Genomic DNA, 57671 nt, shown 5'->3' with positions numbered 1-57671 from the left:
GGTAATCGCATCGTGCTAATAGACTTTAAGGACGATTGCAAAGATGATGGTCTTGACAGCTTAATACTTGAACCCGGCACATCAACTAATGTTTTTAATACAAAAACAAAATCGGATTTTTCCATTTTTGTTCACGGACCATTTAAAACTCCAACTCCTGATAGCCAGGATAGAAATGAGACAAGCGTCATAATGCAAATTCGTTTTGGATCTTCGGCTGACCCTATGCAAGCACTTGCATTCCTGGCTGGAGATGCCGACTACAATCGCTTTAAACGCCTTTTGGATGAGCGCGATGATGAAAGTATTCAGTGGGATTTATTATTGTCTCCACATCATTGTTCTTGGACTTTCTTTAATATGACGCCTCAGGCAGAATACCCTGCCCCACAGGAATCAGCAATTGAGTATCTAAAGCGCCAACGAGGCTCAGGAATTGTGGTGGCTTCATGCAAGGAAATCCTAGATAATGATGATAATCCTCCTCATTACCAAGCCAAAAAAGAATATCTCAAGGAAATAGAAGAAGACGACTTTTATAGTACGGCTGACGAGAGCCTAGTTCCATTGGTATTTGAAGCAACCAAAAATGGATTTGTCAAATTTAAAACTACATTGACTGATTCAAAACGTACAGCAATCAATTCCGTAACTGAAAGTCCAAAAACATATGGGTCAATTCTCTAGATCTAAAAACCCACTAACCTCTGCAGAAGAATCAGGACTGTCTTTAGAAATTAAAGACAGTCTTGCATTATTGCGTCATACTTATCCGTCCTCAAACATCAGATGTTATAATTATGATGACGAGGTGGCTATTGCAATGGATTTAAAAATTGCCAAACCAAACAGAGCAGTTCTATTCAATAAAATTGAACCCGTATTACTAAAATTGAATAAGAAAAATTACCCTTTTACTGCTCCAAAATTTTATTCCGACAGGACAGATTTTCCATCTGAAAACATACCTCATATTAACCCAGTAACTGAAGGACAGCCGTATTGGATTTGCCTTTTCAGAGGAAGTGCAGATGATTGGTATGCGCAAGACAATATCGTAGATGCTGTTGAGAGATTGCGTACATGGCTAAGCGACAGCTGCGGCTGATAATCTCAATAAAACAGGTGATGATTTTGAGCAGACAAGAGTAGATAAAGCCGGACATTTTTTAATGTTTCCGGAGAAAGATGCAATAGACAAGATAAAAAATTATTGGAAAAATAATAATTCTGAATCCGGGTACTTTATCCTTTTAAATTTCCAAGAGCCCGATTTGGAACCACACAATTTTTCAAAAAAAGGTTTCAAAGACAGATTGTATTTCTCGATAGTGATTTTGAGGAATTAGAAAAAAGACAGAAAAATTTTAAAGATGATGAGAATGGCGTTGCCGGTCTTGTTTTTTTCTGCAGAGTCTGATAATGATGATCGTTATATCACCAGATTACCAAGCAATTTAAAAGAACTTACTGAATGGGCATCCTACAGAAAAATTAATCTTAAAATTGTTTTGGAAGACTTTATATCCTCCCCCTTAAAGAAAAATTCAATTATTCCTATTGTATTTGCAATAAAAAGGCCGCGAAAAGTTATAAATCATCTTAGTGACCTTGAATTTATCTCATTTTTTATTTTTCCTACACTTGCAGGTGATAAATATGAATTTCAAGAAAATTCAATTGTAGAAAATGCCTCTTTAATTCAAAAGAACAGTTTAGCACTTGCCGCCAGATTATCAGGATACCCCGCTGATGTAGAATATAATGATATGCATTATATCGGACTAGGTGCAGTTGGATCAAAGATTGCACTGCATTTTGCAAAATCAGGAATTCTGCCGAAATCTTTAATTGATCCTGATATATCGCTTCCGCACAACAATATTCGAAACGGCCTAATAAATCTATTTGGCCTGAAAATTGACAAACTGGAATCTGATATTAAGCTAATGTACCATGATGATCCAATAACACATAACATTACCAAATTTCCAGAGACGATCTTAAATGTACTAGAGAATAATAAAAATTTACTTTCAAACAACTCCAGTATTATCATTGACAGCACAGCCTCATTTGGAGTGGAAAACTTATTGGTTAAAAAATTAAATCCTGCCTCTGCCAGATATGCCCGCGTAGAATTAACAGAGAAAGGCGACATAGGTTTTCTGCGTATCGATGGAGCTTCAAAAAACCCAAGAATGGATGACCTAATGATGGAGGTCTACAGTCAGGCGTTAAATGACCAAAAGCTTTCAGAATGGCTTATTGAAAATAAAGAAAGTAGAACTCAGCATTCTGATATGGATGAAATTTACTTAGGTTTAAACTGTAGCTCAGATACCTTGATTATGCCTGACGACAAAGTTAGCCTTCATGGAGCCGCCGCATCGGTTGGACTAAGATCAGTGCTCCATAATAAAATAGAAAATGGTTTAATCCAAATTACCCACTTGACTGATAAAATTGGACTTCAGACCAACAGAAAGATTTACGAAATCCAACCAGTATTAGCGGTCCAATGCAATAACCAGCCACAGTGGCGACTGCTGATTTAAGCATTCTCTGGAGGAGCTTCTCTTAAATGAGCTTAACACTAATAGGCCAAACGAAACAGGGGGATTTTTATAGGAAGGATAAACCAATCTGCTAAAATAATATATGTAACTCAAATTATAACTGCTCCAGCGGATAGTGTAAAATCAGCGTATTATTTTACCAGGGGTATTGAAGGATTAACCTCAAAAGTCGATGAAATAAGGAACAACAGTGGAGGCATGCTTGATTATGTGGGAGAATGGCATACACATCCCAGCGGCAGTGCTAAGCTTAGTTTAACGGATCGGGATGCAATCCGTATAATAAGAAAAGAACTTGACCCTATCAGATATCCTACCTGTGTAACAATTATAAATGGAAAAAAATTCACCCCTATATCTTTACAGACTATGAGTAGCGAAATAAACTTAAAAGCACGCAATACACCAATTTTATGGGTGTTTTTCACATTTAATATTATACTTTTTGCAAGCTTTCTGTTTGCAAATTTCAAGCTGGAATTGGTTTCAGACTTGGGCTCCATTTTGACCATTAGGACAACAGGCATAGTTGTTGCCCCCTTAATCCTCTTTGTAGTTAATGGCTTGCTTTCACCCGACCTGAAGGCAATTATCGTTTTTGGAAATTAAAAAATGTCCTTCCAGGATGCAGGGCATTTAGCAAATTAGCCCAAAAGGACTTTCGAGTTGATGTCAATAAACTAATTATTAGTCATGGGTACCGCCAACGCACGCTAAAACTCAGAATGAACTTTGGTATAAATTATACAAGCTAAACAAGGATGACCTTGTTATACAGCTTAGCCACGGAAAATTTTTACTTGGCAGAGACTTAACATCAATGTCGTTTCTTTTTCTTGTTTTTGTTGGCCTTCCGTTTTTGATTATAGGAAAATTTCCATTGAACATTATCTACTTTTTGTCGCTGGCATTTGATTATCTTATATTAATTATAGTAACAAGAAATCATGGCAACCGCTTCGTTACAAATGTTTTAGCTTTGGAATCATCAAAATAGCAACACATCTTTATTAGCAAAACAGGCAAGTTAGCGAATCCGCATAATGTTTCACCTAAAACAGTCTAACAAATGAACGGAACAGAATTTATAATCAATTTCGAAAACAAAAGGGCTTATCTGACCGGAAAGATTTTCCTGCCTTTGGATCAGCTGGATTTGCCTGATAATTTCAAACAATCCACTTCGGTTGCTTCATGGAGAGTGAGGGTTCTAGACTACAACAGCAATGACAATAGGATTTTCGCCGAAATTTTGTCATACCATACCTCCAGACAGCCCTTTTCTGCTGATCAATCAGCTTATGAATACGAGTTTGCACAATTGCAAAAAATAGATTTCAGATCCATAGATACTCTTCAACTGCCGCATTCGTTAAAAGCACCTGTAGACAAAACTGCATTTACTGCGTCTAATGCGACAACATCCATTGGAAGATATCAACTGATTCCCAAAACAATCAAGGAATCAGTTTCTTTACCGCTGGACAATATTCATTTCAGATCAGGCTATGTCTCATTTGAAAAAAGAATCGGTAATCTCACTTATTCTGTTGAGTTTCGCGTGTACAATTCATACATTAGGGAAGAGTTTGAACCAGTAAAAAACTATTTCGGCAATATACTGAAAACAAAAAAATTCAAATTTGATATTACGGCAAGTATACGCAATCAGGAAATTGAAGAGAACGAAGTTTACTCTGCCGAAGTCGATCGCATCGATGACAGCTTTGTCGAAAGCTTAAAATTGGAATTTGTCAAAACCATTACGAGCAGAAAAATTGAGGATGACCATCAAAAAACTCTATTAACCATCGATGATCTGTTTGATGTTCTGACTGAAAACAAAATAAAAGCGACTGTCTTATTTGAGGATGAAAAATCATTCTTTGAAAACATGCTTCAGATATCCAATACAAAACACTACAAACACCTGCAATTTCTCGCTGACAAGCACGCTTTTAAAATAATGAAGCTACGATTTATTATAAAACCTTTTTCCTTTATTTTTTTGATCAAGGGAGAAGAAAAGTTTTACATTGTCTGGGAAACCCTAAATACTTCCGAAGCGACTTACATATGGCAAGCAGAAAAAGACCGCAATGCTGTGAAAACTGAGCTGGAAAAAGTCTCCGATATCATAAAGGTAATCAAAATGTCCGGCAAGACAGATTATCTATCAAAGGCTGAAGATAATTTTATCCGCATTAGTCATGACTATTCGGACTCTCTTGCTCGCATTTACAAAATGGAAAAATGATATTGAAAAAGCATTGATATGACGCTTTGAAAAAATAATTACGGTTTTCACCACTGAACAATAATATCCATTCTTTTTATCTGTTTTTGATTTGCATTTCTTTTAAGCCAGATAGTTATTTTTGTCAGTTAAAAAATCAATTTCTAAATACATTTCGATGCTCGCATGCTCCTTCATTGACATTTTCATCCATTTTCCCTTGCGGTTCGTAACATTAAATAATAATGTCCTAATCAATGTAGTCGAAGAAATGTTGAAGTCGATCACCATCTTCCCACCATAAACATAACCAAAATGGATAACATGCCCTTTATCGCCACCCCGCTACTCCAACATCAATGAGTGGTAGTTTAAGTTGCAAGAGGATATACACGAAGATGCGAGTTTTACACACGGGACGCCTTATCCGCATGAAGATGGAATCAATCTCCCAAGGCACTGGATGAACTTATGATTATTAAACCTAGCACTTAGGTGAAGTTATTTACTGTATTCACTTGGATTTTTCGTGTTCCCATCAATAAATATAAATACCTGCGCATGAACTTCAGATTCTGTTTCCTCAAATCCATGTATGGGAGCCGATCGTAATATTACATTACTTGCGAGCAGGACCAGGAGGCATCACCTTTGTAGTCAAATCTAAAATACAAACAATTGAAACTGTTTTTCCATTTCCTGAAGCATAAGCCACGGCTTGAGACGAATACTTTTTCATTAAGGCGACACGATCTGAAATCGATGTTTCCACCTTTAGTTCTGCAATATGTCCTTTATAGGCAATCTCAACACGTCCACCAGCTACGTGTGATTCTTTAGTAATTGCACCTCCAATCAGAGGATTAGCCGTTAGGTGTTGAATGAGCTTATCCCTGAATTGATCCTCTTTCAATGATGATATATTTTTATATAACCCGCTTTGCAAGCAATAGCCCTGAAAGTTTGTAATACCGTTAAGCGACCTTATAAAGTCGTCTCTATCGTGCATTTCCATTTGGGCCAAAAGAGGATTGGTATAAATCTCAAATACTTTTTTGTCAATAGTTTCAAACCCTGTGCGGAACAGGTTGTTATTTTGGTTCAAAATTTTCGCGTTCAGTTCATCATAACCAATTATCACAGGTCGCAATTCTTCTTTTTCCAATCCCAGCAGATAAGGAACAAGTTTAATAGACAAATTGTCTTCAAAATTGCTTTGGCTGTATTTAAATAATAATGTTCCTTCTACGTTATAATCCAATCTCTCATCTAGTATGATATCTTCTATATTTAATTCAAATATCTCAGACGAGGTTGTTGTCGCTAAGATTTTTAATATCTTAAAATTTTCAGGAAATTTATTAAATCTTAAATGTCCTTTTATCAAATAAACCTCTTTTGCTTTTAAAACCTGTGGGTTGGCCCATGGCGTATCATGAAGATAAAATTCCAATGATACTACAATAGTTTCAGGCATTATCTCAACCTCATCATTGCCTTCACGGTAATTTCTTGGAATAAAGTTATCCGAATGTAACAACGAAATTGAGGGATGCTGTAATTCAAGAAACTTATCCATGATAATTCTTAAATCATTAAAACTTGTGTGGTTTATTTTCTCAAAAAGTGCCTGAAGCTCTTTTACCACATCATTAAATATTTCCAGATGCAAAAATCTATCAAATTCGAAAAGATTTATGTTAGCCAGCGCAAGCAACCCTTTTTGCTTCTGCACCTTCATTGCCCTTTAATATCATTTGACACCACTCGCATAAAAGTAGAACTGCGTCAATAAGCGACTTTTCGTTTTTAAAAATAGCTTCTTCTTTTCTGCCTCCAGCAAAATCTATAAGTTGAAGCTGTAATTTATCTATTTCATTTCTTTCACTTAAGATTTTTTCAATAGATCCGATACTAAAATCAGAAAATATTTTACCTATTTTCTCACGCAGTAGTTTTTGAACATCAATGATGTCCGGTTCAAATAGTGCTTCCATCAGTTTTAAATTTTAAAAAGAATTCATTTAAAAGATTCTCTTTTCCGGCAAGTGCCAGTTCCGACAAAAATTTGTGTTCGTTTACGATATGGAAAAGGAATTCTCTAGAAGGCACATTCTGAACATTTTCAATAATATAATTACACAGGTTCAAAATCTCATTATGCAGGCTGAAGTAACCAAAAACATTCAGCATATTGATTACATCATAGTCATATAAATCTACTTCCTGGATATGTTTTTTTAAATATCCCGTTATTGATTTAGACTCCCTGGCCATATCAGAACGTTTTAAATAGTACATTTCTCTGTAAAAAACTTTTCGGAAAGAATTTGATATGCCAATTTCGTGACGATGAGGAGGATATTTGTAAATAAAGGACAAAACTGATGCAAGCCATAAATCATTTAAATCATCATTATTCCTTCTCAAGTCTCTTAATAACTTAATTGCTTTTTCAGCCTTATAAAAATCCAAATCTCCACAGTCGGGGAGCAGGTAATATTTAACCATGTTTTTTTCGTAAGCAACAAAGTTTTCATTATTAACTGCTCTATTTAAATATATAGTCTGCTTTAAAAGTTTTTGGCAGAAATCATGATCCTTCTCTTTTTGCGCACAATGAATATTAAGCATGTCAGCTACTTTTCTGTATAACTCACGATGTTTTTCAGCAGGCAGAATATTGAACAGAGGGTGTGTCAAACCAGACATAGCATGACTAATTCCAATGTAAAGACTTTCATATTGATCCAATAAATAATTTATTATTTCCTCCGAAACTATTGAAGGCTTTTTAATCAAAATCTTTCCATACGCATCAATTGCGAGTTTTTTAACAACTACTTCGCTATCCTTTATCAATAGCGACAGTAAATCAATAATTGTTTGCGGTATAATAACAATATGATTTTCCAGTAATACTGCTAACAGTTTAAGGGCTTCCATACGTACTGGTAATGCATCCATATCCAGTAGCCAATTGTAAGTGTCCGGAAGGATTTGCACTAAACTAATATTTGATTTTATGGAGGAACGAATTACAGAAATTAAATAAATTTTAATATCCACGTCCTCCGGTTTTTTTGAATCCAGATTTCTAATAATTTTTATAATCTCTGAAAAATTAGCTATCTCATCTTCTTGCACCAGATTAACTAAAATATCTTTTACATTACTTAGCTTTGCCGAAATTTTAGTTTCTAAACCGATAATTTCATAAACATTCAGACCGATAAGAGGATTAAAGGTAGTCGTGTTCGAATCAAGATTGCTTTTGTTCCAATTGAATGTGTTTTTCTCTTTGATTGCAGATATCAGAAATCCGAGAAAAACCTCGAATTTGCCCTTAAATTTTGCTGGGTATGAACTGGTTAGATCACGTAAAACTGTAAAAGGATCTTCAAAATCATCTTTTATTTCGTTACTCCCGGCAAATCCAATAATCTTATCAATCACTGCACTGCTATGGACTGGGAACGATTCGCGAAGGTCCTCCGTTTCCAAAAATTTATCATAAAACTTCAAAATTTGGACCTTAGCCCCGGCAGATAAAGTATTGAATTTATTTGATACGGCATCTAAAACCAAATCTATATCCTTATAACAAAACCTGATAAGAGTATTAGAAACGGCCCAATCCGAGCCGCCATGACTGTCTTCCTCAATATTGTAGACAAGAATCATATTGTCTAAAAAGGGAATAGCAATCGCTTTATCAAGAACATACAACTGATATAGAATTAAGCATATATTTTTTCTGACACCAGAATCTGCATCTTTCAGCGAATTGAATACAGCTATTTTAAAGTTTTCCTGATCGCGTGAACTATATTCCTGAAAATACTTAATGATGAAGGGTGAAAAATTCTCGAAAGGATCATCCTGGCTTATATAACTTTTCCTAAAATAGTTGTTTATCAACAATGTGGCTAAAAAGAATTCCTCTTCCTTTGAAAGATTTAAATATTGCGCTAATCTGACAATTTTATTTAAGTTCTGGCCTTTTACAAAACAATCCAGAATTCTACCTTTTACAAAATCGGATAATTTGGATGGGTCAGCAAGTAAAACGTTGACAACTGCGTCAGCGATATCACTTGAAATATCTTCGTTATCAAAAAAAGCACTAAATAATCCAATGAAAGTGAACTAAAAAAAGCTGGTTTTAATCCGCTTGATTCCTTGATACTTCGAGCAATTTGTAATTGATTCTGGCTATTACTTAATTTATCTACCAGCCTTAAGATTGAAATTTCAGTTGTCTTTGAAAATTTAAACCGGTCTAAGATCTTTCCTTTAATTTTCGTTCTTACTTCATCAATTATGTTTTGTTCTTCTTTGCGGTATTGATTTAATTTATCGACATGTTCCTTGTAGCTCTCCAAGATTCGGCGTCCTAAATTTTTTGGAAAAACTTCAGAATGAAATTTACAATCCTGGCAATTGGTAATTATAAAATCCTGCGCAACCCTTTCTAAATTCATACCGCCGCCACCGCCTGCCTGAGGGCAGGAAACATAATTCATTGTAGGCAGTCCCATTTGGCCAATCATACCGCCATACTCGGAAACTATTTTTAAATTAGAGCACCAGTGCTTTAGTTCAGGCACAATACTTTTACTTCTCCTTGCCAGCTCAAGTGATTCATTTAATCTTGTATCGCTATATAAAGAATTTGCCATTGGATAAAAAAATTTAAAAGCGATCAATAAATGTACGCGGCTTGATATCTTTGTTATTACTGCTGTACTAAGATAATCTTAATAGTAAAAAATACTGCAGACAAATTATATTTTTTTAAACATCCTTTTCAACTTTTACAACTTATTATACTTGACATTTAACATTAAATCTACTGTCATTACTTTAACAATCTAATTGAATAAATTAGCCCTTCTTGCAATTTCTGTTTTACATTAAGCCAATATGCCAGAGGCTATTAATATATTTTCGTTCTAGATTGCTTTAGAAAAATATCCTTCCCATTATTATCAGCTTTTAATAATTCATATCCTTTGAAATCATTGATTTTGGAATAAACTTCCTGCTCTGAGAAAAAATATTGGTAACAGTTATATTCGCGAGTCTTTTTGCTGTCAATAATAAGGTAATTTTCATGTTCGCATTCCAGCCCAAGGAAATGCTTTCTGTCAAACATCGATAACAAAACATTACTGCTTAATGGAAATATTATTTCTGAACCATATGTTCCAAACCCATGGTAAAAAGGTTTGTGCCCGGGAACATGTGGTTTGACAATTATCGGATTGTCTGAAGTGTGAAAGTTATCTTTAGTCACATGAAAAATCCATATTTTATCAAGAATTAACTCTTGAAGGTTTGCAATAAGATTTTCATCTGTATATAAATTAGAATGTTCTACTGGCTTATAATCCTTATCCAGATCTAGTTTGATACTGTCAATAAATTCTTTATGACCTTGGTGTTGGATTGCCATAAAAGATTTTATGATATCTAAACTTGCACTTCCTGTTTTCCTGAACGTTTCCCAATATTCATCAATGACTGTGGGTAATCTTAAGTATTGAATTGCTATAAGAGCCGCGAACAATTGTTTTTCATCTACCATTAACGGCTGAGGTTTCATGATTTTTTCATTTTCAATTTCAACCGCAGTAAGTTTCCCCAACAGTTTGCTATATTCTTGCTCGACAACTTTGGAAAAAAATTCAGTTTCATAAAAAGTTGTGGAAATCTCTAAATTATTTGTCACAATAATTTTTTGAGGAATATTATAAAAATAATCTTTATAAGCAGTTTTTACAATAGCTTGAATAGGACTTCTTCGAACATGTTTTTTACTGTAAACATTTATGTTTTTTTATCCAGCGAAAACAATCTCAGATAGCATTGAGGTATAAAGTGCTGTCTTTTATTCTTCATGTGTAATAAATAGTTTTATTTATAATCATTTACTCCTATAGGTCGTAATGCTATTTTTTCCTTTTGAGTTAATCCATCTAAAATCAGTCATAACATGATACCAATTTACGTAAAAAAATTCCCGTTTCTGAATTCTGCAGCTGCCAGTTTTTTTGCGCCGCGCAGACACTTAAACACATCCAGTCCTCAACCTTTAAAAAGCACTTCATAAACCATATTAAAAATTGATATTCAGGTAATTATACTTAAAAATATCAGAACCGTTTTAGATAATTTTACTTCATTATAATCATTAAGTAAAAGACAGTCCAAATTTAGCAACAAAACCACAGTAACCGTATGATGAACTACAATCAGGCCGCTACCCACATTAAAGAAGCGTATTTGAAACCTTTAGAAAATTTTGAAATCAAAAACCTGAATGACATCGAAAGATTTCATGATGAATTGATCAATATCAGGGTAAATCTCAGGTTTCAGATCGGAATGGAGGTCATGCCCCACTATAGGGGCGAGCAGAATTATGGATGGGATATCATCCCGGGCATCTTCAGGCCTCCCTTTGCTCCCAATATGGATTTGGGTAAAGCGCGGGAAATTGAGAAAAAGGGTGCGGAAATATTTAAGGAAAGAGTGATTGAACGCTATGGAGAGGAGCAACTTTTCAAACACAGCATCAAACCCTATGGTGAAATCTGGGACTTATTGTTTCAGGCACAGCACGCGGCTGTGAAAACAAACCTTATCGACCTGTCCACCTCAAGTGTCTCTTCTTCGTTTTTTATGTCTGAGCCCAACCCCGGCCTTGATACCGCTGACGGGCGACTATGGGGGATACTGGTGCCCTCCGAATTCATATATAATGAGACCTCTGATTACGATAAGCTGGTTTATCCCGAATTTAACCCTTTCGCTTTAGAAAGAGGATTTGTCTGCAATGTTCCGACCTATATTACTGATATCGACCAGAGAACCTATCAGTTCCGTCTTTTTCGCCAGCATGGAAGACTCTTTGCTTCATCCGATGCCAATCTGCACATCCCGTTGAACCAAAAAGAATTCTGGAAAGATATGATGGTAAGGGTTAGGGTTCCTGCTGAGGCTAAGAAAACTATTTTTAAGGAACTCGCAGAAAGAGGGATAGACAGGGACAGCATGATGCATACAGAATCAGAAGAAGCGGATAAAATGATCAATGAAATCAACAGAATGCTCATGGGTATATAACAGCCACATTTACCAGATCAAAAAACAAAAAAATCTAATTAACACCGAAAAACAATGGATCAGAAAATTATCAGCAACAAACACGGATTTGCCATTTTCCCTTCCGTGAAAATCTTGAATCTTATCACAGGTAAGGATGGCAAAAAAGAACTTAAGTGGGTCAAACACCTTATTTTTGGAGATTGGATCGGACTCAATCTGGGAGCGGACTCACAGCCTGTTTACGAAGTGCACAACAATAAACAGTATTTAAGTGTCAGGGGCAGAAACTGCGGCGGGCTTATTGAGCCCCATCAGATACAGGCTGACAGGATACTCGAACTTAATTTTGTGGATGTCGGACAAGGCGACGGCCGCCATGTGGTTACTCCTGAAAACCAGCATTACATCATTGATGCAGGTGCATCCGATAATATGTTCCGCTATTTAAAATGGAGGTTTAATCTTAGCAAGGAAGGTAATTTCCCGCCCCCAATGGACGTGATTATCTCCCATTCCGATGAGGATCATTATGCCGGATTCTCCAAAATTTTTGAACATACAAAAGAAGGGCGCAAAACTTTTAATATTAAAAAAGTCTACCACAACGGCATGGTGGAAAAGAGCGGCACCCATCCTTCGACCCTCGGAACGCTCATTACGGATCAGAATAAATCTTATATCACAGACCTATGTCGCTCTGAAGCAGATTTTCAGGCCAGAAGCACTTCCCAGTCGCCAAAAAATGGACAGTACATCAAAATGCTGAAGAAGACCACAGCGGAAAAAATCGGCATCTGGGCAGGACTTCCTGATCTTGGTACCGACAGCACGGAAATGAAGATTTTAGGCCCCGTAACAAATACAATAGAGGCAAAACCGGCACTGCCTGTTTTCGACTCCAATAAAGGAAGAACTAAAAACGGACATTCCATTATTCTAAAACTGACTCTGGGGAAAGTAAAAATGCTACTTGGAGGAGACCTGAACGAACCTGCAGAAGACCATCTGATGCAGTTTTATACGGGAGCGGACCTTCCCGCACTTCGAAAAGCTTTGAAATCAGCCGATCCCATCCAGAGACAGAATGCCCCAAATGCAATCCGTGCCGCAGTGCCGCAGGCAAGGACGGTATTTCAAACCGATATAGCAAAATCCTGCCACCACGGCTCATCTGACTTTACCAGTGAATTTATGGACGCGCTGAATCCGATCGCAACTGTTATCTCCAGCGGTGATGAGGAACCGCACTGCCATCCGCGTCCCGATACGCTCGGTACCATTGGCAAATACAGCAGGGGGCTACGATCACTCATATTTTCAACCGAACTTGCCAGGTCAACACCTGAATTCTTAAAGAAGTCAAAAAACGCCGCTTACTGCCGCTTCCATTACAAAAGAGCGTCTGGTAACAGTATACGGCATGATCAATGTTCGTACCGATGGGGAGAAAATCATTATAGCGCAGAAACTTGAAGCACCTGCTGACAGAGGGGCATGGGACATCCATAAAATCACCTGGAACAGCCTTCTTAATGAATTTGAATACCTGTTTGAATAAAATGGAAAAGATGCCGCAGACGACCCAAGAGCGCAGGCTAACAAATGAAACTTTAAAAGCCCGCCTGCTTTACAGCAGGCGGGCTATCTTTATAAAGGAATTTGGAACTTGGATTTATTTAATGGTAATCGTGTCCAGCAGGTTTTCCCGATCAATAAAAGCGAGCAATATACTGTTGCGGCGCAACAAGGAAATAAGCAAACTTATTTTATATCGTTATCTTTTAAAAACTGGTCAATAAAATAAAGGCACATTCCGGCATAAGGCGCATCTTTTTTGCCAAAATCCAAAAGTCTTTCAAACTCTTCTTCAAAATAAACACGCTGTTCCTGGTCATCAGGGTCTCTGTTGAGCCTGCTTAATTCTCGCGATACGCATTTAATCTGTCCAAAAAGCTTGAGCATAACAGCTTTTCTCTCCCGGACCAATAATGGACGCCGCAACACATATACAGAAATGGAGGTACGCCCCCTATCTGTCATTGGCAGAATTACGGCTTCGGTTTCCTCATACTTAAGATGCTCTTTTGGATTATCAGCACACGGATCAATCAGAAGCCTGGCCCTTTCCTCTTTCTTAAATTTCTCAAAACCGGAATCACCAACCGAAAGACGGGATTCTTCACTATCTAACGGGAACTGGTCTAGTTTACCATAACCTTCCTCAGTTGTTTCCCCGTATAAAATATGTCTTCTTCTTTGGTTACAGTGCTGACAGGCAAGATAAAGATTGGTCCACTCGTTGGCAAGCCAGTAATAGCCCGGAGTTTGAGGGTTCTTCTCTTTAATGCGCCCTTTGGGCCTGAAGTGCTCGACATCTCCATCGTAGACTGCCCCATACGGGCTTTCACAGTACGCACATTTTGCAAAGATTTTTCGCAGTTCATCCTTTACCTTTTTATCGTTGTAATGCTGAAATGTAAAAGGTTTTTTAGATCCCCCTTCATAATGCGCAATGGCACTGATTATTTCCTTACGCCATCGCTGATTTTCATCTGTAAGGAAATCAGGCGCGACCGGTCTTTGGATAAATATCATAAAAAGTCCTTAAAATTTTCCTTAATCATTCCTTTAACCACCTCAAGTGTTTCTTTTTCAGAACTTCTTTGACCTTGAATCCATCTTCCCTTATCGATTTTGCAAATACATCATCAATTGCCTCATAATAGACCTGGTCTCTGGGACTGCCGCCCAGCGGCTCTTTTCTCTTAATTTCTGCCTTAAGTTCCTCAAACCTGCGTTTTTCATCCGCATCCCAAGATTCTCTGCCCCTGCTAAGCAGAGCATAATATTCCTCAAAACTTTTTTCCACATCGCAGTCCAGAACATCCAGCGGCCCAAAAAGATCAGATGTCAGCAACTGCTCTACGCTCATTGCACTGTGATCAGGAAGGAACTCTTTGGTCAGGCACTTGACATTATGTTCTTCATCCCTGACCATAACCACAACTTCTCCATGCTCCAGCCCGCGAAGGCACAATGGCTCATGAGTGGTAACAATGAACTGGATTTTAGGAAAGGCTCTTCTTAATGCTTTTACTATTTTAGTGCGCCAGCGCGGATGGAGGTGGTTGCCTATTTCATCAATAATTACAATACCGCTTGAGTTATGATAGCCGGCAAGGTCTCTGGAAAGGGTCTGCATAATATCCGATACCACAGCCACTATTGTCTTGTACCCGTCGCTGGTCTGTCCAAGAATATGGTCATCATTGAAACGGCGGATCTTAATTTCTCCATCCTCCCTGTAGAGCGTATCGCTTTCACTTAAAGCCAGAACATCATAAAAAGCCGGGACCACGCGATCTCGGAATTCTTCTTCAGCTAGTTCATTTAACCACTGCTTGGGATCTTCTAAAGCAACCGTGTAGTCAAATAGGCTTCTGACATTACTGTACGGCTCCTTGCTTTTATCAGGCTCAATCAGTCCTTTCGGCGACGACCTTGTAGCGCCGTAGGCCATGACAAAAGTAGGCGCTTCCTGAATGTTGGATTTAAACCCGTATGCATCAAAATGCGGCTCAACTGCTGTCTCGCTTTCGTAACTTTCTATAATAACACTGCCGCTGGGGGTGCCCCGCTTGAGGAATTCTGCCGCATCAAGGTTTAGTTTGCGCGCCTGTTTTTCGCCGCAGAGCGCAAGGGAAAGTGCCTGCAGTATGGAACTTTTCCCGATGCCGTTATCCCCTAAAATCAGCGACCATGACTCCAGGCTTTCCTCCTTGTTGTTACTGCTTGGCAAAAGCTTGATATCTAAATAATCAATTGACCTGAAATTGGTAATAGTAAATGACTTTATCGAAAATCTTTTCAGTTCGTCAAATTTGCTGTCAAATTGCATAAGCGCATCAGTATAATTATCATTGTGATGGCTTTTTATAAGATAAGATTTATTGGCTGGCCCTGTTTGGAATCTATCCCAGATATCAAAATTGTATTTATACCAGCTTTTGAATACTTCCCTTAGTACAGCCGAATATTCCGCACTGCCTAAAAAGATTTCTTCAATATAGGGGATCAGGCTTTCAGCAAGCAGTTTATTGGCATCTTTGTCTAGAGCCAAAATCTTAAGCTTTAAATGCAATTCCCTTGCCTTATCACCTCTTTGGCGTACCAGACCTGAACGATTTAGCCCAAGTATTTCAATAGTTGCCTTCCCTTTGGGCGTATGGGGCACAACCATTCCATTGTCTTCAAATTTTAAATGCTCTTCCGGATGTTCTATGCAGGGATCGATAAGCGGCGCCTCTTCCCTTAAAAGCATGTCCCCTACTGCATATACTTCCGCCCTTAAACGCTCATCGGTTAAAGGGAATAAGTCTCTCTTATACTTTGTATTGCATGTGTTGCGGCTTAACATCATATTATCCCAATCATAAGCCAGCCACCAGTAATGATCTGGTGCATATTTCTTATTGTCCAGTCCCCTTGCCCCGTTTCTTGGACGGAATGGGTCAATGGTCGCCTGCTCGGCGGCATCAAGCCTTGTTTCGCAATACACGCATTTCTGATAAAAATAATGCATCAGAGCTTCTTTAATTTGCGGATTAAAACTTAAATTAAAATTAAGCCTATGCTGTCTTGTGGAATTCTCAAATTCCTCCTGCAGTCTTTCGTTCAAATCAAAGAACTTCTTGCTTCTGTAAAAATCTGGTGCCGGTCCCCGTTCTAATTTAATCATGTATATATTTTTGATGTAATAATTTTAATTATTATAAAAATCATTTTTTAAAACTCACAAAAAACTGATATTCAATAGTTTTAAAAAAATAATGATTCAAACACTAAAGTTCACTTTTTAACATTTAAAAAAATAAATTAAGATTTAAATATATTTTCCCAATGCTAAATCTTAATAAGTAAAACTACGTGTTTTTCCTCATTTTGCAGGTTGAAAGGGATTACTTTTGTGCCACAAAACCTAAATCACATAAAGTAATCCATAGAGCCAAAGAAAGACAACCTTTCCTTAACTTAAAACATTCTTTTAAAATCCTCCATAAATTTTGTAAATTTATATATTAGTTTAATGCGATGAATCAATTGAGTTTTTATAATTTTTGAATCAATCCCCAACAGGACATCTAAACCAAATTTACAAAGCCAATGGAAGACAGACCACTACATATAGAAAGCCAATTTCTTCAAATCATCCAAAAATGATGTTGTAATTTGTCCTGTCCCCGTCACTCTTAAAGAAACGTTAAAACATTAGTTTTAGCGTTTTTTTTATGCCAATCCAGCATTATTTAACCATCTTTTACACCTAAAATTGAATGGTTTGTATATATCCTCAAGTAAACTTACCAGAATACAAACCGCCCAATATCCTTTAAATTCAATAGATAACAGTAAAATAGTTCAGTGTATTAACAAATTTTTATAAATAATACCCACGTAGTAACAAAGTAGAACTTCAGAAATCATACATATAGAAAAAAAAAAAAAAAAAAAAAAAAGATAATTAATGCTTTTTCTTTAAAATTTAATATCGTAATATTGCAATATAAATATAAAACGATGGGAGCAACAAAAACAGATCACTTTACAGAAAGCCAGAATGAGCTGGCTGTTCTAGCCAAAGCGTTAGGCCATCCTGCGCGTATCGCTATTATGGAATATTTATTAAAAGTGGATGCCTGCATCTGCGGAGATATTGTAAACGAACTTCCCCTTTCACAGCCGACAGTTTCACAACACTTGAAGGAATTGAAAAATGCAGGGCTGATAAAAGGAAACATTGAAGGAAATTCCATCTGCTATTGCATCAATGAACCTGGACTTGAAAAGATAAAAGGTTTCTTTCAGCACATATCAGATCATTTGGCAAAGAAGAGAAGCGAATGCTGTTAATCTATAAAAATATGGAAATCAGAAAACTTTCAGACAAACACTGGGATCAGGTAAAAATAATCTACCAAAAAGGAATAGATACCGGCAATGCCACTTTCCAGACCAGCGCCCCTTCATGGGAAGACTGGGATCAGTCACATCTTAAGTCTTGCCGAGTTGTGATGCAGGAAGATGGTAATGTAATTGGTTGGGTCGCCCTTACCCCTGTTTCTTCACGTCGCGTTTATGCAGGCGTTGCAGAAGTGAGCGTATATGTGGATCCAGCACATTCAGGAAAAGGAGTCGGGCTTACCCTTTTAAATGAACTTGTCCGACAGAGCGAAACAGAAGGAATCTGGACGCTTCAGGCAGGAATCTTTCCTGAGAACACGGCAAGTCTCCGTATCCATGAAAAAGCAGGTTTCAGGATACTTGGAACAAGGGAGAAAATCGGAAAACAAAATGGTATCTGGAGAGATACTGCGCTTCTTGAAAGAAGAAGCTCCGTTATTAATTAATAAAAATATAGTTTAACTAAATATAAAAAATTATGAAACTTTCAGAAATTAAAGAAGTGCTTAAAACAGTAGAAGCTGTAAATTTTGAACTGCCGGACGGCACATTTGTACCGGAATATTTTCACGTAACTGAAGTAGGCTTGGTTACCAAAAACTTCATCGACTGCGGAGGAACAGTAAGAAAAGAAACAGTTGTAAACTTCCAGCTTTGGGATGCCAATGACTACGAGCACAGGCTTAAACCTCAGAAACTGATCCACATCATTGAGCTTTCAGAAAAAGTATTGGGAATTGAAGACCATGAAATTGAAGTGGAGTACCAGAACACTACTATCGGCAAATACGATTTGGATTTTAACGGTAAAAACTTCACTCTACTTAACAAACAGACAGCCTGCCTTGCTCAGGAGCAGTGCGGTATTCCATCAGACAAGCCTAAAGTAAAATTATCTCAGTTAAATACTGACAATGCTAATTCATGCACTCCGGGCGGAGGATGCCGCTAATCAATAAACAGATAATCAATAACCCTTTACAGCCAAAAAAGTATGTTATATCCACAAATTGAGAATACCGTCAAATCATTTGATTTTAAGCAGATCTCCGAAGATCGCAAAGCAGTACTGCGACCATTAATCGACTTCATTCAGACTAAAGTGGACAGTAATCTGGAAACCAGACTAAACCTAATCTGCACGCATAATTCCAGAAGAAGCCACTTATCGCAGGTTTGGGCGCAGACTGCGCACGCCTATTACGGCATCAAAAACGTATCATGCTATTCAGGAGGAACAGAGGCTACCGCCCTTTTCCCAATGGCGACTGGAGACTTTGAAGGATTCAGGATTCAACATCAAAACGCTTTCAGAGGGATCAAACCCGGTTTATTCCATAAAATATTCAGCGGATGAGCTTCCAGTCGTAGGCTTTTCCAAAACCTATGATGATGATTTCAATCCTGAAAGCGGATTTGCCGCAATAATGACCTGCTCGCAGGCTGACGGCGGATGCCCGTTTATAGCAGGCGCAGAGAAAAGAATTCCGATTACCTTTGAAGATCCAAAAATTTCTGACGGAACGCCTCAGCAGAAAGAAACTTACCTGGAGCGCGACCTGCAGATTGGAACTGAAATGTTTTACGTATTCTCACAAATAAAAAAATAAAATGTCAGCAAATAACTGTGCACCAGTCGTCGGACGCAAAAAGTTAAGCTTCCTTGACCGCTTCTTGACCCTTTGGATTTTCCTTGCCATGGCTATAGGAGTGGCAGTAGGATACTTTATTCCTTCAAGCGGAGATTTCATCAATTCTTTCTCCAGCGGAACAACAAACATTCCATTGGCAATAGGGCTTATCCTGATGATGTATCCGCCTCTGGCAAAAGTAAAATACGAACAGATGGGACAGGTTTTCAAAAACACTAAAGTCTTGGGCGCATCTTTATTCCTGAATTGGATTGTAGGACCTGTCTTAATGTTTTTATTGGCGCTACTGTTTTTGAACGGATATCCTGAATACATGATTGGGGTGATCCTGATCGGTCTGGCACGTTGTATCGCAATGGTAGTGGTATGGAACGATCTTGCCGATGGAAACCGTGAATATGCGACAGGACTTATCGCCCTTAACAGTATTTTTCAGGTACTCCTTTACAGTGTATACGCTTACATTTTCATAACCATCCTTCCTCCCTATTTTGGATATGATGGTTTTGAAGTCAATATCAGCATTGCGCAGATTGCCGAGAGCGTCGGTATCTATCTAGGTATTCCTTTTGCTCTGGGAATCATAAGCCGTTATGCTTTGATAGCCCTAAAAGGTTCTGAATGGTTCGAAACTAAGTATGTGCCTTTTATCTCGCCGATTACTCTTATTTCATTGCTCTTTACAATTATTGTAATGTTCAGCCTGAAAGGGGAACTTATTGTTCAGATCCCTATGGACGTAGTGCGTATTGCAATACCGCTTGTCATATACTTTACTTTGATGTTTGTCATCAGTTTCTTTATCGGCAAATATTTTGGAGCTGACTATTCAAAGGCAACATCTATAGCATTTACAGCCACCGGCAATAATTTTGAACTTGCTATTGCCGTAGCAATCGGCGTGTTTGGAATAAACAGCGGTCAGGCTTTCGCAGGAGTTATTGGTCCTCTGGTAGAAGTGCCTGCTCTTATCGCATTAGTTAACCTTGCATTCTGGTTCAGAAAAAGATTTTATTTAAATCAGGCTTCGAGTCAATAAATGAATCTAAAAACAGGATATGAATGGAAAGCTTTAATTTGTTTTTAAAGAGCATTGCTCCTATCAGCGATCAGGAATTTGAAAATTACAGTCCGTATTTCAAAATAAGGACATTAGCCCGAAACAGTTATTTTGCTCAAATTGGTAAAATCTCACATGAAGTAGCTTTTATTAAAAAGGGGTCGCTGAGAACTTACTATATAAATGAAAAATCCGAAGAAGTGACTTCGTGCTTCTGTTCAGAAAATAATTTGACAACTTCCTACAAGAGCTTTATTTCACAGCGACCTTCGGAACTTTCCATTCAGGCCGTAGAAGATACTGAACTTATAACAATCAGTTACAATGACCTGCAGATTCTCTATCAAAAAGTCCTCTTTGGCAGAATATCGGAAGGACAATTGCCGAGCGGCAGTACATGGTAATGGAACAGTATGCAAGTGTTTTGTGCAATGAAAGCGCAAAGGAAAAATACATGCGTATGCTTAAGGAACAGCCCGCAGTTGTAAACAAGGCTTCAGTAAATGATATTGCAAGCTATCTAGGGATAACCCGCAGGACTTTGAGCAGAATAAGAAATGAGATAGCACAAAAATAGAGGACATTTGTCCTTAGTTTTAATTATGCTTCCCCATAGTTTTGCTTTTATAATCAATTAAAAATAAAATGGAAACAGCAATTATCATTTCATCCTTCTTTCTTGTTCTTTTTGCGGTCTTGGCCTTATATGATGGCTTCTATCTGCATATTTTCAAATACCAGCTTCACAATCGGGAAGAAAGTAAAACCGAGCACATTACCCATACATTCAGAGCTGTTTTCTTTCCGGCAATCCTTTATTTTTTATTCTTGAAACAAAATAATCATACGGCTTTTGTAATAGGCTTAACCATTGTCCTTTTAGACATACTGGTGCTTGGGTATGACGCTTTTATAGAAAAGGACAGCAGGCAGTTTATGGGAGGGCTTCCTCGCTGGGAATATATTGTTCATTTATTCGTAAATGGGTTTCATTTTGCGTCAATTGCGGTTTACCTCTCCATCAGACTTACTTTTCAAAATGGGGAAATAATGATTTCTAATACCAATCAATCTCCAGGCTACTTTAATTTGTTAATTGTAAATCTTTTACCGGGAGCTATCGTAATGGCGATTCTTCATGTTTTCTTATGCATGCCAAAAACAGCCCCTATCTGGAATAATTTCAGAGGCAAAATCAATTGTTGTTAATCCCGCTTTCTTCAAAAGCAGAACAAAAAAACTATGAGTTTGGAAATAAATACTATTCACAATCAGTTTTATATCATTTTGGGCAAATATATTAAGGCACGTATAAATGATACGGGCGATGCATCTGATGTTTTGCAGGAAGTTTTTATTAAGATAAACGAGAATTTAGGATCACTGACTGAAGAAAGTAAATTAAAAAGCTGGATTTTCACGATCACAAGAAATTCCATTATTGACTATTACCGAAAAAATTCCAATCATAAGAAATCAGAACTGACCGAATGTATGATGCAAAAAATAATGCATGAAACAGATTTTGATACTTCAGAAAGTCTGGACTGTTGTCTAATGAAATTCATTGAGCGCACGCTGGAAGACTATCGGGATATTATCATGGATAGCGAAATCCATGGAATTAAACAGAAAAACTTAACAGAAAAATACAGCCTTGCCTACCCTTCCATACGATCTAGAGTGCAGAGAGGCAGATCCAAATTAAAGGAAATGCTTCTGGATTGCCGCAGTATTGAATTAGACCGCCGTGGAAATGTTATGACTGTTACGTCTAAAAAATCATGCGGCGGAGGAAAATGCTGATATCACCAAATCATTTTTGGAAACTTCATATATAAAAATTCAGGCTGTTAGAAAAAAATCATCAAAGTCTGCATCATTTTTAGATTAGTACGTCTTAAGTAGTATTAATCATTAAAAATTAAAATTATGAAAAACAAAATGTACCTTACTCTTGCGAGCATTGGTATTGTCTGCTGGAAGTATCTTCGCTTATGCGAACTTATCAAAAACTGATGCAAAGAAAAACTGCACTGAAAAATGTTCTACGCATTGCTGTAATGACGATTCGGGAACTTGTTCTCCGAAAGATTGCAAAAAGTAATATTTCACGTTACTACTTAAAAGACAACTCAAAAAGTTGTCTTTTTTTATGCGCAGGAATCATTCATAAATTTAATTCAAATGTTTTGTATTTTAGCATTTGCTTAAATAAGCAAATGATATATATTTGCATTATGGAAGATATAACTTGTATACGACAACAGGCAGATATAAAACAAATAGTCCGCTGTAAAGACAGAGTGCTAGAACTCAATGACTCTTTTGATTATTTATCCAATGGGCTTGAATTGGCTGGTAATAATGTGAGATTAAGAATTCTCTTTTTACTTTATGAAGAAAAACAGCTCTGTGTATGTGACATAAGTGATATTCTTGACATGAGTATTTCTTCAATTTCGCGACATTTACGAAAACTAAAAGACAGAAAACTTATTGAAACTAAACGGGAAGCGCAAACCATTTTTTATTCATTGGCAAACGAATATGAAAAAATGCTAAAACCTTTCTTCGAAATTTTAGAAAAAATATGAAAACAGAGAATAAAATAATTGGAGCTGGATTTTTTACAGCAATAGTCGCTTCATTGTGCTGTATTACTCCCATATTAGCACTCGTTGCCGGAACAAGCGGGATTGCATCTGCTTTTTCATGGCTTGAGCCAATGAGACCTTATTTCATCGGCCTGACTGTTTTAATTATTGTTTTCTCTTGGTATCAAAAGCTGAAAACTAAAAAGCAGTTAGACTGTAACTGCGATACACAAGAAAAATCAAAATTCGTTAATTCTAAAATGTTTTTAGTAATTATCACCCTATTTGCGACCCTTTTGCTTTCGTTTCCTTACTATTCAAATATTTTTTATTCAAATACAGAAAAGAAAATCTTAGTCTCCAATAAAACCAGCGACCAAAAAGCTGAGTTTACAATTAGCGGAATGACTTGTGCCAGCTGTGAAAAACATGTGAATCACGAAGTGAATAAATTGATTGGAATAATAAATTCAAATGTAAATTATACTAATGGTAACGCAATTGTAGAATTTGATAATTCCAAAACTAGTATTAATGAAATTGAAAAAGCAATAAATTCAACAGGCTATACAGTAACTAACAAAAAATTAAAATGAAAATCGTTCTACAATCAATAATAACCTGCCCCCTTTGCTCCCACAGTAAAGAAGAAACTATGCCAACTGATGCATGCCAATTTTTTTACGAATGTGAGAACTGCAAACAAACTCTTAAACCAAATCAAGGTGATTGCTGTGTATATTGCAGTTATGGAACTGTGCCATGTCCACCAATTCAGCAAGATAAAAAATGTTGCTAAATTGAATAATTTCTAATGGACAGTAGATTATCATGCACAAATTTTGATTAGAAAATTTTAAGAATAATAATTTAAATTTACTGATGACATTTTTTTCACTCTCTTCAACTTAAATCTATAAGTTATTATGAAAGAAATCACATCTATTACTGAATTAACGATTTTTAACATTTAACCCTTACGATACATACAAACCGTTTCTCAACAAACTTTTAAAATAATTATCTTACAAATTCACTTGAAAATAAGCTAATTTCTTTAAATCGTTCATAGAATGATTTGTAAATTGTGAACTAAACGTCACCACATAGCCAAATAGCACCAATTGAAGACAATTGGTGCTATTTTTTTATTGTTTTTAATCAAATTATCAACCTATCTACGATGCATTTTATATTAAGGCATCAGAACTAAAAATAAAACCAAGCGGCCAATGCGATACCATGTAATTGTGCAAGTATCGCTTGCACAATTGAAAAATCAGTGCAAGGCTCAGAAAGGTTCTGCCGTATCTTCTATTTCAAAAAGAAAACCTCTACTTTCAGGAGAATAACTTGTCGAATCAGCATTGAATTGCCAATGATTTTTTAATGCAACAATTGGGTTGGACTATCAGTTCTCAAAAGAAGAAACAGGACTTCATAGCGGCCCTAGCCCCGATAGCAGTGAAAATCCTTTTGTGTCGGGGTTTGGCACAAAAGATTGAAAGGTATAGCGGGAAGAGCTCCTAAAAAACATTTAAGCATACCTACACTAATTTAAATAGCATTTCAATAGCTCCATCTTCGATTACTGCTTGTCGCTTAATCAGGCAAAAAAACAATTAATTCCAGTTTTTAATTTCCTATATCTATTTGGAAAGATTCAATTCGTTTTTAAAGAAACTATCAATTTCAAAAAATAGATGGCGACTATTCGGTATTAATGATTTTCCTTCGGTGTCAAGTAATAGAAATTCTGGAGCGTAATCAGTATAATAATTTTCTGCAACGGTCTTTTTACTGTTTGGAAGTCCTGACAAATTATACCAAGTCATTTTTTCTTCTTCAACTGCTTGTTTCCATTTTTGAAAATCAGTGTCAATACTTAAATAAACGATGCTGACTTTATCTCCATATCGCTGTTCTATATTTTTTGCAAATTTGATCTCATACCTGCACGACTCGCAATCACTTGACCAGAAAACAACTAGCACGTATTTTTTGCCATTTAAAACCGATTTAAAATCATATGCAACCCCATTCACATCAAACCAATTAAAGCTTGTTGCAAATTCACCTTTTTGCAAGCATTTTTATTTTACTTAGGTATTTTTTTATGGCAAGCATAACTTCCAGAATTTTTCAATTCATCAGAAAACAATTCGATAATGCTAGCGATATCATCCGTTTGCAAACTTCCTCTTTGAAAATAAACGGCCTGCAATACACTGTAACTATCAGGATGTTTTTTAATAAAATCTTTATTTACATAATGATAATTTAAATCATGTGTATTCAACCAACTGTACAACTTGTGCTCTTTTAAACCTATAGAGGAAACTTGAACATAAGGCATTCCAAGCCACTCGGGATAGGTACAACTGAGTTTTATATCCTCGTTTCCAACTAAAAACTCTCCATCATAGCCATACTCCTCAGAAAGCGCTGCGTCTTTGACTGCAAGATCAGTTATTTCTTCATTATTTTTTAACAGCACAATAGTTGTCATTCTTGTTTCCGGTACAGAAAAATGATACTCAAATTTCCCTCCTATAGCCTTTATGGTATCAATTGTCTCGACAGAATCTCCAAATTCTGCATAGCCTGTCATTTTTATTACGACATGATCAAAATAATTTTTAATTGGAGAAAGGTCAGCCGTTATTTTTCCTTCTCTCTTATTTGCAAATGACTTAAAAGAAAAAAAGGCAATATTAAAATTAGTATTACTATATTTTTAATTTTCATAATATATTTATTGTGACAAAGTGTTAATTCAAAAACTAAAAAATTCGTAAATTTCTTACTTAATAAGTTATTTATTTACAATTTGAGCTATAATTAGCGATTCCATCTTTCCGCCAGTTAAAATGAGGAACTATATTTTTGTCCGTTTGAATACATTTAAGGTTGGGATTAAAATAGGCATGAAAATTCAGGTTTTGATTGTTTCCATTACTAATATTCAAACTCGTAAGTGAATTTGAGTTGCAATAGAGCGCATATATTTTCGGGTTTTGCGAAATATCCAAACTAACCAACTGATTGTTTGAACAAGTCAAACTGAGCAATAATGGATTTTGGCTTACATCAAGGGCAACCAACTTGTTGCTATAACAAACCAATTCGTTTAATGGAGCGTTGGATACATTTAATTTAACCAGCTGATTTTTATAGCGACTCAAGTACGTTAAATTTATATTTTTTGAGACATCAAGAGAGTTCAGTTTATTTTCGTCTAAATACGCTTTATTCAAAGCAATATTTTTGCTTAAATCCAAGTTGGTCAATGGCGTATTCATACAAACTAAATAACTCAAATAAATATTATGTGTTAGATCTAACTTGTTCAATGGATTATTACTACAAGAAAAATTCGACAAATAAAGATTTGCCGAAAGATCTATATCTGTTATTTGATTTTCAGAACATCCGAATGACATCAAATTAATATTATGTGATAAATCTAATGTCTTTAACTGATTGGTATTGCAGTAAAAATTAGCTAAAACTATATTTCTGCTTATATCTAAGGAAATTAATTTATTTTTTCCGCATCGCAATTCACGCAAACTTATATTTTTAGAAACATCTAGTTCATCTAATTGATTTCTCTCACAACTTAAAGATGTCAATTTCACACTTTGCTTTAAATCTAATGCAGTTATCCTGTTATTTGAACAATTCAAAGATATCAGAGCTTCATTTCTGCTAATATTCAATATGGTTAATTTGTTTTCTTCACAATTCAAAGTGGTTAATGCCAAATTATCAGATAAATCCAACTTGGTTAGCTTATTTTCTAAACAAATTAGTTTCTTTAATGAAACAAAATCATTTATACCGGTTAAATCTTTTATATCACGATTTCTAAGATGAAGTTCCGTTACTTTTGCAATATCAGCAGTAAGAACTTTTCCGTCTGGTACACCATCATCATAACCAGAATCCCTTAAAGCTTTTTCAAAATTAATATCAGGAATTAATGTGTATTTATTTGCATCTTGAGCCAAGATTGTATTGAAAAAAGGCAAAATAAATGAGAATACAGTAAAATAAATTCTCTGTTTTTTACTCTTTTTTGATGAATAGCTATTTGTAATTAACAACCTTTTTATTTTTTAAAATTAGTAAATTTTGTCTGACAACCTTTATTTCTTTTTTACTAAACTTAATAAATAAGAAATCCTATCTGTATAATATTTGGCATTTTTTTGATAAAAGATTCTGGCATCGAGTTTTAAAGCAGAATCATTATCCCACACAAATTTACCAGGATGCTTCACTTGAAACTCCTTCATGGTCTTTGCAAAATAATAATATGTTGTCTCTTTCCATTCCGCTTGTTTTTTTTCAAATGTCGCTCTTTCTTCTTCAGTTCTATTTCCATAAACAATTTCTAAAACAGCATTAAAAACTTCTGTTTCCCAGAACTGAAGTTCATGATAGTATTCTTTTCTGCAATTTAACTCTTCCTTGCTATTGGCTTTAATGCATTCATTAAGTTCTTTTTCAGCGGTTGGCAAAGGATCCGTAATATTTTGGCTAAAACAAGTTGTCAATGTTAAAATAAAAAATAAAATAAATTTCGAAGTCATTATTACAGTCAGTTTTTTTTACAAATTTTGGTTTTGCAATTATAATAAAAACGAAGTTAGGAATTTTATCAACTGACAAAGAATCACTAATTGCCTTTTCTCTTAAATTAAGTCTACTGAGATAATTGTAACCATTTGTTTTTTTGCCCAATTATACTTGATTTCTTTTTGCTATAAATTTTCCATGTGTCTATTTTTAAATAAACAATTATCTTAGAATATTTATCTACGAATTATTTTGGAATTAAACAGATTTTTACATCAATCCCCAACAGGACATCTAAACCAAATTTACATAGCCAATGGAAGACAGACACTACATATAGAAAGCCAATTTCTTCAAATCATCCAAAAATGATGTTGTAATTTGCCCTGTCTTTGTCACAAAGCCAAATGGCGCCAATTGTCTTCAATTGGCGCCATTTTTTTATTAGACATAATTGCTGATAGACTACAGCTGAAAATTAATTTATTCCTCACTAAAATAAAGCACAAAATAGCCCCGATAGCGGCTGAAATCCTTCTGCGCCGGGGTTCGGCGCAGAAGATTGAAGCGCATAGCGGGAAAAAGCTCCCAAAAAAAACAAACCTAAAAACCAAACCTAAAAACCAAACCTAAAACTATTGCCGTGTGGAACTGCATGATAAGCCGGCTCCCGGCTCTTTCTGCTCCTACCTGATATGGAATATCCGCTCTTGAGCTGATAAAGCCTCCCACGATGCTCCCATGACTATTGCCACCAGATTCTTAAGATCTGCATAAGTGCTGGGCTTCACGGCATAAAAATCCGCACCCAGAGCAAATGCCTTCTGCATTGTCTTCCCGGCACTGTCAAGGGAATAGACGATGATCCTTGCATTTCTGCTGACCAGCCCCATGCCTCTGAGCCTTTCGATGCACTCAAAGCCGTCCATGCCCGGCATATAAAGGTCAAGGAATATGAAATCGGCAGGCTCCTGCTCCGGTTTGGAAAATGCTCGATGAGCCGCTGTGCGCCGCAGAGCTCAAATATCCTGAAAGGCCGATCGAGCTCCAGAAGCGCTTCATGGAGCAAGCATGCGGTCGTCCTCATCGTCATCGGCAAGGCATATGATTATTTTTGGATCTTCATCCATGATCTGTCGGTTTTTCGTCGCCGAATAAAACCATCATTCAAGGATCCCTGAAGCCGGTCGCGCCACAGCCCTCGGCAGATCCCTGAAAATCGAATTATTCGGCTCTTGGTTCAATAATTTTCCAATTTAGGAATTCTGGCGCCCTGAAACAAATACGGAAATAGATTTTACATAATTTCCACCTTAAAGATGGGAATTATGTAAAATCAGCATAAGAATTCCGCTTCAAAAAACACCTAAAGCGCATCATTTATAGATATGCCCTAGATGCCTGGCTCTGCCTGGTCTGCCTGGCCTTTGAATTCCAGTTTATTTTTATGACAGATTGATTCTGTATTTTTCTTCTGTAGGCGAAGAAGATCTATCGGGCATAAACCTCCCTATCTGGAATACTTTTTCAATAAATTCAATGCTCTGGTCCACTGGCGTATTCTCGTCTTTCAAGTGGCTCGCAAAATGGCCTATCAATTTTTGGATAATCCTGGAACTGACCAGATCCATCTGAACCTCGTCAAAATGGATTGTTTTCTTTTTTGGAAAGCAAACTCAGCCGACACAATCTCATTCAGTTTTGCTTTCAATGCCTGGATGGTCGGTGCGCATTTTCGGCCGTTCACCCAGGCATACAGCTCTGATTTCAGATCCTCAATAATGGCTTCTGCGGCAGGAATATGCTGTTTTCTTCTCTCCAGCGTCTGATCGGCAATCTGGGAGAGATCATCCAGATGCATTAAAGTCACGCCGGGTATTTCTTTGACATCGGCATCCACATTTCGCGGAATGGACAGGTCCAGGATCAATAAGGGCTTATCAAGGCCAAGAAGTGTTTTATCAATAGTGGGGCTTTGCGCTCCCGTAGCCACAACCAGCACATCCGCCTTTTGCGGCTCTTCTTTCAGATCGCCGTAATCCTTTACGATGACATTTAGTCTTCGCGCCAGCAATTCGGCTTTGTGTCTTGTTCTGTTTATAAGGGTTATATGGCTGTTTTTGGTATGCTTTAATAAATTTACGCAGGTATTGCCGCCTATTTTTCCTGTCCCCAGCGAGCAGAATATTTTTATTCCCTGCATCGGCGGCATTCTGGATTATATACTGTACCGATGCAAAAGAAACCGACGCATGGCCGCAGGAAATCTTAGTCTCTGTCTTGACCTTTTTGCTCGCCTGGATTACAGTGTTTACCAGGCGGTCCAGAAATGTGTCGGCCAAACCTTTCTCTCTGTCTGCGGCTAAAAGCGGTTCTGATCTGGCTGATGATTTCAAAATCGCCCAGGATCTGGCTCTCCAAACCTGTCCCTACCCGGAACATGTGGCTGACGGCCTGGCTGTTTTTATAGATATAGCCCGACTGCTGAAATTCCTCCACGCCGCCTTTCGTATGGCCGCAAAGCAGTTTTATCAGTTCATACGGATGAGAAGCCCATCCATAGATTTCAGTCCTGTTGCAGGTGGAAATTACAATCAACGACTCTATGCCCTCGGTTTTGGCCTGCGCCAGCAGATCAGACTGGCCTTCAGCATCCAGGCTGAATTTCCCCTGATCAGGGCATCTGCTTTTTTATAGCTTAATCCTAAGGCGTAGAAAGTGGTGTTTTGGGAAAGCTTAAAATTTTCCATGGGATGGCTTTGATTAAAGATTCGAAAAAAGGGAGTTCTGCTCTGGAAAATCAGTACGCACCGGTATGTGCCGCCATGCCGGCAAGCGCCTCCAATCTGTATGGTCCCTGTATGCTATAGGGTCAAAGATGCCATGCGGCAAACTTGCAATAGCAGAGGGGTTCCTTTAGGCAGGCATGCTTGTTTTGGAATAAGACAATGTCTTAAAAGAAAACGCCGCCCGCAGAAAAAGGCGGCGTTTTTTGGGAAGATGAATTATTTTTGGACGATGGGCGTTCTCAATGATTCCAAAACTGCCACAATATCGGTATAAAGCTCTGTGTTTGAAGCAACGCCGTTCGCATTGGCGGTAGCTCCCACATAACCTTCGAATTTCGTATAGTCGGCACTGCTGGATTTTGTGCCCATTCTAGGGTTTGTCGCAGGGTTGTGCGCCGCCGCCATGCTCAGGCCCGAATACGTATTCACTGCATTTGTCCCTCCGGTGTTGAAGGAAAAGAAATCAGTCAGGTTATCGGATAATTTTGCAATATTTGTAGCCTGGGTCGATCCGGTTTCGGCCAGAAGGGGCGCAAAATGCGCCTGCAGGTTTCCTGATGCATTGGACTGGATATCGGCAACTATCAGTCCGATTGTTGAATTGACCACTTTGCGGAAGCTAAGGCGCCCCTGCTCGATCATCTGTCCTGAATTATCGGGATCGGCAACCATTTTAGTGCCTCCCAACCGCTCATATATGGATGCTTTTACAGGAGCCGGAGTCTCATCATCATTGCCGCAGGATGTAAAAACAGCCGTTGAAAGGAATAACGCGATTAAGGCGATTTTAGAATAATTTTTCATAACAATAATATTAAAGGTTAATTAAAAAAATGATTGATCTTCTGGGACAGCTTGTAGCCCAGACTGTTCTGGTCCATAGGACAGACTTCTTTGGATGCCAGATTTTCAGGCGGCACATAAGGCTGGGCCTCATAATGCCTTTTGGCCATCAGTCGCGAATAGACCTTTTTTGAATTGGTGATCCGGTTATTATGGAAGTAAACCACCACGTTTCTCTTGATAATGATGGAATCCGAGGTCAGCCCTTTGATGGATCTCAGATCAGCGCAGATCTGTCTGGCCTGCGCAGAATCGATAGCCTGCTTGAAATCAATGCGGCTTACCTGCAGGTTTGGAGTGTCATAAACCGCAGGCTTGGCAGTAATGATATGGAAAAGAAGAATTGCCGAAAACAGGACCGTCGTCCCCATTGCGATCCAAAGTCCTTTTTTGATGTGCTTGTTGATTTTCATACGTGATTTTTATAGCGGTTAGATTTAAGGTCATATACGGAAACTTTTTTAGGATGGTTTTAACAAGTAAAAAGAAAACTTTAGTTTAGAATTGTTTTAAATAATCTGAATCCTTTCCACAGCATCAGCAATGCCTAAAACAGCATCCCGCATCATCTTTTCATACTGCCCATGTTTTTGAAAAATATAGCCGGCAAAAGCCATGATTCGGATTTCAATGGACAAAAAGAGGTCTTCCTGCAATCTGTAAAAGAGTTTTTGGCGTATATAGGTGAAAAGCATTCCTTGAGATGAAAATCATCTCTGCTCTGCAAACCAAAAAACACGTTATGAAACTACAAAAAGCATGTGCCGTTTTAACAGCCGCCATAATCCTTGCAGGTCGCTCCAATGATGATTCCGCGACTCCGACGGACACCACCGCCCCTGCCGGATCGGTAACCTATGGCAAGGATGTGAAATCAATTATTGACAATAACTGCATTGTCTGCCATGCGGCGGTTCCCACAAACGGTGCGCCCATATCCCTTGCCACATATGCCCAGGTCAAAGAGGCCGTTTTAAAACGAAGCCTCATCATCCGCATTTCCCTTGAAAACGGCAATAGCGTGCTGATGCCCAAGGGAGGCCCCAGAATGCCCCAGGAAACTATAGATATAGTCAAGCAATGGGAAAAGGACGGATTATTTGAAAAATGATTTTAATATCCGCGGCAATACTATACTCTGACGCGGTCAGTTAAATGATCCCGCCGCAGGCAGATTTAATGCAGGAGCCTGCTCCGGTGCGCGGGTCGCCACCTTAATGTATAGTGGTTAAAAATACCCCTTAGAGAACCTCTGGTCAGCATTCAATTTCAGAAAATGAAATCCCATTTAAAGGCGATTTGATGCCCAATAATTATCTCATAAGCATAATAAGAGCTATATTTGCCGTTTCGGATATCAAAAAGAAATAAAATCATCTCATCTCCCCTAATGCCGCCCTGCAAGAACATACTGATCTTCCTGCTTACCGCCCTGCGTCTTCTCCACGGCAGTGAGCCTGAAAAGCTTTCATCGGCTGTATTCTCTGATCCGTCCATGGAAATCCTTGCAGGCTCAGATGCGGCAGACTTCAGCTCTCAGTGCACCGGGCGCTAAAAAAAGTGAGAATAAATAGTTCATCCAATGAACGGAAAACCAAACTCAAGCCGTCCGTTTGTGTTTTGAAAAATGAAAAATTCCGCTTTGATGCTGTTTTGGCGAACTGCGCCATAGACAGCTTGCTTTTCAAGAACAAAATAGCCTGCCGGCTGGACAGCAGCGACCTGCTTCACCTATTTCACCTTTTCTAGAAATCCCTTAAACAGCGTACCGCATATCCGGCCTTTGGGGGCCGGCTTTTCACTTCGCTAAATTTCCTTAATCTTTTAAGACTCGTCGCATCTTCACCATTTTTAGCCCCATAGGCCACTAGATCCCGTGAATTGTTTACCATTCAATGTTTTTCCTAAACATCTGCTGGATATCATTTCAAGTCGTTTCCTATTGCAAAACTAATCGTGTTTTATCTCTGCAGGCCTAATTGGTTTTAATCATTTATTAATCAGGATACCCGTATCCGCTCTCAAAATTCCATGAAACATTTATTCTTGCTTTTCATATCCTTGCTTATATGCCAGACGGCGGCGTCTCAAAAAAATCGCTGAAATTCTACCTTGAACAGCATCAGGGCAAAAAAATTGACACCATATTCCGCATCGGCACTTCTGACAGCATCAAAGCCGGACTCCCGGCAACATTGATATGCGGAAGATTTAAGGGACCGACCTTTGCCATCGTGTCAGGAGCGCGGCCCTCAGAACAATCGGCAGTACAATCACTTTTAAAACTGCGCCGCGAGATAAACCCTGAAAAACTGGCCGGGAGCCTGATCATAATTCCGATAATGAATCTGGATTCCTTTTTTCTTCCTGCCAAAATAACGGCCTGAATACGGATTTAAATCTGGATCAGTATTTTCCAGAAGCCCAAAAAAGCACCGTCAATGGGCTTGCGACCGATTTTATAACCACCCATATTTTTGATGCTACTGATATTCTTCTGGATATCAGATCAGCGGGCGACGAATGAAGACCTTATATCATATGCCAGCTACTATCATAACAGTGAACTTCCCCAGCAGGCCCTCTTGTGCTCGCGCCTGTGCGAAATCAGCGGTTTGGGAACCGTAGTTGCCAGGCCTTATCTTCAGCCTTGCGGGCGGCCTTCCAAGCAGATCTCCAGACAGGCAGTGCGCCTTGGCATTCCAGCCCTGAGCATAACGGCGGCAAAGCAGGCCGCCGCCGCCAGATCTGAAATAGGCCCGGCCATGAATGCTGTGTATAATATGCTGGCCCAGCTCAAAATGTATCAGCATAAACTGGCTCCGCAGGCAGTGCTTCCAAAAGATTCTTTAATGACCAGTCGCTTGTAGCCTCACCTGCAGAAGGCTTGTTCTACAGCGGCGCAAAGGCCGGCAGCGAGCATTATCAAAGGTGAGGAAATAGGATATATAACCGATGTTTTCGGCAGGAACGTAAAAATAATAACCGCGCCGGCAGACGGAACAATCCTTAAAAAAAGCACCGGACTTGCCGCCTGCACATCTGCCCCGCTTTTCTGGATCGGCCGCAGAAGAAGCAGTAATGAAAAAGAACAGGAAAAATAAGACTGTCGCCTGCATTTTCCTTAACGAAAAACTCTTTGGATTCTTCTAAAAATCAATCCCGATTTGTTTTTTCTGCCCTTACCGGCTAAATTTGCAGATATGACAAAACTAATAAACCTAAATATTTTCAAACGATTTTTCTCCTCCTCCTCAGCCGGAGGCGTCATCCTGTCGCTTTGCGTAGCCATATCGCTCACTATAGCCAACATCGGGTGGGCAGAATCGTTTAATGGTCTGCTCGCAGATGAAACTTGGCAGGGATTTTGGAGCCATAGATCTGGAATATCCCCTTATTACCTGGATTAATGACGGCCTTATGGCTGTATTTTTCCTTTTGGTCGGCCTGGAAATCAAAAGGGAAATCATCGAAGGGGAACTCTCTTCCTTCAGACAGGCGTCCCTGCCGGTGCTTGCGGCTATCGGCGGTGTTGCTGTGCCGGCCCTGCTCTACGCCTCGCTGAATGCCTCAAATCCGCAGACGGCCGCAGGCTGGGGAATTCCCATGGCCACCGATATTGCCTTCGCACTCGGCATTATTTCCCTTTTGGGCGACAGAGTCCCAAACGGGCTTAAAATTTTTCTGGCCGCACTTGCCATCGTTGACGATCTGATCGCCATACTGGTAATCGCAATATTCTATTCCAGCGAAATCCATCTTATCTACCTTGCCTATGCAGACAGGCATCATGTCGCTTCTGATCATTTTTAACAGATGCGGGGTAAAAAACATATTCTGCTATATCATTCCCGGGGCGACAATGTGGTATCTGGTGCATCATTCAGGCATCCACGCCACCATTGCAGGGGTACTGACGGCGCTCGCCCTGCCCACCAATGAGGATGACACCGAATCCCCGTTGGAAAAACTTGAGCACAGCCTTACCATTCCGGTAAACTTTTTCATAATGCCACTGTTTGCCATTGCCAATACGTGCATCACTTTTGAGAGCGGAATGATCGAAGGGCTTGCAGGAAGCATCGGGATGGGTATCATACTGGGATTATTTCTCGGCAAGCCCGCCGGGATTTTTTAATGTCCTGGTTAGCCGTTAAGCTCAAAATTTCAGAACTGCCCGACCAGACATCATGGCCTCATGTACTTGGACTAGGCATTCTGGGCGGCATCGGCTTTACCATGTCTATCTTTATTGCCCTTTTGTCCTTTAAGCGACCTGAATTACAGCCGCAGGCAAAATTTGCCGTTCTTACAGCTTCCCTTCTGGCCGGCGCGCTGGGCTATGCCATTTTATATCTCTATGACAGAAGATCCGAAAAATCATAACAAATTTTCAATGCGGCGGCTATTTTGGGCCCGTGCGGCTTGAAATGCTTTTTTTGCTTTATTCGAAAAAGGGTTTTATTTGCAAAAATAAGGCCCTTTTTTACGCCATCCTTTACGCGTGCACAGGCAATCATACCTTGATCTATGCGCCATAAGGCTACTTCTCGCGGCGGTAGAGCACCACGTTTTTGACGCCCAGCCTTTCATTGAGCCAGGTCCTGAACTTCTCCTTATCGGCCTGTCTGATTGGTTTTGCCGCGTCATATGCCACAGCAGTCACCTCGGCAAGCGAATCGTTTTTTAATGCGGCCTGCTGGCGCACAATGGCCAGGGAACTTACTTCGGGAAACAATATTCGGATTTCCTTCAGAAATGAGGCATTATCGAACTCATAGCGCGAGAGCCGCTTCTGAGCCGCATGATCTTCACATCCTTTGCATTGAGCTCATTCTCACTGTTTTTGATCTGGCTCAGGATATCGCCCTTCAGCGCACTGAAACGGTCGGTGCTGTCTTGCCTGATAATCAGTTGGGCACCCTTCAAAAACTGGTTCTCACCCATTTTTTTCTCAGAAGGCCCATTTCGGAATCTGTAAATCTCTTGGAAAGGAAAGCCAGCTCCAGCACTTTCCCCTTTGGAGCATAGGAAGTCTTTTTATAAACCATCGTGTAGCCTTTAGCTGTGAACTCCTGATCGGCGAAAAGGTCTGCACTTTTGATGAACTGCTCGCTTCTCATACAGCGTATAGGCAAGATAGGCGCTCGGGATAATCATAACGGTAATGAGTACGGAAATGAAAATTCTGACTTTTCTCTGCTGTCCCTTGTCCACAGCCTCTTTGGCAGGATATTTAAGATATTTTACAATCAGGAAAGTGGATATGCCGATAAACACGCAATTTATGCAGTACAGGTAGAAAGCGCCCAGGAAAAAAGGCCACTGCATAGTGGCAATGCCGTAGCCTGCCGTACAGAGCGGCGGCATGAGGGCCGTGGCGATGGCGACCCCGGGAATGGGATTTCCCTTTTCGGTCCTGGTGACGGCAATCACGCCCACCAGCCCCCAAAGAAGGCAATAAGTATATCATATATATTGGGAGATGTGCGTGCAAGCAGTTCGGACTGCACTTCCTTGAAGGGGCTCAGGTAAAAATAGACCGTCGAGAAAAGAAGGCTTACCAGAGTGGCATTAAGCAGGTTGCGCAACGATTTTTTTAGCAGGGAAAAATCATAGATTCCCAGGGCAAAACCCGCCCCCACTATCGGTCCCATCAGCGGGGAAATCAGCATCGCACCTATGATCACCGCTGTAGAGTTCACATTAAGCCCCACAGAGGCAATAATGATCGCACAGGCCAGTATCCAAAGATTGGCGCCTTTGAAATCAATATTTTTCTTGACACTCTCAAGGGTCTTCCCCTTGTCGTCTTCATCCTCATGGAGGGTGAAAAATCCTGAAAATTTCTCCATAATCTGCTTCTTGATAAAATTTCTGTATTTTGAATTTAAAAAAAATATGCATATCATCCAAAACAATTGTGAAATTGCCCTGCAGACCATCTGGAGAAGACCGGATGCAGGTACAGTGTTGCGGCATGTATATTGGGACTTTAGATCGAAAGCTGGATCCCCATGAAATAAGGCGGAAGAAGCTGATATTATGCATTTTCCCCCAATAGCCTTTTTTGAACTTAGAAAATCAGCATTCCTTTAAATTCGGCGCTCCCAACCGCATAGAGAAAGGAAAAACAGAACTCTGTAAAGGATAAGGAATTATCGGCTCTGGATACCTCATGGAAGCTAAAAGCAGTGCTATTAATAAATTGTTTGTTAAAATCTGATGCTGAAACAAAGCTGTGGCGTATCTTTGAAAAAATTGCCCCTATAATCCCGCGGCGCTTATTGCCGCATTTAAAATCAATGCACGGGCGCGCGTACACAGTTTTCACTTTCATGTTTAAAAAAAGCTTTTACAGATTGAGGCCCTTCTTATTGTAGGAAGAAAAAAATGTCTCCCAAACAGTTTATATTTCTGGCCAGCGTCCTTGTCGGGATCACTTCCGCCTTGGCCGTCATACTCCTAAAATCATTTGCCCATTCGGTTTATCAGGCCGCCGCATATGCCAACAGCATACTAAAGCTGAGCTTTATCAACTCAGTGCTTCCCGTTATAGGGATCCTGCTCACGGTGATGGCCACCAGAAGACTCCTTGGAGGGACCATTGAAAAAGGCACTTCCCAAATCCTGTATCTGGTAGCCCGCAAAGCCAGTATTGTTCCCAAAAAACAGCTTTATGCGCAGATTCTCACAAGTTCCCTCACAGTGGGGCTTGGAGGCTCGGCCGGGCTTGAAAGCCCAATTGTGGTTACAGGAGCCGCTTTCGGTTCCAATTTTGCCCAGCAGTTCCGATTAAGCTACAAAGACAGGACGCTCCTTCTGGGTCATGCGGAGTCGCGACCGGAATAGTCAGCGCTTTTAATGCGCCCATAGCAGGGGTGCTGTTTGCCGTTGAAGTGCTTCTGGTGGATGTGACCATAGCGGCCTTTACACCGATTATGATCGCCGCCGCAACCGGCGCCCTGGTTTCTGCAATCCTGCTTAACGAAAATATACTGCTCAGCTTCCGCCAGAAGCAGACTTTTGATTACCACAACATCCCACTGTATATCCTTCTGGGCCTGTTTACAGCTTTTCTTTCGGTCTATTATTCAAGGAATTTTCTCAAAACCGAGCACTATTTTGCAAACCTAAGGCTCGGTGCATATAAAAAAGCGCTTTTCGGCGCTCTGGTCCTCGGACTTCTCATTTTTGCATTTCCAGTCCTGTTTGGTGAAGGATACGAAAGCATCAAATCTCTGGCCGACCGCAATCCGGGCGAACTTCTGGAAAATACCCTCTTCAAGGACTTCAGCTCCAATCAATGGGTGCTTCTGGCTTTTGTGGGGGCATCAATGATGCTCAAGGCTTTCGCATCAGGCATTACCCTTGGCGCCGGAGGCAACGGAGGAAATTTTGCGCCATCGCTTTTTCTGGGCTCATATGCCGGATATTTTTTCTAAATTCCTTAACCTTACCGGACTGACCGACCTTCCGGTAAGCAATTTTGCCATAGTGGGCATGGCGGGAATACTCAGCGGACTCTTTCATGCCCCTCTTACAGCCATATTTCTTATTGCAGAAATCACAGGCGGATATGATCTGATCATCCCCCTTATGATTGTCGCCTCGATAAGCTTTGCAATCTCAAAACGTTTTGAAAAGCATTCCCTGGATGTAAAAGGGTTGGTAAAAAAGGGAATGTCTTTACCAGCAACAAGGACACCAATATCCTCTGGACCCTTAAAATGGACGCCATACTGCAGAATGATCCCAAAACGCTTGCTCCTGAGGATGACATCCACATGGTTCGCAGTGTGATAAAAGCTTCCGATCAGGGAATGTTTGCCGTGACTTCTGGGGAAAAACTGCTCGGCGTGGTCTATTTCAGCGATATAAAGGAATTTATATTCAATGATACCGATATCAGGGCGAAAGACCTAATGGCCGCCCCGATGGAAATCGTTTATTATAATGACAGTATGGAGACCGTAATGCAGAAGCTGGAAAAAAGCGACAGGTCCTATCTTCCGGTTCTCAAGGAGGATCTCTATTGCGGCTATATAGACAAGGGCGCCGCATTGGAAGCCTACCGAAATCAGCTTAAATCCATGATTTTTGAATAATTTCCCCCAGTAGAAATACAGCAGATAAAACCCAAAAGATAAAAATTTAATCTCTTGAAGCTAGTAAAAAAATCAATCTGCAAAATAAAGGAAGCATAAAATCCGAAATCAGCATTTCTATGTTTATTTTAGATCTCAGGCATTGCTTTTAAGAAATCCTTTCAGTAAATTTGTAGCTCTTATGAAGAATTGGTGCACTAAATTATTCGTTTCTATTGTCATTCTTTTAAATGGATATGGCGAGCACTTATGCACACAATAACATTGTTTTATTTAAAAAGTTTTCTTTTTGCACTGTTATTAATAATGCTCAAAATGAAGCCAGTTTAAATCGTGGACGTTCATTTGAATCCTTTAAAAGGAAAATGTGCCTTTTTGATAATGAAGAAAATGAAGAGAACTTTTCTTCGGTGCAAAAACAGCTTGTCAAAAGCAATTACTTTTCATTTTTTCACATCAGCAATCATTTTGCCGTTTCTGCGACTGCTTTTACCCAGAAAGTAAATGACTGCAAAATCTTTAGTTTACTTTATAATAAAGTATATCTCCTGTTTCAGGTTTTCAGAATTTGATTTTTGCTATCGCTATTTCAAAATAGCCGATTCCTTTATTGTTCTATCCTCTGTGTTCTAATTTAGAAAATAGAAAGATACGAGTCGCTATGGTCTATTTCCGAAGGCCTTTTTACTTAAAAATCAAAAATAAATTACGTTTTAATGCTGAAATAATTATGAAGAGAATTTTCATGATCATGACTTTATGCGCCTTAGTTTTTGCGGGTCGCAATTCAAAAAAAGAAGAAGAAAAAGAGGAAAAAACCAAATTTCTGGTTACCAGTCCGATTGAAAAAGATACTACAATTACAAAAGATTATGTATCTCAGATACACTCTATCCAACATATTGAAATAAGAGCCCAAGAGCGCGACTATCTTGAAAAAATCTACGTTGACGAAGGACAAATGGTAAAAAAAGGACAGCTCTTGTTTAAAATCATGCCTGCACTTTACGAAGCAGAAATGAAAAAATCCAAAGCAGAAGTAAGTTTCAGCGCAATTGAATACCAAAATGCCAAAAAACTAGCCGATGAAAAAGTGGTTTCTCCAAACGAACTGGCAATGGCAAAAGCCAAACTGGATAAAGCAGATGCCGAACTGGCCTTAAGCAAAGTTCATCTTCAGTTTACAGAAATCAGAGCTCCTTTTGACGGCATTATAGACAAATTTCATGTTCGTCAGGGAAGTCTAGTTGACGAAGGAGAATTGCTGACAGAATTGGCAGACAACAGCTCAATGTGGGTTTACTATAATGTTCCTGAGTCTGAATATCTGGATTATCAAGAAAAAGCAGAGAAAAACGGCAAAATGAAAGTAAATCTTCTAATGGCCAACAACAAAAAGTTTCCCTACACCGGTGTAGTAGAAACTATTGAAGCCGATTTTGACAATGAAACGGGAAACATTCCTTTCAGAGCTGTTTTTCCTAATCCGAAGAGATTATTAAGACACGGTGAAACGGGAAGCATTCAGATGCCTATTGATTTGAAAAATGCAATGCTGATCCCTCAGAAAGCCACATTTGAGGTTTTAGATAAAAAATATGTCTATGTGATTGACAAAAACAATGCAGTAAAATCCAGAGAAGTTGTTATTGTCGCCGAAATGCCCCACCTATTCGTAATTAAAGAAGGCTTGTCAATTAATGACAAAATACTTTTAGAGGGACTTCGTCTTGTAAAAGAAAATGAAAAGATAAACTACGAAGTTGTAAAACCTCAGTCGGTACTGTCAAATTTAGGACTCTATGCAGAATAACCGAATCTAAAAAAAGAACACATGTTTAATAAATTTATTCATAGACCCGTTTTTGCAATTATAATTTCGATTATAATTGTCTTTATAGGCACGCTTTCAATCAAGCGACTTCCAATATCGCAATTCCCGCAAATTGCGCCCACGACCGTAAACATCTTTATCGCTTATCCGGGTGCAAGTGCCGATGTACTGGTAAAATCCACTTTAATTACATTAGAGAATTCACTAAACGGCACGCAAGGCGTTCGTTATATGGCAACAGATGCCACGAGTGCTGGAGAAGCGACACTTAGAATCATATTTGAACCAGGAACAGATCCTAATGAAGCCGTAATCAGGGTTAAAACAAGGGTAGATCAGGTAATGCCATTATTACCTGAACTGGTTCAGCGTGAAGGAGTTGTTATTACTCCTATACAGCCAAGTATGCTAATGTATGTCAATCTTTACTCGAAAAGCAAAAGCATGGATGAGAAATTCCTCTATAACTATGCCGATGTCAAAATGATTCCAGAAATCAGCCGTGTAAAAGGTGTTGCGAGAACACAGATCTTAGGAAGCCGCAAATACGCCATGCGTGTATGGCTGAATCCGGACAGAATGAGAGCTTATAAAATTTCTGTTGAAGAAGTTATGCAAGCACTTCAGGAACAAAGTATCATTGGCCGTCCAGGTCGATTAGGACAAAGTTCTGGTATAGCGACGCAATCTCTAGAATACGTATTAACTTACAAAGGGAGATACGACGAACCTAAACAATATGAAAATGTAATTGTACGCGCCAATTCTGAAGGTGAAAGCATTCGCTTAAAAGACATTGCAAAAGTAGAATTAGGAAGTGAGTTTTTCGATATTTACTCCAATTTAGATGGCCATCCTTCTGCCGCAATTGTATTAAAACAAAACTACGGAAGTAATGCAAGTGACGTAATCAATGATGTAAAAGCAAAACTGGAAGAAATGAAAGCGAGTTTTCCTCCAGGAATGGATTATAAGATCAGTTATGACGTTTCGCAATTCTTAGATGCTTCTATTGATCAAGTGGTTCATACTTTGAGAGATGCATTCATTTTGGTTGCTTTGGTTGTGTTTATATTTTTAGGAGATTGGCGTTCTACTTTAATTCCGATTATAGCGGTTCCTGTATCGTTGATTGGGGCTTTCTTTGTTATTCAGCTGTTTGGAATGTCAATCAACTTGGTAACGCTGTTTTCTTTGGTACTGGCAATCGGAATTGTAGTAGATAATGCCATTGTCGTCGTCGAGGCCGTCCATGCCAAGTTTGAAGAATTCCCGCATATTACGCCTTATCATGCCGTTAAATTAGTATTGGGCGAAATTGGAGGTGCCATTATTGCTATTACAGCCGTTATGGTTTCTGTTTTTATTCCCGTTTCGTTTATGTCGGGACCGGTGGGAACTTTCTACAGACAGTTTTCGGTTACCATGTCCAGCTCGATTATCATTTCTGCTATTGTAGCTTTGACCCTTACTCCTGTTCTCTGCGCCATTCTTTTGAAAAACAACCATGGAAAAGAGAAAAAGGAAATATCTTGACAAAATCGCTTGATGCTTTCAACAGATGGTTTGAAAGGCTTACAGGCCGTTATGTTGCTGTTCTAAAAACAATTGTAAGCCGAAGAGTATTGACTTTTGGAATCCTGATTGCGTTTTGCGCTTTCATTTTTATAGAAAACAAAGTGCTTCCTTCAGGATTTATTCCTAGTGAAGATCAGGGAACCATTTACGGAATCATACAAACGCCGCCAGGTGCTACATTAGAAAGAACCAATCAGGTTGCTCAGAAATTGCAGAAAATCTGCGAAAAGGTTGAAGGCGTTGAATCGGTTTCTTCTCTGGCAGGTTACGAAATCATGACCGAAGGTCGTGGTTCTAATGCTGGAACCTGTCTGATTAACTTGAAATCATGGTCAGACAGAAAACATTCTGTAACAGAAATCATGGAAGAACTCGAAAAGAAATCTAAAGATCTGGGTGCTGTTGTAGAATTTTTGAACCGCCAGCAATTCCTGGATTTGGTTCTTCTGGAGGTTTTTCTATGCGTTTATTAGACAAAACAACCAGCACCAATTATCAGGAATTTGATAAAATCAACAAGCAGTTTATGGCCGAACTGGGCAAACGTAAAGAACTTTCTGGTCTGTTTACTTTCTTTGCCGCCAATTATCCGCAATACGAACTAGAGATTAATAATGATCTGGCTATGCAAAAAGGCGTTTCTATCGGCAAGGCAATGGAAAACCTAAATATTTTAATCGGAAGCACCTACGAACAGGGATTTATCAAATTTGGAAGGTTTTTTAAATTGTATGTCCAATCTGATCCAAAATTCAGAAGGCTACCATCAGATGTATTGAATCTCTTTGTAAAAAATGATCACGGAGAAATGGTGCCTTATTCGGCATTCATGACACTCAAAAAAACGCAGGGCCCTAATGAGATCACGCGTTACAACATGTATAATTCTGCCGCTATTCAGGGTCAGCCTGCAAAAGGATACACCACGGCAGATGCCATTAAAGCAGTGCAGGAAACCGCTCTTAAAACACTTCCTAAAGGATACGATATTGCATGGGAAGGTCTTTCTTATGATGAAGCTGGAAGAGGCAATGAATCGCTTTATATCTTTTTAGTCGTATTGGCTTTCGTTTACTTTGTATTGGCGGCACAGTACGAAAGTTTTATTATTCCGCTATCAGTAATTCTCTCTATTCCGGTTGGAATTTTAGGCTCTTTTGTCATTCTGCAGATGATGGGCTTGCAAAACGACATTTATGCACAAATTGGGCTTATTATGCTCGTCGGATTGCTCGGTAAAAATGCCGTATTGATTGTCGAATTTGCCGTCCTCAAACATCAGCAGGGCGCCACAATTCTCGAAGCGGCGATTGAAGGTGCAAAGGTGCGTTTTAGACCAATATTAATGACATCATTTGCCTTTATTGCTGGTTTGATCCCATTAATTTTTGCTTCTGGAGCAGGTGCAATCGGCAACAGAACTATTGGAGGATCTGCGCTTGGCGGAATGCTTTTCGGAACCATTTTCGGAGTAATCATAGTTCCTGGACTATATTACATTTTTGGTTCAATGGCCGAAGGCCGAAAATTAATTAAAGGAGAAGAAGAAAGTTCATTGTCAGATGATTTCATACATCATGTAGATGATTTTTCAATAAACAATCAAACGGAGGAAAATGAAGAATAACAGAAACATAAAATACGCAGGTCTTGCCTGCGTATTACTCTCTATAGCGGGCTGTAAAACAACTTCTATTGTAGAAAAAACAGAAAACAAAACAGTACCAGAAAACTATGCAGATAATGGTTTAGATACTCTAAATACAGGAAAAGTAAAATGGAGAAGCTATTTTACAGATGAAAATTTAGAAAATCTGATTGATATAGCATTGAAAAACAATCAGGAATTGAATATTACGCTTCAAGAAATTGAAATTGCTAAAAGCGAAGTAAAAGCACGAAAAGGAGAATATCTGCCTTTTGTAGGCTTTAGCGCTGGTGCTGATGTAACCAAATCCGGAAGATACACCAGCACAGGTTCGGGAGAAGCAACAACAGATATTATGCCAGGCAGAGAAACGCCTGATCCCCTTCCCAATTATCGTTTTGCACTTACATCGAGCTGGGAAATCGATATTTGGAACAAATTGCATAATGCTAAAAAAGCGACTTTAAACCGTTATTTAGGTTCTATTGAAGGAAAGAATTTTGTAATTACCAATCTGATTGCCGAAATAGCAGATTCGTATTATGAACTTTTGGCTTTGGACAATCAATTAGAAATCATCAAACAAAACATTGATATCCAAACGAATGCTTTAAAAGTGGTGAAAATACAGAAAGAAGCCGCAAGGGTAAACGAATTGGCTGTACGAAGATTCGAAGCGCAGATTTTAAGCACCCAAAGCCTTCAGTTTGATATTCAGCGACAGATTACAGAAACTGAAAATAAAATCAATTTTTTATTAGGACGTTTTCCTCAAAAAATTGCCAGAAACAGCAGTACTTTCAGCACGATAACTCCAGCTGATGTTCATGCGGGAGTGCCTTCTCAGCTTTTAGAAAATCGTCCAGATATCAAAAAGGCAGAAATGGAATTAATCGCCGCGAAACTGGATATTAAAGCCGCTAAAGCTAAATTTTATCCTTCGCTAGGCATTTCAGCAGGAATTGGATATGAGGCTTTTAATACCAAATATTTACTGACTTCTCCAGAATCTTTATTGTACTCCATTGCAGGTGATTTAGTAGCACCTTTGATTAACAGAAATGCTATTAAAGCAGAATATCTTACCGCGGGAGCCAAACAGATTCAGGCTGTTTACAATTATGAAAGGACATTGGTTAATGCTTATGTTGAAGTGGCCAACCAATTGTCTAAAATCCAGAATACGGCAAAAAGCTATGACTTGAAGTCAAAACAAGTTGAGGCCTTAAATGAATCTATTCAGATATCTAACAATTTGTTTAGTTCTGCACGAGCAGATTATATGGAGGTTTTATTGACCCAGAAAGATGCTTTGGAATCCAAATTCGAACTTATTGAAACCAAAAAACAGCAGATGAACGCATTTGTTAATGTTTACAGAGCGCTCGGAGGCGGCTGGAATTAGTAGTTTTCATTTTCATTTTTTGAAAAGGAGATTGGCCGAAAGCTGGTCTCCTTTTTGAATTAGCCTCTTATCTTTTGAGTAAAGAGCTATTATGTCCATAATGCAATAGGAAGGCCTCCTGCATGACTCCCTTTAGAATTTGGTGTAAAAAATATGTCATGTACGCCTAATATCAATAATAGACCGAAAGCATAATTTTTGTAGGAGAGCTTTCGATGATTTTTTCAAGCCTTTTAAAAAAGCTTCGTTTACCATAGGGCATCCATGGCTGTTGATGATATAATACCCCTGCTCTTCGGAGGGAACCTCTTTATAGCAATGCGGCACAATGGCACGCTTCATGGCATTGCTGTTGGTCGGGTCCAGTCCCGCAAGACGGTAAGCTTTTCCAAAAATGCCTTTATAAGATCTCTCCACAGAATATCTTCCAAGAGAGGTGCAGTTGGATTCAGGCATATTGCTGAACTGTAGAATGTCGCCCTTAATGCCGGTCTCCGAGCCTTTTCCATGGGCCACCAGTCCCTGGTCGATAATCTGGCCATGCTCAAGATCGTAAACAAAAAAACGGTTTTTCCCCGACTTGATCTTCATATCCACCAGAAAAGCAATTCTGCTGTTGTACTTAGGATTTGAGGAAATGAAGGCTTTTATGTCACTCACATGATCAGTGAGCCTTGCCAGTTCAAGCTCATCCAGCGCATCTTCCCGCTCTGAAATATGGAAAGAAGAAAAGGAGCTTAAAGAGAAAATCATCGCAATAAAAAATAGTCTCATATACTGTAAGCTGTAATTTAGTAGTGGTTGATTGCATATGAATATAAAATGAAATGATGCTCGCATAAATTAAGTATGCATTTTCATAATTACCATTTCTTGCGTTAAAGATATCATAATTTTTGCAAAAATCAATACATTGTAGCCTTTTTTCTCTTGCACTGCATATAAAAATCCGGGACCTTGTCGCGTCACTCCCTTGTCATATTCAATTAAAGACAATACAGTTCTCAAACCAGCCCGCATGTTTATTTGGTTATTAACAACCCTGTGTGCAAAGCTTTCAGGTCCTTTGCAGTCTTGCTTTGATTGCAGGCTGACATGCGACGATATGGAATAAGAATACGATTTCCTGTTAAATTTAGAATCATTCTAATGGCCTTATCGCCATATCCAAAGAGGATTTAAGCTAATTTTATTATGAATTTCAAGCCGCCTTAAATGAGTATTGCTGATAAAGACCGTATGCAGAGAGTCCTTATGGAAATAGATAAAAAAATCAACAGTTTGAACAATCAGAAAATAACTGCTTTATTTGATGCCATGGGACTCAGGGACAGAGAAGATATCCCCAAAGATTTCCTTGACTGGGAAAGCATCCTCATTGTTGTACCCAGCCGCAATATCCTGAATGAAATCAAAAATTTCAAAAATTCAATCTCCGGGATCTCTTTTGTGGTAAACCCCCATGCGCGACAGATTCATATCTATGACTTCAACGAATGGAAAAACAGCACCAGAAATAAAACTCAATTCCAGATCAGGGAAATGATGAAAACCAATTTTGGCGGTACTCAAAAAAATCTGAAGACCGCGACTGGGTAAAACTGCTAAATAAAAATTATGGAATCTGAAATTCATTACATCAACAGAAGCGGCTGGCTAAGGGCCGCAGTCCTTGGGGCAAATGACGGGATCCTTTCAACCACGAGCCTTACGATCGGTGTTGCGGCGGCAAGTGTAACCCGAGAACCTATTCTTCTCGCCGCAGTGGCAGGCCTGGTGGCAGGCGCCCTGTCCATGGCGGCAGGCGAATATGTATCAGTTAGCTCGCAGTCCGATGTTGAATCCGCTGATCTGGAAAGGGAAAAAATGGCCCTAAGGGATATGCCCCAGGAGGAACTGGAAGAATTGGCAGAGATTTATATAAAAAGAGGGCTCAATGAAAAATTGGCCAGGCAGGTGGCTTCTGAACTAATGGCTCATGACGCCCTAGAAGCCCACGCAAGGGATGAATTGGGGATCAACGAAATCACGCAGGCCAATCCCCTGACTGCCGCCTTTGCATCGGCAGTATCTTTTATCATTGGAGGTTTTCTTCCGTCGCTGGTGGCAATTTTTGCTCCCCTTAAAGACATGATTTTTTATCAATACGGTTTTTCGATTGTCTTTTTGGCTTTTTCAGGAATATTGGCCGCCAAGGCCGGAGGCTCAAATATCCCCAAAGCAGTCCTTCGGATCTGCATCTGGGGCACCTTTGCTATGGCGACCTCAGCCCTGGTCGGATATATTTTTGGAGTCCAGACTGCCTGAAGCAAGAAAACAGGGCTTGTAACCACTTAAAAATATTAATCCAATCTTAAGCGAGCCGCAAAAATAACAAACCATGCTTTTCGTTATTTCGTATATACAAAAAAAGAAAAAAATGAAACTGATAACTATATTCCTTGCACTGACAATGACGCTTTCCATAAACTGGGAACCTGACTTTAATAATGCAAAAAAAACTGCAAAAGAAAAACACAAATTAATCCTCTTGAATTTCTCGGGTTCTGACTGGTGCGGACCTTGTATCGTGACGCGCAAGAACTATCTAGAAAGCGCAGTTTTTACTGCTATGGCAAATGAAAACTTAGTACTTGTCAATGCTGATTTTCCAAGAAAAAAGAAAAATATTGGAACTCCAGAGCAGGTAAAGCGAAACGAGGATTTAGCCGAAATTTATAATAAGGAAGGAAGTTTTCCTCTTACGCTTCTTCTGGACGCAGATGGCAAGGTAATCAAAACCTGGCATGGAAAACCGGAAACGACTCCTGATGAGTGGACAGCCGAAATAAAAGCGATCTGTGAGAGCCGAAAATAACATATCTGAAAATAAAAAATATTCCCAGTCCCTAAAACTCATGGGCAACAGCTTTGCCATTACGGTTGTCGCACATAATGAGAAAACAGGAAATGAGAATATCAGCCTGGCTATTGAAGAAATCAGGCGGATTGAAAAACTTCTGACTACTTACAAAGAAGACAGCCAGACCAATCTCATAAATGAGAATGCAGGAATCAGGCCAGTTGAAGTCGATCTGGAAGTCTTCAACCTTATCGAAAGGTCCATCGGCATTTCAAAGATCACCCAGGGCGCCTTTGACATTTCCTATGGAAGCATAGACAAAAGCCTTTGGAATTTTGACAGGGCCATGACCAAATTGCCCGATGTGCAGACTGCAAAAAAGATGGTGCATCTGATCGATTACCGAAACATCATCCTTGACAGGGAAAACACGACTGTCTTTCTAAGGGAAAAAGGGATGAGGATAGGTTTTGGAGGAATCGGAAAAGGATATGCCGCCGAAATGGCCAAACAGGTCTTGCTTAAGCGGGGCGTGCAAAGCGAGCATCATTAATGCCAGCGGCGACCTTTCTGCCTGGGGGCGCAACCCGACGGCCGGAAGTGGACAATCGGAGTGGCAGATCCGGACTCTCCCAATGCCGCATTCTCCTACATGGAGATATCCGACAAAGCGGTGGCCACTTCGGGAAACTATGAAAAGTACATAACTATAGACGGCAAAAAATATTCGCATACAATTGACCCAAAAACGGGCCTTCCGATAAGAGGAATAAAAAGCGTCACTATTATCGCCTCAAACGCGGAATTTGCAGATGCCATGGCCACACCCATAGCTGTTATGGGCATCAGGGCTGGATTATTCCTAATAGATCAGATTCCTGATTTATATTGTATTATAATTGACGAGAGCAATAAGATCTACACATCCAAAAACATTAATCTGAAATGAAAAAGCCAACGCAAAAAAATCTCGCATTCTTATGCAGTGCCGCTCTTGCGGGCCTGTCGCTTGGTTCCTGTACCAGTGTAAAGGAATACCAGAAAGGAAAACTCAACGATTCTGAAATGGTGCTTTCGAACAGGAAAATCGAAAAAACGGAACTCAGTTTCCAATCCTACCGAGAAGGAGCTTCCGGGGCAAATGCAGGAAAAAGCGGCGGAGGGCTGCGGATGCAATTAATTTTATGCCTTATTAAAGATGAAAAGAGTATTTTTTACAGGAGCGGCTGTTGCTGGCATTGTTACAGTCAAGAGCGCAGGATGTCCCAGCTGATTCTACAGGCTATAAAAGCAGAAAGCTTAAAGTTGAAGAGGTAAATCTCGTATCGAGCTATTACAGCCAGAATGGCGATCATTCCGCCGTAACTGGAGGCATCGGAACCCAGAAGCTTACCGATATTGCCAACACCATTGATGTCAGACTGATCAAATATGGGCAGACAGGCATCAAGCATACCTTTGACATCGAAGCGGGAATTGACCACTATACCTCTGCCTCTTCTGATATGATCGACCTGAGTGCCAACTCTTCAGCCTCTTCATCAGATAACAGGTTTTATCCATCGCTGACCTATCTTAGAGAGAACGAACAGAAAGGCCGCACTATTGGTATTGGCGTTTCTTCTTCCACTGAGTTTGACTACCAGTCCTTTGGGGGAAACATCAGTTTTTCTCAGAAAACAAAAGACAGGAACGGAGAGTTTACGGCACGCTTCCAAACTTTTATCGACCAGCTGAAGCTTATTGAGCCTATAGAGCTTAGAGATCCTGGCAGTGAAGGTTATGGCAGTGCCAACAGAAACACCTTTGCCGGAACCTTGAGCTACTCACAGGTTATCAATCAAAGGCTTCAGGTAATGCTTGTCGGGGATGTAATCAGCCAGAATGGGTATTTAAGCCTTCCCTTCCACAGGGTTTATTTTGCAGACGGCTCAGTGCATCAGGAAAAAATGCCCGATACGCGTTTTAAAATTCCTCTCGGAATCAGGGCCAGCTATTTTATGGGGGACAACATCATCATAAGGGCTTATTACCGCTATTATACCGATGACTGGAATCTAAAAGCGCATACTGCTGATCTTGAAATTCCTGTAAAACTGACCGAGGCTTTTTCGCTCAGCCCGTTCTACAGGTATTACTCTCAGAGTGCGGCTAAGTATTTCAAACCATACGGCGAACATACTGCCGCTGATGAGTATTACACTAGCAACTATGACTTATCGAAATTCAACAGCAGTTTTGTGGGAATGGGGTTAAAATTTACCCCGCCTGACGGTATTTTTGGACTGAAACACTGGAATACACTGGAGATACGCTACGGCCATTACAATAGATCCAATGACCTGGCTTCTGATATAATAAGCATCAATATCAAATACAGATAAGCCATCAGGCAAAAGAGAAGACTTGCCTGAAACTTCAAATCAGGTGCAGTCTTAACGAGAGTCAAAAAAATTCCGTTATCATCCTTTGATGTTAGATCCCGGACAGCTGGAAAAGTTCTCCGGGATACTGCAATAGAAAAAGAAAACCTTTGATTTATTTCTTTTGGCGGTAGATACATCCAGAATTGTATTGATAAAATCTGAAAAGAATAAAAAAACAAGTAAAGTTACCTATTTAACTAATGCTTATTTGAAAACAATAATTATTAAAATATTATTTGGGAAATCAAATATATTTTCAATCAATACCCGAAAGGACATCTAAACCAAATTTACAAAGACAATGAAAGACAGACACCAAATATAGTAAGCCAATTTCTTTAAATCATCCAAAAATGATGTTGTAATTTGTCCTGTCCCCGTCACAAAGCCAAATGGCGCCAATTGTCTTCAATTGGCGCCATTTTTTATAATACTGCTTATTTATCTATAGAGTCGCGCTCCTAAGCGACCCTAGCCCCTATAGCAGTGGAAATTCTTTTGTGCCGAGGCTAGGCGCAAAAGATCGCTTCGCCACTTCGCTAGCACTCGGGTGGAACGTATAGCGGGAAAAGCTCCTAAAAAAATACTAAACCTAAAAATAATATTAACACCAAACACCTTTTACATTGATATAGGTTCTCACACCCTTTTATTTCAAATTACTCACCTCTTCTTTTACTGATCAAGCCAATTCTTAAATTCTGCTACTTTATTCTTACTGATAATAATATCGATTTTGGGATCGTATTTTATAATTAGTTTCAACTGGTTTTTTCCATAAAGCAATATACTGCTGATAGAATTTATGTTAATAATAAACTGCCTGTTTGCTCTGTAAAAAATAGTAGGATCAAGCCATTTCATAACCTCATCAAGGCTGTTATTGTCGCTATATTGTCGATTATCAAAAGTATAGATATAAGTAATTCCGGTATCCAGTAAAATATAAGCAATCTCCCCTATATCTAGTTTTATCAATTCATCTTTATGATACGTAAGCATTCTCTTCTTTGGAATTTCTGACTCTTTTGATGTATCATTTTGAATAGGGTTATCTGCGAGATTTTGTAATTTCTGCTGATTTGAATTCAATTGCAAATTCAAGATCTGAAGCTCATTTACCTTATAATTTAGATCCTCTTTTTCAAGATCAAAAACTCTTTCATATTTTCTGTAAATAAGCCGTATTATTAAGTAGCGACAAACACTAATGAAAACTGTACTTAAAAACAAACTCATCACAAACTGCAGATAAAGACCTGATAATTCTTCTTCTAAAACGGCCAAGTTAGCATGCGAAGCCACCATCCAGTCTGTTCCTGCAACAGGACTTATATTTATTATTTCTGATTTTCTTTTTGGGTCGTTAGGAAATGTCCGTCTCCCTCCTACTTTTTCTCCTTGCTCCAAAACGGTGCTTAATGGCGTGGACTTTCGATCGCCTGCTACATTTATCTGAGAATTATTCTCTTGGATTTTAATCCCAATCAACGCCGGATTAGGATGGCAGAGTTCAATTCCTTTTTGATTGTACATGCAGATAAAATCACTTTTTATATCTGTATTTTCAATGCTTATCTGAAGATTGCGAATTACCTGGTCTTTGGATAATCCGCTTCTGAGTCACTGCTCCAAAAGTCTGGAAATTTCACGAACTTCCCTCTCGCCCGATTCCAATTTACTATTGCACAACTTTTCTTTGGCAGACAAATAAAGATAACTGGAAGAAATCAAACTAATAATTAGAACAACAATACTAATGCCTGCAAGGGTCAAAGTGTAAAGGCGTGCTTTTTTCATGTAAATTTATAGTCCTTAAAATGAAATCCGTTTAGAAAATTTTTTTTAGGCTAAAATAAGCAATTTATTTAGCTTTTGATATTTCGGCTTCAAGTCCAAAAAATCCCCTTTGGACCAATTAAATCTTTTAAACACTTGGATTATGCCTAATTTTGAATTGATTATTTATTTCATCTAAAAATAAAACAAATGAAAAAAGGACTTAAAATCTTCGCAATTTTACTGCTAGTATTTATTGCTTTACAATTTTGGAAACCTGAAGAAATTGAATATAGCACCCCTACAAAGGACTTAACTAACGTTCCTGCAGAAGTAAATGCTATTTTAAGGAACTCTTGTTTTGACTGCCACTCTAATACTGTAAATCTTGCATGGTTTGATAAAATTACGCCTGCAAATTTTATAGTAGCTTCTCATATTGAAGATGGCCGAAAAGCGCTGAATTTTTCGGGTTGGGATAAATTAGAAAAGCCAAAGCAAAGTGCTCGCACTTTATTACGCTTTCAATAAAATACTATCAGGTGAAATGCCGCTTAAAAGTTATACGGCTCTTCATCCTTCTGCCAAATTAGACGATAGTTCAATTGAAGTTCTGAAGAATTATTTAAGAACGATAGCGACCCGAAAACCAAATCAGGAAATACTGCCTGTCGTCGCTTCAAAGGACGTTGAAAAAATAATTCTGAATAAAAAAATAACAGATCACTCTAAAGTTAAACCAACACTAAATAATATTTCGTACATACCCTATTTTAGAAACTGGAAAGCTGTCAGTACATCAGACCGTTTTGACAACGGCAGTATGCGTATCATTTATGGAAACGAAATTGCAGTAAAGGCTATAGCAGAACACCAAACCAATCCTTGGCCCGATGGCGCAATTTTTGCCAAAACAGCCTGGAAGCAAAAAACAGAAGCCGATGGTACTGTATCTGCCGGGGCATTCATTCAGGTTGAATTTATGATAAAAGATGCAAAAAAATATGAAGCCACAAAAGGATGGGGATGGGCAAGATGGAAAGGGAATGACTTGAAACCGTACGGAGATAACGCCAACTTTGACCAGGAATGCATTTCCTGTCATAATCCTGTTAAAAACAATGATTACGTTTTTACTACTCCACTGCATCTTGACATCAATAAGTTTAATATCTACAACAAAAACAAATAATTATGAAACCAATTCACTCCATCATAATCGCGCTTATCATTATACTTTCTGCATGTAAGGGAAATAATAAAGATAATCTCAATGAAAAAGCTTCAGTATCTGCATTAGATGCACTGCCTGAAAACCCTTTATTATTGTCGCCTATCACATTTTCCATTGATCCGAATCAAAACGTTATGTCCACCTTATACGGAAATAAAATTGCTTTTCAGAATGCAAAAGAAAAAGCGGACGGTACTTATCCTAAAGGAGCCGTTTTATATGAGGTGACATGGAAACAAAAAGCAGATTCGCTATGGTATGGCGCTAATATTCCCGATCAGATTGTTAGTGTCGAAAAAGTACAATTTACTGGAAATGCTGTTGCCAAATATGAGTTGTATGCCGGACATCCGCTAAAAAAGTTTCTTCTAATGATGCAAAAAAAGAATAGCTTTAATACTATCTAAACGAATGGCAGAAACACCTTAAAAAGATCTCAATTGTCAGAATTATTAATAATTCGCATTCTAAAATAACCCGATATAAAATTTTGTAATCTATTAATTAAATAAGTCCGATAAAATATTATCAAACACATTAAATTCATTTAAATTTATATCCTTCGAACTCACAATAAGAACTTAAATTTTACTGTACCTATGGTGTACCAAGTTTAAAAAAATGCTGAAAACACCGGCAATTGCTGGGATCTATATATGGCAAGCCGTACCTCTTTCTCTGCTTGATGAGATTTCGAAACAAATTTTCAAAAAACAAAAACCTTTAGATCTCACGATTTAAAGGTTTTTCTGCTTTTACAAGAAACTGTAACTATTAGGTGTACCAGTTCTGAAAAATGATGAATAATGCCCGTATTTAGCAGGATAGCGACAAAGACCGCGGAGCCTCTTCCTCCGCCGATAAATTAAATAGAGAATTTTCAATCCTGCAAAAATGCCAAAACTGAGGTAAAAAATAAGATTCTGAAAGCTCTCTCCTTAAGTTCTGTGGCAAAATCATGGCACATGGTATTTTCGAAAACAATAAATCTAGCAAAATCAATACCTTCTAGCTTTAGCTTCGAAACCGTATACGTTTAACTATACCTACATTTAAAACAAAAACAGCCTTTAAGGTTTAATCCTGAAACACTGTTGTTGTTAAATTCTATTGAACTCTAGAATTACTTATTTGATACCATCTACAAACACATATAACTTTTGCACTTTACCATTTTCTATAACAAAAAGATCCATTCCCGTAACTGCGGCTGGTTTAGACTTTGGTCCATTTTTCCAGTAAACACGGATAATATTATTATTTATTTCTACAGATTTAACTGTAAATTTAAAGCTTGGATTTTTTTGTTGGAGATCTACGATGAATTTATTGATTTCGTCATTGCCTACTGCGATAAAATGGCTGTCTACCATTTCTATACTACTAGAGTAAATGTCATTCATGTCAGCAAAGCGCTTTTTCTGGTCAGTTCCATTCCATATTTCAAAATGACGTTCGACAATTGTATTGTATTTTTTTGTGTCTGCAATTTCATTTCTTGAACTCACTGATGCTGATTCATTTTTTGGTGACCATAATGTTACTTTAGGGCTAGTTTTCTCGTAAGCTTTACCATTAGGATAAGAAACAAGTTCTAGCTTAGAACCCCAGGGTGTTTCAAAGTAAACCCATGTTTCTCCTTGTGTATCGCCAGATGGTGTTACAAAAGGATCGCCTAGTACTTTTACGCCTTTAGATTTAAGATATTTTACGGCGGCTGTAAATATCAGAAGTATAAAAAGCAATATGGGTAGCCCCTATGTCGTCAGTATTAGGTCATGAAGTATTTCCTTTGTTATCTGCATAAGAAAAAATTTCTATGCTGGCACCCGTTCCTGCGTTAACCATTTTAATAGTAACAGCTCCGGTGCCTTCATTAATGTGATTCATTTGTTTCCATCTAGAATCTAGTGGAATAGGACCAATTTGGGTTACTGGAGTAAAACCAAGGACATCGCTAAAAAAGCTAAACCTTTCTGTAAGTCGGGAACGTTAATACCTACGTGATCAATTCCTTGGATTCCTACTTCATTCTGAGCAGATATTTTATTTTGCGCAGTCATTTTATTTAGTGGGTTTAAAAATAATATAAGACTTAATAATGCTATTAAAGAAGCCTGAGTATTTTGATTTGATTTAATTTTTGTTGCTTTCATTTTTTATTATTTTAAAATATATTTAAGTAGTTATGTCTTTAATTAATTGCTGTAAGCGGCAAGCCATTTAGCTTTGATATCTGCTCTTGCGTTAATAAATTCCTGATCTGTTCCTTGAGCGATTGCATCAAGCGGTAAACGTAACGGACGTGTTCCTTTTTCCATATCAATCAGTGATAAAATTCCGTCAGCAATAGTTTGAGGATTCATATCATATTGTGCCATTTTTCCAAATAAAGCACCTCCTAGAGCGTTAAATTTTGCGGCAGACTTCTTCACCGTATTCAGCAATAATATCAGCCTTATCAGCCTGAAAACCTGATTTTTGACCGTTGTTCATTTCAGTTGGATAAACACCTGGCTGAATACTTACATTCTCAATTCCAAACTGGCTTAGTTCATCCTGAATTCCTTCTGTAATACTTTCCACACCAAATTTAGACGCTAGGTAAGGCCCCATGAAAGGTAAAGTATGTCCGCTCGCTCCAGAAGTCAGATTAATGATTAAACCATTTCTAGCTTTACGCATACTTGGCGAGCACTGCTTGATAAGTACGGATTACACCGTAGAAATTAACTTCAAACATATTTCTGATCTGATCTAAAGTCCATGATTCCCAAACACCATATCCTGCAACCCCAGCATTATTTATCAGTACATCTATAGTGCTGTGTTTTGCTAATGTCTGCTCGAATGCTTTAATTACTGACTCATCATTTGTAACGTCAATATCAACCACTTCAACATTTGGCAATGCTCGCCAATTCTTTTGCAACTGCTTCGTTTTTACCATTTGTTCCTCTCATACCTGCAATAATGGTGTGACCCGCATTTGCTAGTGTGATGGCGGTTAGTTTTCCAAATCCTGTGCTTGTTCCTGTAATAAAAATTGTTTTAGACATGTTATTTATTTTTTAATGTTATTGTTTCTTTTTAACATTACAAAGTTGCAACTACAGCCTAACATACAGATTGACATAAAATAAAAAATAAGTTGATATATATCAAGTGTTCCATTTTATGAAAGAATGCAAAATAAAGACAGAGCCCAATTCAGGCTCTGTTTAAAAATAATAATCAATAATTATTATATCATTGGCACTTCAATAATAAGCAACCGTGATGTCTTGTTTATAGAAATAGAGATTTCTTTCTCTCCGGTAATACTTAAGGCATCTCCTTGCCGCAATATTCTGTCATGCACTGTAAGTTCTCCGTCGATAAGAAAAATATAAACTCCGTTTTC

58 protein-coding genes and 8 pseudogenes (2 of these 66 only partly in view) are annotated in these 57671 nt (G+C 38.7%); 38 read left to right on the top strand and 28 right to left on the bottom strand.

Annotated elements, in window-relative coordinates; all coding sequences use genetic code 11:
- The 5 genes from ACQ9BO_RS15580 to ACQ9BO_RS15560 all read left to right on the top strand — a co-directional run.
- Positions 1-687, top strand: partial view of a hypothetical protein gene (locus ACQ9BO_RS15580; protein WP_431241491.1) — the 3' portion only. 456 nt of this gene lie to the left of the window's left edge; the window shows 687 of its 1143 coding nt (coding positions 457-1143); its start codon lies beyond the left edge, outside the window; the stop codon is at positions 685-687.
- Positions 671-1108 carry a hypothetical protein gene (locus ACQ9BO_RS15575; protein WP_431241490.1) on the top strand — a complete coding sequence of 146 codons (438 nt, stop codon included), beginning with the start codon at positions 671-673 and terminating at the stop codon, positions 1106-1108. The genes ACQ9BO_RS15580 and ACQ9BO_RS15575 overlap by 17 nt, the downstream gene beginning before the upstream one ends.
- Before the next feature lie 265 nt (positions 1109-1373).
- On the top strand, positions 1374-2558 hold the full coding sequence (locus ACQ9BO_RS15570; RefSeq protein ID WP_431241489.1) for a hypothetical protein: 1185 nt from the start codon (positions 1374-1376) through the stop codon (positions 2556-2558).
- 219 nt (positions 2559-2777) lie between these two features.
- Positions 2778-3188 carry a hypothetical protein gene (locus tag ACQ9BO_RS15565; protein ID WP_431241488.1) on the top strand — a complete coding sequence of 137 codons (411 nt, stop codon included), beginning with the start codon at positions 2778-2780 and terminating at the stop codon, positions 3186-3188.
- Between the two features lie 460 nt (positions 3189-3648).
- On the top strand, positions 3649-4836 hold the full coding sequence (locus ACQ9BO_RS15560; RefSeq protein WP_431241487.1) for a hypothetical protein: 1188 nt from the start codon (positions 3649-3651) through the stop codon (positions 4834-4836).
- Between the two features lie 598 nt (positions 4837-5434).
- Here the strand turns inward: ACQ9BO_RS15560 and ACQ9BO_RS15555 are convergent.
- The 5 genes from ACQ9BO_RS15555 to ACQ9BO_RS15535 all read right to left on the bottom strand — a co-directional run bounded on the left by ACQ9BO_RS15555 (position 5435) and on the right by ACQ9BO_RS15535 (position 10651).
- Positions 5435-6556 carry a hypothetical protein gene (locus ACQ9BO_RS15555; RefSeq protein WP_431241486.1) on the bottom strand — a complete coding sequence of 374 codons (1122 nt, stop codon included), beginning with the start codon at positions 6554-6556 and terminating at the stop codon, positions 5435-5437.
- On the bottom strand, positions 6516-6812 hold the full coding sequence (locus ACQ9BO_RS15550; RefSeq protein ID WP_431241485.1) for a hypothetical protein: 297 nt from the start codon (positions 6810-6812) through the stop codon (positions 6516-6518). Before ACQ9BO_RS15550 ends, ACQ9BO_RS15555 begins: the two co-directional genes overlap by 41 nt.
- A complete protein-coding gene (locus ACQ9BO_RS15545; protein WP_431241484.1) occupies positions 6796-8736 on the bottom strand; it encodes a hypothetical protein in 1941 nt (646 codons plus the stop codon). The genes ACQ9BO_RS15550 and ACQ9BO_RS15545 overlap by 17 nt, the downstream gene beginning before the upstream one ends.
- A 110-nt stretch (positions 8737-8846) precedes the next feature.
- On the bottom strand, positions 8847-9497 hold the full coding sequence (locus ACQ9BO_RS15540; RefSeq protein WP_431241483.1) for a hypothetical protein: 651 nt from the start codon (positions 9495-9497) through the stop codon (positions 8847-8849).
- A 257-nt stretch (positions 9498-9754) separates the two neighbouring features.
- On the bottom strand, positions 9755-10651 hold the full coding sequence (locus ACQ9BO_RS15535) for a DUF4238 domain-containing protein (RefSeq protein WP_431245131.1): 897 nt from the start codon (positions 10649-10651) through the stop codon (positions 9755-9757).
- A gap of 407 nt (positions 10652-11058) precedes the next feature.
- On the opposite strand from ACQ9BO_RS15535, the gene ACQ9BO_RS15530 reads away from it, so the two are divergent.
- Positions 11059-11946 carry an FRG domain-containing protein gene (locus tag ACQ9BO_RS15530; protein WP_431241482.1) on the top strand — a complete coding sequence of 296 codons (888 nt, stop codon included), beginning with the start codon at positions 11059-11061 and terminating at the stop codon, positions 11944-11946.
- 54 nt (positions 11947-12000) lie between these two features.
- Entirely contained in the window at positions 12001-13401 is a 1401-nt protein-coding gene (locus tag ACQ9BO_RS15525; protein WP_431241481.1) for a ComEC/Rec2 family competence protein, read from the top strand.
- 288 nt (positions 13402-13689) lie between these two features.
- On the opposite strand, the gene ACQ9BO_RS15520 is transcribed toward ACQ9BO_RS15525, so the two are convergent.
- A complete protein-coding gene (locus tag ACQ9BO_RS15520; protein ID WP_431241480.1) occupies positions 13690-14523 on the bottom strand; it encodes an HNH endonuclease in 834 nt (277 codons plus the stop codon).
- Positions 14524-14548: 25 nt separating this feature from the next.
- Entirely contained in the window at positions 14549-16666 is a 2118-nt protein-coding gene (locus ACQ9BO_RS15515; RefSeq protein WP_431241479.1) for an AAA family ATPase, read from the bottom strand.
- A gap of 839 nt (positions 16667-17505) precedes the next feature.
- Here ACQ9BO_RS15515 and ACQ9BO_RS15510 point away from each other — a divergent pair.
- The 11 genes and pseudogenes from ACQ9BO_RS15510 to ACQ9BO_RS15460 all read left to right on the top strand — a co-directional run bounded on the left by ACQ9BO_RS15510 (position 17506) and on the right by ACQ9BO_RS15460 (position 23997).
- A complete protein-coding gene (locus tag ACQ9BO_RS15510; protein WP_111378121.1) occupies positions 17506-17838 on the top strand; it encodes an ArsR/SmtB family transcription factor in 333 nt (110 codons plus the stop codon).
- Positions 17829-18335, top strand: coding sequence for a GNAT family N-acetyltransferase (locus ACQ9BO_RS15505; RefSeq protein ID WP_431241478.1), 507 nt, complete (start codon positions 17829-17831; stop codon positions 18333-18335). The genes ACQ9BO_RS15510 and ACQ9BO_RS15505 overlap by 10 nt, the downstream gene beginning before the upstream one ends.
- Before the next feature lie 32 nt (positions 18336-18367).
- A complete protein-coding gene (locus tag ACQ9BO_RS15500; protein WP_431241477.1) occupies positions 18368-18841 on the top strand; it encodes a DUF6428 family protein in 474 nt (157 codons plus the stop codon).
- 42 nt (positions 18842-18883) lie between these two features.
- A pseudogene (locus tag ACQ9BO_RS15495) lies at positions 18884-19499 on the top strand (protein-tyrosine-phosphatase).
- 1 nt (position 19500) lies between these two features.
- Positions 19501-20580: an ACR3 family arsenite efflux transporter gene (gene arsB / locus ACQ9BO_RS15490; protein ID WP_431241476.1), complete on the top strand. Its 1080-nt coding sequence runs from the start codon at positions 19501-19503 to the stop codon at positions 20578-20580.
- Positions 20581-20603: 23 nt separating this feature from the next.
- On the top strand, positions 20604-21005 hold the full coding sequence (locus tag ACQ9BO_RS15485) for a Crp/Fnr family transcriptional regulator (RefSeq protein ID WP_431241475.1): 402 nt from the start codon (positions 20604-20606) through the stop codon (positions 21003-21005).
- Positions 21006-21246: 241 nt separating this feature from the next.
- A complete protein-coding gene (locus ACQ9BO_RS15480; protein ID WP_111378127.1) occupies positions 21247-21810 on the top strand; it encodes a hypothetical protein in 564 nt (187 codons plus the stop codon).
- Positions 21811-21843: 33 nt separating this feature from the next.
- Complete coding sequence (locus ACQ9BO_RS15475) at positions 21844-22407, top strand: sigma-70 family RNA polymerase sigma factor (RefSeq protein ID WP_431241474.1); 564 nt, start codon at positions 21844-21846, stop codon at positions 22405-22407.
- 434 nt (positions 22408-22841) lie between these two features.
- Positions 22842-23198: an ArsR/SmtB family transcription factor gene (locus ACQ9BO_RS15470; RefSeq protein ID WP_431245130.1), complete on the top strand. Its 357-nt coding sequence runs from the start codon at positions 22842-22844 to the stop codon at positions 23196-23198.
- Positions 23195-23794, top strand: a complete 600-nt coding sequence (gene merTP, locus ACQ9BO_RS15465; RefSeq protein ID WP_431241473.1) for a mercuric transport protein MerTP — start codon at positions 23195-23197, stop codon at positions 23792-23794. The genes ACQ9BO_RS15470 and merTP overlap by 4 nt, the downstream gene beginning before the upstream one ends.
- Positions 23791-23997 carry a GDCCVxC domain-containing (seleno)protein gene (locus tag ACQ9BO_RS15460; protein ID WP_012025078.1) on the top strand — a complete coding sequence of 69 codons (207 nt, stop codon included), beginning with the start codon at positions 23791-23793 and terminating at the stop codon, positions 23995-23997. The genes merTP and ACQ9BO_RS15460 overlap by 4 nt, the downstream gene beginning before the upstream one ends.
- A gap of 850 nt (positions 23998-24847) precedes the next feature.
- Here ACQ9BO_RS15460 and ACQ9BO_RS15455 read toward each other — a convergent pair.
- The 4 genes from ACQ9BO_RS15455 to ACQ9BO_RS15440 form a co-directional block, all read right to left on the bottom strand.
- A complete protein-coding gene (locus tag ACQ9BO_RS15455; protein WP_431241472.1) occupies positions 24848-25285 on the bottom strand; it encodes a TlpA family protein disulfide reductase in 438 nt (145 codons plus the stop codon).
- An 11-nt stretch (positions 25286-25296) separates the two neighbouring features.
- On the bottom strand, positions 25297-25809 hold the full coding sequence (locus ACQ9BO_RS15450; RefSeq protein ID WP_431241471.1) for a hypothetical protein: 513 nt from the start codon (positions 25807-25809) through the stop codon (positions 25297-25299).
- A 208-nt stretch (positions 25810-26017) separates the two neighbouring features.
- Positions 26018-27211, bottom strand: a complete 1194-nt coding sequence (locus ACQ9BO_RS15445; protein ID WP_431241470.1) for a hypothetical protein — start codon at positions 27209-27211, stop codon at positions 26018-26020.
- Positions 27212-27349: 138 nt separating this feature from the next.
- Positions 27350-27796: a hypothetical protein gene (locus tag ACQ9BO_RS15440; RefSeq protein ID WP_431241469.1), complete on the bottom strand. Its 447-nt coding sequence runs from the start codon at positions 27794-27796 to the stop codon at positions 27350-27352.
- 403 nt (positions 27797-28199) lie between these two features.
- On the opposite strand from ACQ9BO_RS15440, the gene ACQ9BO_RS15435 reads away from it, so the two are divergent.
- A complete protein-coding gene (locus ACQ9BO_RS15435) occupies positions 28200-28415 on the top strand; it encodes a hypothetical protein (protein ID WP_431241468.1) in 216 nt (71 codons plus the stop codon).
- A gap of 53 nt (positions 28416-28468) precedes the next feature.
- Here the strand turns inward: ACQ9BO_RS15435 and ACQ9BO_RS15430 are convergent, their stop codons facing one another.
- From ACQ9BO_RS15430 to ACQ9BO_RS15410, 5 genes and pseudogenes are all read right to left on the bottom strand, one after another.
- A complete protein-coding gene (locus ACQ9BO_RS15430; RefSeq protein WP_431245129.1) occupies positions 28469-28798 on the bottom strand; it encodes a response regulator in 330 nt (109 codons plus the stop codon).
- A gap of 429 nt (positions 28799-29227) precedes the next feature.
- Positions 29228-30532: pseudogene (gene hemA / locus ACQ9BO_RS15425) on the bottom strand (glutamyl-tRNA reductase).
- Positions 30533-30787: 255 nt separating this feature from the next.
- Complete coding sequence (locus ACQ9BO_RS15420) at positions 30788-31375, bottom strand: hypothetical protein (RefSeq protein ID WP_431241467.1); 588 nt, start codon at positions 31373-31375, stop codon at positions 30788-30790.
- Between the two features lie 17 nt (positions 31376-31392).
- Positions 31393-31827 (bottom strand): hypothetical protein, encoded by a 435-nt coding sequence (locus ACQ9BO_RS15415; RefSeq protein WP_431241466.1) that lies wholly within the window; start codon positions 31825-31827, stop codon positions 31393-31395.
- A gap of 96 nt (positions 31828-31923) precedes the next feature.
- Positions 31924-32070, bottom strand: coding sequence for a hypothetical protein (locus tag ACQ9BO_RS15410; protein ID WP_431241465.1), 147 nt, complete (start codon positions 32068-32070; stop codon positions 31924-31926).
- A gap of 47 nt (positions 32071-32117) precedes the next feature.
- Between ACQ9BO_RS15410 and ACQ9BO_RS15405 the strand changes: the two genes are divergently transcribed.
- Positions 32118-32525: a cytochrome c gene (locus tag ACQ9BO_RS15405; RefSeq protein ID WP_431241464.1), complete on the top strand. Its 408-nt coding sequence runs from the start codon at positions 32118-32120 to the stop codon at positions 32523-32525.
- A gap of 158 nt (positions 32526-32683) precedes the next feature.
- Here ACQ9BO_RS15405 and ACQ9BO_RS15400 read toward each other — a convergent pair whose 3' ends face one another.
- On the bottom strand, positions 32684-32911 hold the full coding sequence (locus ACQ9BO_RS15400; RefSeq protein WP_431241463.1) for a hypothetical protein: 228 nt from the start codon (positions 32909-32911) through the stop codon (positions 32684-32686).
- 572 nt (positions 32912-33483) lie between these two features.
- Here ACQ9BO_RS15400 and ACQ9BO_RS15395 point away from each other — a divergent pair.
- On the top strand, positions 33484-33801 hold the full coding sequence (locus ACQ9BO_RS15395; RefSeq protein ID WP_431241462.1) for a hypothetical protein: 318 nt from the start codon (positions 33484-33486) through the stop codon (positions 33799-33801).
- 816 nt (positions 33802-34617) lie between these two features.
- A pseudogene (nhaA, locus tag ACQ9BO_RS15390) lies at positions 34618-35800 on the top strand (Na+/H+ antiporter NhaA).
- Between the two features lie 157 nt (positions 35801-35957).
- Here nhaA and ACQ9BO_RS15385 read toward each other — a convergent pair.
- Positions 35958-37269, bottom strand: a pseudogene (locus tag ACQ9BO_RS15385) (DUF389 domain-containing protein).
- Positions 37270-37807: 538 nt separating this feature from the next.
- Here ACQ9BO_RS15385 and ACQ9BO_RS15380 point away from each other — a divergent pair.
- The 7 genes and pseudogenes from ACQ9BO_RS15380 (at position 37808) to ACQ9BO_RS15350 (ending at position 45987) form a co-directional block, all read left to right on the top strand.
- Complete coding sequence (locus ACQ9BO_RS15380; RefSeq protein ID WP_431241461.1) at positions 37808-38266, top strand: chloride channel protein; 459 nt, start codon at positions 37808-37810, stop codon at positions 38264-38266.
- Between the two features lie 29 nt (positions 38267-38295).
- Positions 38296-39217 (top strand): annotated as a pseudogene (locus tag ACQ9BO_RS15375) (chloride channel protein).
- Positions 39145-39522, top strand: a complete 378-nt coding sequence (locus ACQ9BO_RS15370; RefSeq protein ID WP_431241460.1) for a CBS domain-containing protein — start codon at positions 39145-39147, stop codon at positions 39520-39522. Before ACQ9BO_RS15375 ends, ACQ9BO_RS15370 begins: the two are co-directional and overlap by 73 nt.
- A 730-nt stretch (positions 39523-40252) precedes the next feature.
- Complete coding sequence (locus tag ACQ9BO_RS15365) at positions 40253-41335, top strand: efflux RND transporter periplasmic adaptor subunit (protein WP_431241459.1); 1083 nt, start codon at positions 40253-40255, stop codon at positions 41333-41335.
- Between the two features lie 21 nt (positions 41336-41356).
- Positions 41357-42892, top strand: a complete 1536-nt coding sequence (locus ACQ9BO_RS15360) for an efflux RND transporter permease subunit (protein ID WP_431241458.1) — start codon at positions 41357-41359, stop codon at positions 42890-42892.
- Positions 42889-44561: pseudogene (locus ACQ9BO_RS15355) on the top strand (efflux RND transporter permease subunit). Before ACQ9BO_RS15360 ends, ACQ9BO_RS15355 begins: the two are co-directional and overlap by 4 nt.
- Positions 44551-45987 carry a TolC family protein gene (locus ACQ9BO_RS15350; RefSeq protein WP_431241457.1) on the top strand — a complete coding sequence of 479 codons (1437 nt, stop codon included), beginning with the start codon at positions 44551-44553 and terminating at the stop codon, positions 45985-45987. Before ACQ9BO_RS15355 ends, ACQ9BO_RS15350 begins: the two are co-directional and overlap by 11 nt.
- Positions 45988-46143: 156 nt before the next feature.
- Here ACQ9BO_RS15350 and ACQ9BO_RS15345 read toward each other — a convergent pair whose 3' ends face one another.
- Positions 46144-46761, bottom strand: coding sequence for a murein L,D-transpeptidase catalytic domain-containing protein (locus ACQ9BO_RS15345; RefSeq protein ID WP_431241456.1), 618 nt, complete (start codon positions 46759-46761; stop codon positions 46144-46146).
- Between the two features lie 69 nt (positions 46762-46830).
- A complete protein-coding gene (locus ACQ9BO_RS15340) occupies positions 46831-47007 on the bottom strand; it encodes a hypothetical protein (protein ID WP_431241455.1) in 177 nt (58 codons plus the stop codon).
- Between the two features lie 195 nt (positions 47008-47202).
- On the opposite strand from ACQ9BO_RS15340, the gene ACQ9BO_RS15335 reads away from it, so the two are divergent.
- From ACQ9BO_RS15335 to ACQ9BO_RS15310, 6 genes and pseudogenes are all read left to right on the top strand, one after another.
- Positions 47203-47586, top strand: a complete 384-nt coding sequence (locus ACQ9BO_RS15335) for a hypothetical protein (RefSeq protein WP_431241454.1) — start codon at positions 47203-47205, stop codon at positions 47584-47586.
- Between the two features lie 18 nt (positions 47587-47604).
- Positions 47605-48294, top strand: coding sequence for a VIT1/CCC1 transporter family protein (locus ACQ9BO_RS15330; RefSeq protein ID WP_431241453.1), 690 nt, complete (start codon positions 47605-47607; stop codon positions 48292-48294).
- Positions 48295-48406: 112 nt separating this feature from the next.
- Positions 48407-48844 (top strand): thioredoxin family protein, encoded by a 438-nt coding sequence (locus ACQ9BO_RS15325; RefSeq protein WP_129748775.1) that lies wholly within the window; start codon positions 48407-48409, stop codon positions 48842-48844.
- Positions 48845-48884: 40 nt separating this feature from the next.
- Positions 48885-49778, top strand: a pseudogene (locus ACQ9BO_RS15320) (FAD:protein FMN transferase).
- A pseudogene (locus tag ACQ9BO_RS15315) lies at positions 49775-50009 on the top strand (DUF4266 domain-containing protein). The pseudogenes ACQ9BO_RS15320 and ACQ9BO_RS15315 overlap by 4 nt, the downstream one beginning before the upstream one ends.
- A gap of 49 nt (positions 50010-50058) precedes the next feature.
- Positions 50059-51213 carry a DUF3570 domain-containing protein gene (locus ACQ9BO_RS15310; protein WP_431241452.1) on the top strand — a complete coding sequence of 385 codons (1155 nt, stop codon included), beginning with the start codon at positions 50059-50061 and terminating at the stop codon, positions 51211-51213.
- A 717-nt stretch (positions 51214-51930) separates the two neighbouring features.
- Here the strand turns inward: ACQ9BO_RS15310 and ACQ9BO_RS15305 are convergent.
- On the bottom strand, positions 51931-52791 hold the full coding sequence (locus tag ACQ9BO_RS15305; protein WP_431241451.1) for a LytTR family transcriptional regulator DNA-binding domain-containing protein: 861 nt from the start codon (positions 52789-52791) through the stop codon (positions 51931-51933).
- A 453-nt stretch (positions 52792-53244) separates the two neighbouring features.
- Between ACQ9BO_RS15305 and ACQ9BO_RS15300 the strand changes: the two genes are divergently transcribed.
- From ACQ9BO_RS15300 to ACQ9BO_RS15290, 3 genes are read left to right on the top strand one after another with little or no spacing between them, the layout of a single operon-like run.
- The gene (locus ACQ9BO_RS15300) at positions 53245-53565 is read left to right on the top strand and encodes a heme-binding domain-containing protein (protein WP_431241450.1); all 321 of its coding nucleotides are present in this window, start codon (positions 53245-53247) and stop codon (positions 53563-53565) included.
- Positions 53537-54226, top strand: coding sequence for a cytochrome P460 family protein (locus tag ACQ9BO_RS15295; RefSeq protein ID WP_431241449.1), 690 nt, complete (start codon positions 53537-53539; stop codon positions 54224-54226). Before ACQ9BO_RS15300 ends, ACQ9BO_RS15295 begins: the two co-directional genes overlap by 29 nt.
- Positions 54227-54228: 2 nt before the next feature.
- Positions 54229-54675 (top strand): hypothetical protein, encoded by a 447-nt coding sequence (locus tag ACQ9BO_RS15290; RefSeq protein WP_431241448.1) that lies wholly within the window; start codon positions 54229-54231, stop codon positions 54673-54675.
- A 720-nt stretch (positions 54676-55395) separates the two neighbouring features.
- Here ACQ9BO_RS15290 and ACQ9BO_RS15285 read toward each other — a convergent pair.
- The 7 genes from ACQ9BO_RS15285 to ACQ9BO_RS15255 all read right to left on the bottom strand — a co-directional run.
- Positions 55396-56013 (bottom strand): hypothetical protein, encoded by a 618-nt coding sequence (locus tag ACQ9BO_RS15285; protein ID WP_431241447.1) that lies wholly within the window; start codon positions 56011-56013, stop codon positions 55396-55398.
- A gap of 186 nt (positions 56014-56199) precedes the next feature.
- The gene (locus tag ACQ9BO_RS15280; RefSeq protein WP_431241446.1) at positions 56200-56424 is read right to left on the bottom strand and encodes a VOC family protein; all 225 of its coding nucleotides are present in this window, start codon (positions 56422-56424) and stop codon (positions 56200-56202) included.
- A 42-nt stretch (positions 56425-56466) separates the two neighbouring features.
- The gene (locus ACQ9BO_RS15275; protein ID WP_431241445.1) at positions 56467-56703 is read right to left on the bottom strand and encodes a hypothetical protein; all 237 of its coding nucleotides are present in this window, start codon (positions 56701-56703) and stop codon (positions 56467-56469) included.
- On the bottom strand, positions 56678-56953 hold the full coding sequence (locus tag ACQ9BO_RS15270; protein WP_431241444.1) for an SDR family NAD(P)-dependent oxidoreductase: 276 nt from the start codon (positions 56951-56953) through the stop codon (positions 56678-56680). The genes ACQ9BO_RS15275 and ACQ9BO_RS15270 overlap by 26 nt, the downstream gene beginning before the upstream one ends.
- Positions 56946-57200 carry an SDR family NAD(P)-dependent oxidoreductase gene (locus ACQ9BO_RS15265; RefSeq protein ID WP_431241443.1) on the bottom strand — a complete coding sequence of 85 codons (255 nt, stop codon included), beginning with the start codon at positions 57198-57200 and terminating at the stop codon, positions 56946-56948. The genes ACQ9BO_RS15270 and ACQ9BO_RS15265 overlap by 8 nt, the downstream gene beginning before the upstream one ends.
- Positions 57166-57327: an SDR family NAD(P)-dependent oxidoreductase gene (locus ACQ9BO_RS15260; protein WP_431241442.1), complete on the bottom strand. Its 162-nt coding sequence runs from the start codon at positions 57325-57327 to the stop codon at positions 57166-57168. The genes ACQ9BO_RS15265 and ACQ9BO_RS15260 overlap by 35 nt, the downstream gene beginning before the upstream one ends.
- A 185-nt stretch (positions 57328-57512) precedes the next feature.
- Positions 57513-57671, bottom strand: partial view of a pirin family protein gene (locus ACQ9BO_RS15255; RefSeq protein WP_431241441.1) — the 3' end only. Its footprint extends 549 nt past the window's final position; the window shows 159 of its 708 coding nt (coding positions 550-708); the start codon falls outside the window, past its right edge — the gene reads right to left on this strand; its stop codon occupies positions 57513-57515.

It is taken from the genome of Flavobacterium sp. P21 (genome assembly GCF_050632225.1).
Classification (GTDB): domain Bacteria; phylum Bacteroidota; class Bacteroidia; order Flavobacteriales; family Flavobacteriaceae; genus Flavobacterium.
This window is presented reverse-complemented; position numbering and strand designations above follow the sequence as displayed.

Excerpts from the sequence above, each read along its gene's own strand:
- ACQ9BO_RS15575 (WP_431241490.1), top strand. The coding sequence starts at position 671 with ATGGGTCAATTCTCTAGATCTAAAAACCCACTAACCTCTGCAGAAGAA.
- ACQ9BO_RS15570 (WP_431241489.1), top strand. The coding sequence starts at position 1,374 with ATGATGAGAATGGCGTTGCCGGTCTTGTTTTTTTCTGCAGAGTCTGAT.
- ACQ9BO_RS15565 (WP_431241488.1), top strand. The coding sequence starts at position 2,778 with ATGCTTGATTATGTGGGAGAATGGCATACACATCCCAGCGGCAGTGCT.
- ACQ9BO_RS15560 (WP_431241487.1), top strand. The coding sequence starts at position 3,649 with ATGAACGGAACAGAATTTATAATCAATTTCGAAAACAAAAGGGCTTAT.
- ACQ9BO_RS15555 (WP_431241486.1), bottom strand. The coding sequence starts at position 6,556 with ATGAAGGTGCAGAAGCAAAAAGGGTTGCTTGCGCTGGCTAACATAAAT.
- ACQ9BO_RS15550 (WP_431241485.1), bottom strand. The coding sequence starts at position 6,812 with ATGGAAGCACTATTTGAACCGGACATCATTGATGTTCAAAAACTACTG.
- ACQ9BO_RS15540 (WP_431241483.1), bottom strand. The coding sequence starts at position 9,497 with ATGGCAAATTCTTTATATAGCGATACAAGATTAAATGAATCACTTGAG.
- ACQ9BO_RS15530 (WP_431241482.1), top strand. The coding sequence starts at position 11,059 with ATGATGAACTACAATCAGGCCGCTACCCACATTAAAGAAGCGTATTTG.
- ACQ9BO_RS15525 (WP_431241481.1), top strand. The coding sequence starts at position 12,001 with ATGGATCAGAAAATTATCAGCAACAAACACGGATTTGCCATTTTCCCT.
- ACQ9BO_RS15520 (WP_431241480.1), bottom strand. The coding sequence starts at position 14,523 with ATGATATTTATCCAAAGACCGGTCGCGCCTGATTTCCTTACAGATGAA.
- ACQ9BO_RS15515 (WP_431241479.1), bottom strand. The coding sequence starts at position 16,666 with ATGATTAAATTAGAACGGGGACCGGCACCAGATTTTTACAGAAGCAAG.
- ACQ9BO_RS15510 (WP_111378121.1), top strand. The coding sequence starts at position 17,506 with ATGGGAGCAACAAAAACAGATCACTTTACAGAAAGCCAGAATGAGCTG.
- ACQ9BO_RS15505 (WP_431241478.1), top strand. The coding sequence starts at position 17,829 with ATGCTGTTAATCTATAAAAATATGGAAATCAGAAAACTTTCAGACAAA.
- ACQ9BO_RS15500 (WP_431241477.1), top strand. The coding sequence starts at position 18,368 with ATGAAACTTTCAGAAATTAAAGAAGTGCTTAAAACAGTAGAAGCTGTA.
- arsB (WP_431241476.1), top strand. The coding sequence starts at position 19,501 with ATGTCAGCAAATAACTGTGCACCAGTCGTCGGACGCAAAAAGTTAAGC.
- ACQ9BO_RS15485 (WP_431241475.1), top strand. The coding sequence starts at position 20,604 with ATGGAAAGCTTTAATTTGTTTTTAAAGAGCATTGCTCCTATCAGCGAT.
- ACQ9BO_RS15480 (WP_111378127.1), top strand. The coding sequence starts at position 21,247 with ATGGAAACAGCAATTATCATTTCATCCTTCTTTCTTGTTCTTTTTGCG.
- ACQ9BO_RS15475 (WP_431241474.1), top strand. The coding sequence starts at position 21,844 with ATGAGTTTGGAAATAAATACTATTCACAATCAGTTTTATATCATTTTG.
- ACQ9BO_RS15470 (WP_431245130.1), top strand. The coding sequence starts at position 22,842 with ATGGAAGATATAACTTGTATACGACAACAGGCAGATATAAAACAAATA.
- merTP (WP_431241473.1), top strand. The coding sequence starts at position 23,195 with ATGAAAACAGAGAATAAAATAATTGGAGCTGGATTTTTTACAGCAATA.
- ACQ9BO_RS15460 (WP_012025078.1), top strand. The coding sequence starts at position 23,791 with ATGAAAATCGTTCTACAATCAATAATAACCTGCCCCCTTTGCTCCCAC.
- ACQ9BO_RS15450 (WP_431241471.1), bottom strand. The coding sequence starts at position 25,809 with ATGACAGGCTATGCAGAATTTGGAGATTCTGTCGAGACAATTGATACC.
- ACQ9BO_RS15440 (WP_431241469.1), bottom strand. The coding sequence starts at position 27,796 with ATGACTTCGAAATTTATTTTATTTTTTATTTTAACATTGACAACTTGT.
- ACQ9BO_RS15420 (WP_431241467.1), bottom strand. The coding sequence starts at position 31,375 with ATGAAAAATTATTCTAAAATCGCCTTAATCGCGTTATTCCTTTCAACG.
- ACQ9BO_RS15415 (WP_431241466.1), bottom strand. The coding sequence starts at position 31,827 with ATGAAAATCAACAAGCACATCAAAAAAGGACTTTGGATCGCAATGGGG.
- ACQ9BO_RS15405 (WP_431241464.1), top strand. The coding sequence starts at position 32,118 with ATGAAAATCATCTCTGCTCTGCAAACCAAAAAACACGTTATGAAACTA.
- ACQ9BO_RS15400 (WP_431241463.1), bottom strand. The coding sequence starts at position 32,911 with ATGGACGGATCAGAGAATACAGCCGATGAAAGCTTTTCAGGCTCACTG.
- ACQ9BO_RS15395 (WP_431241462.1), top strand. The coding sequence starts at position 33,484 with ATGCCAGACGGCGGCGTCTCAAAAAAATCGCTGAAATTCTACCTTGAA.
- ACQ9BO_RS15380 (WP_431241461.1), top strand. The coding sequence starts at position 37,808 with ATGTCTCCCAAACAGTTTATATTTCTGGCCAGCGTCCTTGTCGGGATC.
- ACQ9BO_RS15370 (WP_431241460.1), top strand. The coding sequence starts at position 39,145 with ATGGACGCCATACTGCAGAATGATCCCAAAACGCTTGCTCCTGAGGAT.
- ACQ9BO_RS15365 (WP_431241459.1), top strand. The coding sequence starts at position 40,253 with ATGAAGAGAATTTTCATGATCATGACTTTATGCGCCTTAGTTTTTGCG.
- ACQ9BO_RS15360 (WP_431241458.1), top strand. The coding sequence starts at position 41,357 with ATGTTTAATAAATTTATTCATAGACCCGTTTTTGCAATTATAATTTCG.
- ACQ9BO_RS15350 (WP_431241457.1), top strand. The coding sequence starts at position 44,551 with ATGAAGAATAACAGAAACATAAAATACGCAGGTCTTGCCTGCGTATTA.
- ACQ9BO_RS15345 (WP_431241456.1), bottom strand. The coding sequence starts at position 46,761 with ATGAGACTATTTTTTATTGCGATGATTTTCTCTTTAAGCTCCTTTTCT.
- ACQ9BO_RS15340 (WP_431241455.1), bottom strand. The coding sequence starts at position 47,007 with ATGCGGGCTGGTTTGAGAACTGTATTGTCTTTAATTGAATATGACAAG.
- ACQ9BO_RS15335 (WP_431241454.1), top strand. The coding sequence starts at position 47,203 with ATGAGTATTGCTGATAAAGACCGTATGCAGAGAGTCCTTATGGAAATA.
- ACQ9BO_RS15330 (WP_431241453.1), top strand. The coding sequence starts at position 47,605 with ATGGAATCTGAAATTCATTACATCAACAGAAGCGGCTGGCTAAGGGCC.
- ACQ9BO_RS15325 (WP_129748775.1), top strand. The coding sequence starts at position 48,407 with ATGAAACTGATAACTATATTCCTTGCACTGACAATGACGCTTTCCATA.
- ACQ9BO_RS15305 (WP_431241451.1), bottom strand. The coding sequence starts at position 52,791 with ATGTACAATCAAAAAGGAATTGAACTCTGCCATCCTAATCCGGCGTTG.
- ACQ9BO_RS15300 (WP_431241450.1), top strand. The coding sequence starts at position 53,245 with ATGAAAAAAGGACTTAAAATCTTCGCAATTTTACTGCTAGTATTTATT.
- ACQ9BO_RS15290 (WP_431241448.1), top strand. The coding sequence starts at position 54,229 with ATGAAACCAATTCACTCCATCATAATCGCGCTTATCATTATACTTTCT.
- ACQ9BO_RS15280 (WP_431241446.1), bottom strand. The coding sequence starts at position 56,424 with ATGAAAGCAACAAAAATTAAATCAAATCAAAATACTCAGGCTTCTTTA.
- ACQ9BO_RS15270 (WP_431241444.1), bottom strand. The coding sequence starts at position 56,953 with ATGCGTAAAGCTAGAAATGGTTTAATCATTAATCTGACTTCTGGAGCG.
- ACQ9BO_RS15260 (WP_431241442.1), bottom strand. The coding sequence starts at position 57,327 with ATGTCTAAAACAATTTTTATTACAGGAACAAGCACAGGATTTGGAAAA.